General features: G+C 63.6%; 50 protein-coding genes (1 of these 50 cut by a window edge). 18 read left to right on the top strand and 32 right to left on the bottom strand.

Annotated features, from left to right (window positions below):
- Positions 1–56: 56 nt before the first annotated feature.
- Positions 57–800, top strand: a complete 744-nt coding sequence (locus tag ACXJKE_RS17175; protein ID WP_457281806.1) for an SDR family NAD(P)-dependent oxidoreductase — start codon at positions 57–59, stop codon at positions 798–800.
- 51 nt (positions 801–851) lie between these two features.
- Positions 852–1,661 (top strand): SDR family NAD(P)-dependent oxidoreductase, encoded by an 810-nt coding sequence (locus ACXJKE_RS17170; protein WP_457281805.1) that lies wholly within the window; start codon positions 852–854, stop codon positions 1,659–1,661.
- A gap of 3 nt (positions 1,662–1,664) precedes the next feature.
- On the opposite strand, the gene ACXJKE_RS17165 is transcribed toward ACXJKE_RS17170, so the two are convergent.
- Complete coding sequence (locus ACXJKE_RS17165; protein WP_457281804.1) at positions 1,665–2,855, bottom strand: pyridoxal-phosphate-dependent aminotransferase family protein; 1,191 nt, start codon at positions 2,853–2,855, stop codon at positions 1,665–1,667.
- Positions 2,856–2,864: 9 nt separating this feature from the next.
- The gene (locus ACXJKE_RS17160) at positions 2,865–3,767 is read right to left on the bottom strand and encodes a DMT family transporter (protein ID WP_457281803.1); all 903 of its coding nucleotides are present in this window, start codon (positions 3,765–3,767) and stop codon (positions 2,865–2,867) included.
- Positions 3,768–3,854: 87 nt separating this feature from the next.
- Here ACXJKE_RS17160 and ACXJKE_RS17155 point away from each other — a divergent pair, with 87 nt between their 5' ends.
- The 4 genes from ACXJKE_RS17155 to ACXJKE_RS17140 all read left to right on the top strand — a co-directional run bounded on the left by ACXJKE_RS17155 (position 3,855) and on the right by ACXJKE_RS17140 (position 8,143).
- Complete coding sequence (locus ACXJKE_RS17155) at positions 3,855–4,757, top strand: LysR substrate-binding domain-containing protein (protein WP_457281802.1); 903 nt, start codon at positions 3,855–3,857, stop codon at positions 4,755–4,757.
- An 85-nt stretch (positions 4,758–4,842) separates the two neighbouring features.
- Positions 4,843–5,850, top strand: a complete 1,008-nt coding sequence (locus ACXJKE_RS17150; RefSeq protein ID WP_457281801.1) for a Bug family tripartite tricarboxylate transporter substrate binding protein — start codon at positions 4,843–4,845, stop codon at positions 5,848–5,850.
- 214 nt (positions 5,851–6,064) lie between these two features.
- Entirely contained in the window at positions 6,065–7,147 is a 1,083-nt protein-coding gene (locus tag ACXJKE_RS17145) for an asparaginase (protein ID WP_457281800.1), read from the top strand.
- Between the two features lie 3 nt (positions 7,148–7,150).
- On the top strand, positions 7,151–8,143 hold the full coding sequence (locus ACXJKE_RS17140) for a succinylglutamate desuccinylase (protein ID WP_457281799.1): 993 nt from the start codon (positions 7,151–7,153) through the stop codon (positions 8,141–8,143).
- Between the two features lie 22 nt (positions 8,144–8,165).
- On the opposite strand, the gene ACXJKE_RS17135 is transcribed toward ACXJKE_RS17140, so the two are convergent.
- Positions 8,166–8,684: a flavin reductase family protein gene (locus tag ACXJKE_RS17135; RefSeq protein ID WP_457281798.1), complete on the bottom strand. Its 519-nt coding sequence runs from the start codon at positions 8,682–8,684 to the stop codon at positions 8,166–8,168.
- Between the two features lie 203 nt (positions 8,685–8,887).
- On the opposite strand from ACXJKE_RS17135, the gene ACXJKE_RS17130 reads away from it, so the two are divergent.
- Positions 8,888–9,634, top strand: a complete 747-nt coding sequence (locus ACXJKE_RS17130; protein WP_457281797.1) for a M14 family zinc carboxypeptidase — start codon at positions 8,888–8,890, stop codon at positions 9,632–9,634.
- 26 nt (positions 9,635–9,660) lie between these two features.
- On the opposite strand, the gene ACXJKE_RS17125 is transcribed toward ACXJKE_RS17130, so the two are convergent.
- The 10 genes from ACXJKE_RS17125 to ACXJKE_RS17080 form a co-directional block, all read right to left on the bottom strand.
- A complete protein-coding gene (locus ACXJKE_RS17125) occupies positions 9,661–10,479 on the bottom strand; it encodes a M55 family metallopeptidase (RefSeq protein WP_457281796.1) in 819 nt (272 codons plus the stop codon).
- Positions 10,476–11,558, bottom strand: coding sequence for a DmpA family aminopeptidase (locus tag ACXJKE_RS17120; RefSeq protein ID WP_457281795.1), 1,083 nt, complete (start codon positions 11,556–11,558; stop codon positions 10,476–10,478). The genes ACXJKE_RS17125 and ACXJKE_RS17120 overlap by 4 nt, the downstream gene beginning before the upstream one ends.
- 18 nt (positions 11,559–11,576) lie before the next feature.
- Positions 11,577–12,473, bottom strand: a complete 897-nt coding sequence (gene gsiD, locus ACXJKE_RS17115; protein WP_457282082.1) for a glutathione ABC transporter permease GsiD — start codon at positions 12,471–12,473, stop codon at positions 11,577–11,579.
- A gap of 68 nt (positions 12,474–12,541) precedes the next feature.
- Complete coding sequence (gene gsiC, locus ACXJKE_RS17110) at positions 12,542–13,462, bottom strand: glutathione ABC transporter permease GsiC (RefSeq protein WP_457281794.1); 921 nt, start codon at positions 13,460–13,462, stop codon at positions 12,542–12,544.
- 42 nt (positions 13,463–13,504) lie between these two features.
- The gene (gene gsiB / locus ACXJKE_RS17105) at positions 13,505–15,055 is read right to left on the bottom strand and encodes a glutathione ABC transporter substrate-binding protein GsiB (protein WP_457281793.1); all 1,551 of its coding nucleotides are present in this window, start codon (positions 15,053–15,055) and stop codon (positions 13,505–13,507) included.
- 82 nt (positions 15,056–15,137) lie between these two features.
- Positions 15,138–17,039, bottom strand: a complete 1,902-nt coding sequence (locus ACXJKE_RS17100) for a dipeptide ABC transporter ATP-binding protein (protein WP_457282081.1) — start codon at positions 17,037–17,039, stop codon at positions 15,138–15,140.
- 26 nt (positions 17,040–17,065) lie between these two features.
- Entirely contained in the window at positions 17,066–18,076 is a 1,011-nt protein-coding gene (locus tag ACXJKE_RS17095) for an isoaspartyl peptidase/L-asparaginase family protein (protein ID WP_457281792.1), read from the bottom strand.
- The gene (locus ACXJKE_RS17090) at positions 18,073–19,032 is read right to left on the bottom strand and encodes a MurR/RpiR family transcriptional regulator (RefSeq protein WP_457281791.1); all 960 of its coding nucleotides are present in this window, start codon (positions 19,030–19,032) and stop codon (positions 18,073–18,075) included. The genes ACXJKE_RS17095 and ACXJKE_RS17090 overlap by 4 nt, the downstream gene beginning before the upstream one ends.
- 325 nt (positions 19,033–19,357) lie before the next feature.
- A complete protein-coding gene (locus tag ACXJKE_RS17085) occupies positions 19,358–19,660 on the bottom strand; it encodes a hypothetical protein (protein ID WP_457281790.1) in 303 nt (100 codons plus the stop codon).
- A 98-nt stretch (positions 19,661–19,758) separates the two neighbouring features.
- Entirely contained in the window at positions 19,759–20,325 is a 567-nt protein-coding gene (locus ACXJKE_RS17080) for a flavodoxin family protein (protein ID WP_457281789.1), read from the bottom strand.
- A 96-nt stretch (positions 20,326–20,421) separates the two neighbouring features.
- Here ACXJKE_RS17080 and ACXJKE_RS17075 point away from each other — a divergent pair, with 96 nt between their 5' ends.
- Positions 20,422–20,871 (top strand): VOC family protein, encoded by a 450-nt coding sequence (locus ACXJKE_RS17075; RefSeq protein WP_457281788.1) that lies wholly within the window; start codon positions 20,422–20,424, stop codon positions 20,869–20,871.
- On the opposite strand, the gene ACXJKE_RS17070 is transcribed toward ACXJKE_RS17075, so the two are convergent.
- Positions 20,840–21,475, bottom strand: a complete 636-nt coding sequence (locus tag ACXJKE_RS17070; protein ID WP_457281787.1) for a LysE family translocator — start codon at positions 21,473–21,475, stop codon at positions 20,840–20,842. The genes ACXJKE_RS17075 and ACXJKE_RS17070 overlap by 32 nt on opposite strands.
- Positions 21,476–21,493: 18 nt before the next feature.
- Positions 21,494–22,015 (bottom strand): hypothetical protein, encoded by a 522-nt coding sequence (locus ACXJKE_RS17065; RefSeq protein WP_457281786.1) that lies wholly within the window; start codon positions 22,013–22,015, stop codon positions 21,494–21,496.
- A 98-nt stretch (positions 22,016–22,113) separates the two neighbouring features.
- Here ACXJKE_RS17065 and ACXJKE_RS17060 point away from each other — a divergent pair, with 98 nt between their 5' ends.
- Positions 22,114–23,064 (top strand): helix-turn-helix transcriptional regulator, encoded by a 951-nt coding sequence (locus tag ACXJKE_RS17060; RefSeq protein WP_457281785.1) that lies wholly within the window; start codon positions 22,114–22,116, stop codon positions 23,062–23,064.
- A gap of 15 nt (positions 23,065–23,079) precedes the next feature.
- On the opposite strand, the gene ACXJKE_RS17055 is transcribed toward ACXJKE_RS17060, so the two are convergent.
- Positions 23,080–24,432 (bottom strand): D-amino acid dehydrogenase, encoded by a 1,353-nt coding sequence (locus tag ACXJKE_RS17055; protein WP_457281784.1) that lies wholly within the window; start codon positions 24,430–24,432, stop codon positions 23,080–23,082.
- A 107-nt stretch (positions 24,433–24,539) separates the two neighbouring features.
- Between ACXJKE_RS17055 and ACXJKE_RS17050 the strand changes: the two genes are divergently transcribed.
- Positions 24,540–25,472 carry a LysR family transcriptional regulator ArgP gene (locus ACXJKE_RS17050; protein WP_457281783.1) on the top strand — a complete coding sequence of 311 codons (933 nt, stop codon included), beginning with the start codon at positions 24,540–24,542 and terminating at the stop codon, positions 25,470–25,472.
- Positions 25,473–25,671: 199 nt separating this feature from the next.
- Positions 25,672–29,742 carry a PAS domain S-box protein gene (locus tag ACXJKE_RS17045; protein ID WP_457281782.1) on the top strand — a complete coding sequence of 1,357 codons (4,071 nt, stop codon included), beginning with the start codon at positions 25,672–25,674 and terminating at the stop codon, positions 29,740–29,742.
- Positions 29,743–29,973: 231 nt separating this feature from the next.
- On the opposite strand, the gene ACXJKE_RS17040 is transcribed toward ACXJKE_RS17045, so the two are convergent.
- Both ACXJKE_RS17040 and ACXJKE_RS17035 read right to left on the bottom strand, forming a co-directional pair.
- Entirely contained in the window at positions 29,974–30,525 is a 552-nt protein-coding gene (locus ACXJKE_RS17040) for a hypothetical protein (protein ID WP_457281781.1), read from the bottom strand.
- A 277-nt stretch (positions 30,526–30,802) separates the two neighbouring features.
- Positions 30,803–31,654 (bottom strand): metallophosphoesterase, encoded by an 852-nt coding sequence (locus ACXJKE_RS17035; RefSeq protein WP_457281780.1) that lies wholly within the window; start codon positions 31,652–31,654, stop codon positions 30,803–30,805.
- A 116-nt stretch (positions 31,655–31,770) separates the two neighbouring features.
- Here ACXJKE_RS17035 and ACXJKE_RS17030 point away from each other — a divergent pair, with 116 nt between their 5' ends.
- Positions 31,771–32,184: a DUF1801 domain-containing protein gene (locus ACXJKE_RS17030; protein ID WP_457281779.1), complete on the top strand. Its 414-nt coding sequence runs from the start codon at positions 31,771–31,773 to the stop codon at positions 32,182–32,184.
- 33 nt (positions 32,185–32,217) lie between these two features.
- Here ACXJKE_RS17030 and ACXJKE_RS17025 read toward each other — a convergent pair whose 3' ends face one another.
- Entirely contained in the window at positions 32,218–33,762 is a 1,545-nt protein-coding gene (locus ACXJKE_RS17025; RefSeq protein WP_457281778.1) for a PAS domain-containing sensor histidine kinase, read from the bottom strand.
- Positions 33,763–33,952: 190 nt separating this feature from the next.
- Between ACXJKE_RS17025 and ACXJKE_RS17020 the strand changes: the two genes are divergently transcribed.
- On the top strand, positions 33,953–34,129 hold the full coding sequence (locus ACXJKE_RS17020) for a hypothetical protein (protein WP_431099058.1): 177 nt from the start codon (positions 33,953–33,955) through the stop codon (positions 34,127–34,129).
- Positions 34,130–34,265: 136 nt separating this feature from the next.
- On the opposite strand, the gene ACXJKE_RS17015 is transcribed toward ACXJKE_RS17020, so the two are convergent.
- The 4 genes from ACXJKE_RS17015 to ACXJKE_RS17000 all read right to left on the bottom strand — a co-directional run bounded on the left by ACXJKE_RS17015 (position 34,266) and on the right by ACXJKE_RS17000 (position 41,103).
- Complete coding sequence (locus ACXJKE_RS17015; protein ID WP_457281777.1) at positions 34,266–35,267, bottom strand: Bug family tripartite tricarboxylate transporter substrate binding protein; 1,002 nt, start codon at positions 35,265–35,267, stop codon at positions 34,266–34,268.
- A gap of 402 nt (positions 35,268–35,669) precedes the next feature.
- Positions 35,670–36,542 carry a hypothetical protein gene (locus ACXJKE_RS17010; protein WP_457281776.1) on the bottom strand — a complete coding sequence of 291 codons (873 nt, stop codon included), beginning with the start codon at positions 36,540–36,542 and terminating at the stop codon, positions 35,670–35,672.
- 96 nt (positions 36,543–36,638) lie between these two features.
- A complete protein-coding gene (locus ACXJKE_RS17005) occupies positions 36,639–39,419 on the bottom strand; it encodes an autotransporter domain-containing protein (protein ID WP_457281775.1) in 2,781 nt (926 codons plus the stop codon).
- Between the two features lie 727 nt (positions 39,420–40,146).
- Positions 40,147–41,103, bottom strand: coding sequence for a LysR family transcriptional regulator (locus tag ACXJKE_RS17000; protein ID WP_457281774.1), 957 nt, complete (start codon positions 41,101–41,103; stop codon positions 40,147–40,149).
- A gap of 182 nt (positions 41,104–41,285) precedes the next feature.
- Here ACXJKE_RS17000 and ACXJKE_RS16995 point away from each other — a divergent pair, with 182 nt between their 5' ends.
- Positions 41,286–41,942: a hypothetical protein gene (locus ACXJKE_RS16995; RefSeq protein ID WP_457281773.1), complete on the top strand. Its 657-nt coding sequence runs from the start codon at positions 41,286–41,288 to the stop codon at positions 41,940–41,942.
- 151 nt (positions 41,943–42,093) lie between these two features.
- On the opposite strand, the gene ACXJKE_RS16990 is transcribed toward ACXJKE_RS16995, so the two are convergent.
- Both ACXJKE_RS16990 and ACXJKE_RS16985 read right to left on the bottom strand, forming a co-directional pair.
- Positions 42,094–43,986: a phosphoenolpyruvate carboxykinase (GTP) gene (locus tag ACXJKE_RS16990; RefSeq protein WP_457281772.1), complete on the bottom strand. Its 1,893-nt coding sequence runs from the start codon at positions 43,984–43,986 to the stop codon at positions 42,094–42,096.
- A gap of 511 nt (positions 43,987–44,497) precedes the next feature.
- A complete protein-coding gene (locus ACXJKE_RS16985) occupies positions 44,498–44,665 on the bottom strand; it encodes a hypothetical protein (protein WP_164483721.1) in 168 nt (55 codons plus the stop codon).
- Between the two features lie 138 nt (positions 44,666–44,803).
- Here ACXJKE_RS16985 and ACXJKE_RS16980 point away from each other — a divergent pair, with 138 nt between their 5' ends.
- On the top strand, positions 44,804–45,292 hold the full coding sequence (locus ACXJKE_RS16980) for a glycine zipper family protein (RefSeq protein ID WP_457281771.1): 489 nt from the start codon (positions 44,804–44,806) through the stop codon (positions 45,290–45,292).
- A gap of 17 nt (positions 45,293–45,309) precedes the next feature.
- Here ACXJKE_RS16980 and ACXJKE_RS16975 read toward each other — a convergent pair whose 3' ends face one another.
- Entirely contained in the window at positions 45,310–46,512 is a 1,203-nt protein-coding gene (locus tag ACXJKE_RS16975) for a threonine ammonia-lyase (protein WP_457281770.1), read from the bottom strand.
- A gap of 253 nt (positions 46,513–46,765) precedes the next feature.
- On the opposite strand from ACXJKE_RS16975, the gene ACXJKE_RS16970 reads away from it, so the two are divergent.
- Complete coding sequence (locus tag ACXJKE_RS16970; protein WP_457281769.1) at positions 46,766–49,129, top strand: ATP-binding protein; 2,364 nt, start codon at positions 46,766–46,768, stop codon at positions 49,127–49,129.
- 93 nt (positions 49,130–49,222) lie between these two features.
- On the opposite strand, the gene ACXJKE_RS16965 is transcribed toward ACXJKE_RS16970, so the two are convergent.
- From ACXJKE_RS16965 to ACXJKE_RS16945, 5 genes are all read right to left on the bottom strand, one after another.
- Positions 49,223–50,056 carry a class II glutamine amidotransferase gene (locus ACXJKE_RS16965; protein WP_457281768.1) on the bottom strand — a complete coding sequence of 278 codons (834 nt, stop codon included), beginning with the start codon at positions 50,054–50,056 and terminating at the stop codon, positions 49,223–49,225.
- A 4-nt stretch (positions 50,057–50,060) separates the two neighbouring features.
- Positions 50,061–50,804, bottom strand: coding sequence for an amino acid ABC transporter ATP-binding protein (locus ACXJKE_RS16960; RefSeq protein ID WP_457281767.1), 744 nt, complete (start codon positions 50,802–50,804; stop codon positions 50,061–50,063).
- Positions 50,805–50,822: 18 nt separating this feature from the next.
- Positions 50,823–51,926, bottom strand: a complete 1,104-nt coding sequence (locus ACXJKE_RS16955; protein WP_457281766.1) for an amino acid ABC transporter permease — start codon at positions 51,924–51,926, stop codon at positions 50,823–50,825.
- 1 nt (position 51,927) lies between these two features.
- A complete protein-coding gene (locus ACXJKE_RS16950; RefSeq protein ID WP_457281765.1) occupies positions 51,928–53,130 on the bottom strand; it encodes an amino acid ABC transporter permease in 1,203 nt (400 codons plus the stop codon).
- An 85-nt stretch (positions 53,131–53,215) separates the two neighbouring features.
- Positions 53,216–54,190, bottom strand: a complete 975-nt coding sequence (locus ACXJKE_RS16945; RefSeq protein WP_457282080.1) for an amino acid ABC transporter substrate-binding protein — start codon at positions 54,188–54,190, stop codon at positions 53,216–53,218.
- A 490-nt stretch (positions 54,191–54,680) separates the two neighbouring features.
- On the opposite strand from ACXJKE_RS16945, the gene ACXJKE_RS16940 reads away from it, so the two are divergent.
- Both ACXJKE_RS16940 and ACXJKE_RS16935 read left to right on the top strand, forming a co-directional pair.
- The gene (locus ACXJKE_RS16940; RefSeq protein WP_457281764.1) at positions 54,681–55,193 is read left to right on the top strand and encodes a serine O-acetyltransferase; all 513 of its coding nucleotides are present in this window, start codon (positions 54,681–54,683) and stop codon (positions 55,191–55,193) included.
- A complete protein-coding gene (locus ACXJKE_RS16935; RefSeq protein ID WP_457281763.1) occupies positions 55,183–56,217 on the top strand; it encodes a glycosyltransferase family 2 protein in 1,035 nt (344 codons plus the stop codon). The genes ACXJKE_RS16940 and ACXJKE_RS16935 overlap by 11 nt, the downstream gene beginning before the upstream one ends.
- A 50-nt stretch (positions 56,218–56,267) precedes the next feature.
- Here the strand turns inward: ACXJKE_RS16935 and recQ are convergent, their stop codons facing one another.
- Positions 56,268–56,566, bottom strand: partial view of a DNA helicase RecQ gene (gene recQ, locus ACXJKE_RS16930; RefSeq protein WP_457281762.1) — the end only. Its footprint extends 1,594 nt past the window's final position; 299 of the gene's 1,893 nt are visible here — the last part of the coding sequence; its start codon lies beyond the right edge, outside the window; its stop codon occupies positions 56,268–56,270.

Below are 56,566 nucleotides of genomic sequence, written 5' to 3'. Positions count from 1 at the left end.
AGTTCCGCGCTGTTACTGGTTTAGTCATTCTTTGGTTCGCTATGGAAAGTTAAGTAATGAAACCGCTTCAAGACAAAGTCGCGCTGGTCACCGGCGCGGCAGGGACTATGGGCCTGGCCGTTGTCAAGGCCTTGCTCGAAGACGGCTGCAAGGTCGCGATGGTGGATGTCAGCCATGAACGCAACCGTGCGCTCGCACATGAGTTGGGCTCGCGTGTCCTGCCGTTCTCGTTTGACATCAGCGATGCGGCCGCCGTGAGCGACGGCCATGCGCTCATAGTCAAGGCCTTCGGGCCAGTCGACATCCTGGTCAACAACGCGGGCATCCTGTCCAACAACAAGATCGAGGCCACCGAAGCGGGTGAATGGCGGCGCGTGATGGGCGCCAACCTCGACGGCGCGTTTTACCTTGCGCAGCAGGTGGTGCCGGCAATGAAGGCGCGGCGCTTCGGCCGCATCATCAACACCAGCTCCCTGGCGGCCAAGACAGGTGGATTGACAGCAGGCACGGCCTATTCGGTGTCCAAGGGCGCGATGAGTTCGCTGACCTTTTCACTGGCGCGCGAACTCGCGCCCTTTGGCGTCACGGCCAATGCCGTCGCGCCCGCTTACGTTAAAACGCCCATGATCACCGAACAGCTCAATGAAGAGCAACGCCAGAAGCTGCTCAAGGACATCCCGGTCGGCCGCTTCTGCGAGCCCGAGGAGTTCGCCCACGTGGTGCGCTTCCTGGCCTCGCCGCTGTCGGGCTTTATCACGGGCGAGATCATCGACCTGAACGGCGGGCTATTGATGGACTGAGGGAAAGCCCTTTCGCCGCTAGCCGGCTTTGCGCCCACAATTTCGCCATCCATGAGCATCACACCCCGGATTGATTTCAACACTGCGCTTTCAGGCCTTTTTGACCTGCGCGGCAAAACCGCTTACGTGCCCGGCGGCTATGGTGGTATTGGCGAGGCCGTTGCCTGGGGCCTGGCGATGGCCGGCGCACGGGTGGCAGTTTCGGGGCGCGACGAAGCCAAGGCCGAGGCCGTTGCCTCCGCGTTGCGTGCGGCAGGGCACGAGGCCATGGGTCTGGCCATGGACGCGCATTCGGTGCCGCAGATGCAGGCTTCCGTTGATGCGGTGGCGGCGCAATGGGGCGCCCTCGACATCTTGATGAACTGTGTCGGCATGCAGCGTGAGCAGGTCTTGCTGGAGGTGACGGAAGAAGCCTTTGACGAGGTGCTGCAGGTCAACCTCAAGGCCGCCATGTTTCTTGCGCAGGCTGCGGCAAAAAAACAGATTGAAGGCTGCAGGGGCGGCGCTCAGGTGCATCTGCTGTCGGTGCGCGCGCAGCTCGGTTTGCGCGGCCGTGGTTATTCGGCCTACAGCAGCAGCAAGGGCGGCCTGGTCATGCTGATTCGCCAGCATGCGAGTGAACTGGCGCCCTACGGCATCACTGTCAACGGCATCGCACCTACGGTGGTGCAGACGGAGATGGCGCGCCACTGGCTCGAAAATCCTGAGACGCGCAAGCAGGTGCTGGAACGCATTCCGCTGGGTCGCGTGGCCGACCCGCAGGACGTGGCGGGTGCGGCCGTTTTTTTTGCGGCGCCCGCATCCCGCTTTGTGACCGGGCAGGTGCTTTACCTCGACGGCGGCATCACTGCCTCGCAGTAGGTACTAGCGTTTACCTGCCAAGGCTGCAACGGCATGCTGCACGCCGCCGCCGATGGGAATGCCCTGCACCTGCATGGCCGCTTCCAGGCCGGCCAGGCAACCCAGGATCATGGCCGGGTTCATGTCACCCAGGTGGCCGATGCGAAAGGTTCTTCCTGCCAGCGGGCCCAAACCGCCTGCAATCGCCACCTGAAACCGTTCGCGCGCAACAGTGCGCAAGGCTTCGGGATCAATGCCCGCAGTGACAGACACCGTCGTGACGGAGACCGAGCGCGCCGCAGGCTCGCGCACAAAAAGGCCCAGAGCACCGCCTTCACTCCAGGCATCGACAGCGGCGTGCACCGCATTGGCGATCAGCTGGTGGCGGGCGATGACCTCTTCGACGCCCTCATGAAAGATCAGCCCCAGTGCAGCCTCCAGGCCGAACAGCAGGCTTTGCGGCGGCGTGCCGCAGAACTTGCGGTAGCTGAGCGGGTTTTGCCGCCGCGCCCAGTCCCAGTAAAAGCGCGGCGAGGGATTGGCAGCGGCTACCTTCATCGCTGCGGCATCCGCAGCCACAAAGGCCAGACCGGGCGGCACCATCAAGCCTTTTTGCGAGGCGCCCAGCACGACGTTGGCGCCCAGCGCATCCATGGCAAAGGGCGACGCGCCCAGCGACGCGACCACATCTACCACCAGTAGCGCGGGGTGGGCCGTGGCTTCCAGCACCCGCCGGACTTTGCCCGGGTCACTGGTCATGCCGCTCGCAGTGTCGGTATGAACCACAAACACCGCCACGATGGCATGCGCAGTGTCGGCGCGCAGCGCGGCTTCTATGGCCGGCACGTCAATCGGGTAACCCTCGCGCCAGGGCGTGCGGATGACTGCTGCGCCCATGGCCTCGGCCTGTATGGCCCAGGATTCGGAGAAGTGCCCCGTTCCGGCGATCAGCACCTGCTGCCCGGGCGCCAGCAGGTTGGCGATCACGGCCTCCCAGGCGCCGTGGCCGTTGCAGGCATACAGGAAGACGTCGGCCGCGGTGGTTTGCAGCAGCGCCTTGAGCCCGGTCTCGCAGGCCTGGATCACACGATCAAGCCGCGGGTCGGCCAGGTCCATGGGCTGGCGCCGCATCGCATCCATGACCTCGTCAGGCACCCGCGTGGGGCCAGGTGAATGGAGGAAGCGATGGCCGGGGATTCGTTTATGAGGCGTCATGCTGAAAAATTATGCGCCTGCCGGCTTGCGATTGACCAGCACAATGCCCGCCGCGACCGTGGCCAGCGCCACCAGCAGGCCGGTGGTGATATTTTCTTTCAGCCACAGCGCGCCGAACAGCAGCGCGAACAGCGGCGTGAAAAACACGAACACCGAAATCTTGGTTGCCGGGTAGCGCCCCAGCATCCACATCCAGGCCAGGTAGCTGGCGAATGCGCCTATGACGGTCTGCAGCAGCAGGGAAGTAATGGCAAACGGGCTGAAATGCCACGACCATTGCTCGCCCAGGTAGAGCGACAGGGCCGGGAACACTGCGGCGCTAACGGCCAGTTGGTAGAACAGGAGTTTTTCAGCGGAGATGCTGACCAGTTTGGTGGCACGTATCACCACCGTGGTCAGGCCCCACAGCATGCCGGCGGCCAGTGCCAGCAGATCGCCCCGCGCCGTCGACGCATGATCACCGGTGAAACCTTCACGCAGCGCGAACACCACGGCGGCGAAGGCGCACAACAGGCCCAGCCATTGCACGCCGCGCAGGCGTTCGGACTGCACCCACAGCGGTACCAGCAGAGCGACCCAGAAAGGCGAGGTGTACAGAAACACCGTGAGGCGGGAAGCGCTGGTGTATTGCAAGCCTACATAAATGCAGGCGAACTCTGCGCCGAACAGCGCGCCCGCCAGCAGGCCGGCCTTCAGCGAATCGTCGCGGCTGAAGAGCGGGATCTTGCGCCACAGGCACCAGAGCCAGAGCAACGCCGTGGCGCCAACCAGCCGCAGCGAGGCCTGGAACATCGGCGGTATTTCGCTGATCGTGGCCTTGATCAAGACCTGCTGCAGGCCCCAGAACAGGCAGCAGCCCAGCAGGAGGGACATGGCGAGGAGATCGAGATTGGCTTTGCGGGCTTTCGTCATGCCTTGATGGTAGCCCGACCCCTGGCAGCTCGCTGGCCGGGGTAACAAGGAATACCATTGCATTAAATCCCTGGACAAGGTGCTGCTGTGGACCATAAATGGCTGGAAGATTTCATTGCACTGGCGCGAGAACGCAGTTTTTCTAGAGCGGCAGAGCTTCGCCATGTGACGCAGCCGCAGTTTTCGCGCCGTATCCGCGCGCTGGAGTTGTGGGTGGGCGCCGACCTGATCAATCGCGCGGTGATGCCTCTGGCCCTGACGGCCGCCGGGGAAGAGCTGCTGCCGGTGGCGCGCCGCGCAGCGGCGGGCCTTAACGATGCGCGCTCCCGCATCCGCCATGCACGGGGCGGGCTGGACTGGGTCACGTTGGCAACAGGCCGCACGCTCTCACGCAGCGCCGTACCTGACTGGCTCGCACGCGCCAAGCGCGGGGCCGGGGAGTTTCGCTTGCGCATTCTCACAGGCTCCATCCATGAAGGCGCCACGGCCCTGGAGCAGGGGGCTGCTGATTTCCTGCTGTCGTTCACGCATCCGCGGCTGCCGCTGTTGCTGGACGAACAGACGTTCGAAGGACTCGCGCTGGGCACCGACGAACTGGTGGCCGTCAGCGCACCGCGCGCCGATGGCCAGCCGCAGCATGCCCTGCCCGGTACGGCCCGCAGGCCGGTGCCGGTACTGGGTTATGCGCCTACGCTCGCGCTTGGCCAGATCCTTCAGGACGGGCTCAGCCGCAGCGCGCGCGAGCTGCATCTGCACACCGTGATCGAGTCTGACTTCGCCGAGTCGCTGCATGAGCAGGCCTTGCAGGGCGTGGGACTGGCCTGGCTGCCGCGCGGACTGGTCGAAGGCGACCTGCGCAGCGGAAGGCTGGTCGAGGCGGACGGCAAGGGCGTGACGGTCCGGTTTGAGATCCGCCTGTACCGGCCGCGCAGCCCGCGCAATGAATTGGTGCAGCGCATCTGGTCCGCCAGCACGCCGGCTGCTTCCTGAATCCAGGTCGCATGCGCCCATGCGTGATACGCATGGGCCGCGCAGGGGCGGCTCCTAGACTGGCGCCATCAACAAGGAGCGCGCCATGCCAGGAATGTTTACCCTCAATCGCCGCGGCGTGAGCCGCACACTTTGCCTTGCCGCCGCAGGGCTGTTGGGTTTGCCGGCTGCCTGGGGCCAGGCCTGGCCTGCCGGCAAGCCCATTTCGCTGGTGGTGGGCTACCCTGCCGGCGGAAGCGTGGACCTGGTGGCGCGCATCATCGCCGAACCGCTGGCCAAGCGCCTGGGCACACCCGTGGTGATCGAGAATATCGGCGGCGCCGGTGGAACCATAGGCGCCCAAAAAGTGGTCAGTGCCGCGCCCGACGGCTATACGCTGCTGCTGGGTTCGGGCAGCGAAATCTCGATTGCCAAACTGTTCAACGCTGCGGTCAAGTACAACGGTGAAACCGACTTGAGCCCGGTCGGGCTGATAGGCGTCACGCCCATGGTCTTTGTGACCAACACCAAGACCGGCGTCAAAACCATGGAGGAAGCGATTGCCAAATCCAAACGCGAACGCAACCAGCTGAGCTTTGCCTCTTCGGGCATAGGCACGCCGCTGCATGTGTCGGGAGAGCTGATCAACCTGATGGCTGGCACCACCTTCCGCCATGTGCCGTATCGCGGCGCAGGACAGCAGCTGCAGGACTTGCTGGGCGGCAATATCGAGTTCAGTGTCTCTGTGCTTTCCTCCGCGCTGCCACACATCGAGTCCGGCAAGATGATCCCCTTGGGCGTCACCACGCCGACGCGTTCGCGGGCTGCACCACAAATCCCTGCACTCGGCGAGAACCCCAAGCTCAAGGGTTACGACATGAACGTCTGGTTCGGCCTCTTCGGGCCCGCCAAGCTGCCGGCGCCCATGGTGGCGCGCCTGAACAAGGAGCTCAACGAAATCCTGCGCGAAGAAGCCGTTTGGCAAAAGCTCCAAAAAGCCGGCATCTCCAATGACGGCGGCACGCCACAGGCGCTCACGGCCTTTATCCGGGCTGAAACCCAGCGCGTGCGCAACGTGGTCAACAAGGCAGTGGCGACCGGCGCTACCTCGTAAGTCGTAAGCGGGAATTCACCCAAACCCATGCGGTGCCGTTGAAGCTGAAGCCGCGGGGGCCGGGCCGGGACAACGGCGGCAGGCCCACAGAAGACCCTGGCTCGCCATGATCTGTATTTGTTAATCGCGAAGCGTGCTGGCCAGGCCCCTCCGGAGCACTGGCGGGGCTCTGCACGCCGAGCAATATTTTTAGCCCGACACGGAGGGAATTGTCATGCACTTATCTGTCATATCAATGTTGCGCGGGCTCGCCTGCGGTCTGCTATTGCCGCTTGCTGTTTCGGCTTCGGCGCTGGCCCAGGAAGTGAAGAAACCTAACGTGGTGCTCATCGCCACCGGCGGCACGATTGCCGGCGTCGGAGCATCGAGCACCAACATCGGCGCCTATCAGGCCGCTGTGGTTGCTGTCGACAAGATCATGGCCGCCGTGCCGGAAATCCAGACTATTGCCAACGTCAAGGGCGAGCAGATCTTTCAGGTCGGCTCACACAACCTCACCAACGACCGCCTGCTCCAACTGGCCCGGCGGGTGTCTGAACTCCTTCGGTCGGACGAGGTTGATGGCATCGTGATCACCCATGGCACCGATACCCTGGAAGAGACCTCGTACTTTCTCAACCTCACCGTCAAAAGCAGCAAGCCGGTCGTGATGCTCGGGTCCATGCGGCCCGGCACGGCGCTCAGCGCAGATGGGCCGCTTAACCTCTACAACGCGGTGGCGGTCGCCGGGAGTAAAGAAGCGGTGGGAAAAGGGACTTTGGTGGTCATGAATGACGAGATTCACAGCGCTCGCGATGTCACTAAAACCAATGCCACCCGGGTTGACACCTTTAAATCTCCCTACGGTCCGCTCGGTCTCGTGATCGAAGGTCAGGCCAGGTTCTACCGTGCGCTGATTCGCCCTCATACGGTGCAGAGTGAATTCGACATTGACAAGATACAGACTCTGCCGCAGGTCGACATTGCTTATGGCTATCAGAACATGAACCGTGCGGCATACGACGCGTTGGTCGCATCCGGGGCCAAGGGCATCATTCATGCGGGTGTCGGCGCGGGAAGCGTTCCTGAGTACATAGCTGGCCCGCTTAACGAGATTCGCGCCAAGGGGGTGTTTGTCGTTCGGGCAACCCGCACCGGCAGCGGTGTAGTGATTCGGAACAATTCGGTGAAGGATGACGTCAATGACTGGCTCGTTGTTGACGACCAGAATCCCCAGAAGGCCCGAATTCTTCTGGCCTTGGCCTTGACGAAGACAAGGGACACCAAAGAGTTGCAGAAAATCTTCTGGCGGTACTGACACATGAAACGATCAGGAAGCGATCAAGCGAAGTCTGGCGAAGTGATCAGGAAAGCCCATGCGGTGCAGCTTCAGCCGCCCGGGTTGTCATTCTGGGCGGCCTCTTCCACAGGGGTGGCGCATGTGCAGGAGCGCACTTCAACCGAAGCCGGCCCGGAAGTGCTGGTGACGGCGCTGGTGCATGGCAACGAATATTCGGGCGCCTGGGCGCTGGACGCGTTCCTTCTCAGCGGGCTGCAACCGCGGCGGGGGCGCATCACCGCCGTGTTCTGCAACACCGAGGCCTTCATGCGGTTTGACACCCGTAAGCCCGACGCCTCCCGTTTTGTTGACGAGGATTTCAACCGCGTGTGGTCCGCTGATCTTCTGGATGGCCCCCGGCGCAGTACCGAGCTGCTGCGCGCGCGCGAAATCCGGCCGTTTGTGGACCGGGCCACCCATCTGCTGGATCTGCATTCCATGCATGAGCCCGGTGGCGCTTTGCTGGTGACGGGCATGCTGCCGCGCAATATTGCTTTTGCGCAAAGCCTGGGTACCTCGGGCCAGGTGGTCGTTGATGCCGGTCACGCCGATGGTGTCCGTATGCGGGACTACGGCCCGCTTGGCGACGAAAACGGCGACCGCATTGCCCTGCTGCTGGAGGCCGGCCAGCACTGGGAACTGGCGTCGCTGCAGGCGGCGCGCAACGTGCTCATGCGGTTTCTGGTGTGTGCGGGTGTGATTGACCGCGGCGATGTGCCGCCTGGCTGGTTGCTGCCCGATGCGCCGCCGCCGCCGCCCGTGACGGTGACGCATCGCGTGGTTGCGCGATCAATGGACTTTGCCTTTGTGCAGGACTTTTGCGGCGGCGAAACCATACGCCATGCCGGCACGCCGATTGCGCATGATGCGGGCGAACCGGTGGTGACACCCTACGACGACTGTGTGCTGGTCATGCCGTCGGTGCGGCAGTTGCGGCCCGGTGTGACGACCGTGCGGCTGGGCCGGCTGGGCTGAACACGGCCTGCGCAGGTGCGGTTTACAGCGGATGCTCGGTATAAAACTTGCCGCCGTGAAACAGCAACGGCGCGGCTCCCGCGCGGTGGGTGCAGCGCTCCACTTCGCCCACGAAGATCACGTGGTCCCCTTCTTCGTACCGGCTGCGGTTGAAGCACTCGAAAGTGGCGGCTGCGCCTGTCAGCAACGGCGCGCCGCCGACACCCTCCGTAAACAGCACGCCTTTCCAGCGGTCTTCGCGCCGGCTGGCAAAGCGCTCGGCCAGCTCTTTCTGGTCAGCCGCGAGGATGCTGATGGCGTAGTGTGATCCGGTGCTGAGCGCGGCCATCGATCCGGCCGCCTGCGCCAGGCTCCAGAGCACCAGGGGCGGCTGCAGCGATACCGAGTTGAAGGAGTTGGCGGTCAGCCCGACCAAGGCGCCTTGCGGCGTCCGTGCGGTGACGATGGTGACCCCGGTGGCAAACATGGCCAGCGAAGCCCGGAACTCCCGCTGGGAGAAGCTGGGGCTGCTCGCTTTGCGGGGGATGGCAGGGGTCAGCATAGAAGGGTAATTTAACCGAAGCGGTACAGGCGTACCCGCGTCAGGGTTTAGGCCGCATCTTGCGAGGGACTGGCGGCCCGGCAGTTAAACTGGGTGCCATGCCATTTTTTCGTTCTGCAGCCTGTTTTTTTGCTATCTATTTAATAGCTGCTGGCGCTCGTGCAGATTCACCTTGCGCCGATTACTCTTCCAAACTCCCGAATGTGAAGCGTGAGCTGTGTGAGGCGGCAGAACTGCAAGCTTCGGGGACGCGTTCGGTTGACGGCCGGGTGCTCTGGGTGCGTGACGTCAAGCCCGAGCAGCCCGGCTTGCGTGTGCTGGTCGTCGGTGCGATTCACGGCGACGAGTTGTCCTCAGGGGCCGTGGCGCTGCACTGGATCAGGCTGGCTTCCCAGCCGCCGCTGGACTCGCCCCAGGCGATCCACTGGCGATTCGTTCCTGTCCTCAATCCGGACGGCGTGCTTTCCAGGCCGCCTCGCCGTACCAACGCACATGGTGTGGATTTGAACCGCAACTTTCCCACCCCCAATTGGGAGCGCGACGCGAAGGTTTACTGGGAAAAGCGCACCGGCAAGGACCCGCGCCGCTGGCCTGGGCCCAAGCCGCTGTCCGAGCCCGAGTCGCGGTTTTTGCATGAGCAGATGCAAAGCTTCAAACCCAACCTGATCGTCAGCATTCATGCGCCTTACGGCGTGCTCGACTTTGACGGCCCCTCAGTACCGCCCTCCAGGCTGGGGCGCCTGTACCTTGACCAGGTGGGCATCTTTCCCGGCTCACTGGGCAACTATGGCGGTGTGCACAAGGGCGTGCCGGTGGTCACCATCGAACTGCCCAATTCCACCCGCACGCCGCTGGATGCCGAGATGCGCCAGATGTGGCTGGACCTGCTGCGCTGGATGAGTGAGCGGGCCGTGGGGCAGGGCGCGGAACACGCGCCGCGCGTGCCTTAGAACCCGTTTGGGCCGCGAACAGCTTCCTAGCGCAGCATGCTCGACATGGCCGACAGGCTGTTGACCATGCGCACCGCGGTCTCCACCGTGGGCGCGTCAAAGCCGACTTCATCCCCGTCCAGCCGCTGCAGCGCCGGCCACTGGCAAAACAGGTCCGCCAGCGCCGGCGACTGGGTCTGGATGCGTACAGCGACAGGGCCTTTCAGCACATAAGGGCGGGCTGAGCCGTATTGCGCCAAGGCCGTGGCAACGCCAACGCGGATGGCGCTGCAGGCCTGGGCCGGGGAAAGGCTGATGCCGCTGGTCTGGCCGGTTGCCCGCTTGGTTTGCACGAAGGTGGCGTGCGGAAACAGTGGGCGGTGTTCTTCGATGAACACATCGTCGCCGCTGGCCATCACCACCGGCACGCCGTACTCGCCGGCCAGCGCGCCGTAAATTCCGGCTTCGCCCAGTTCAAGGCCGTTGAAGTACACGCGTGCAAAGGCAAAGCTGTTGATGGTGTGCGCCAGAATGCCGCGGCCTTGCGCGCGCGAGTGGTAGCCGATCATGCAGACGGCGTTCACGCCGTCCTCGACGCCGGCCATCATGCTCAGGTAGCGCGGCTTGCCCATGACGGCCTGGGCGCGTGCGTCCAGCAGGTCGGGCGGCATGTTGCGAAAACTTCCGTGTGAATCGTTGACCAGCACCTCGGTGGCGCCTGCATCGAAGGCGCCGGCGATGGCGGCGTTGGCCTCGTGCGTCATCAGCAGGCGGGCGCGTTCGTACTCGGGGTTGCCGGCGCGCACCTGTTCGTGGTGAAAAACGCCGGCAACGCCTTCGATGTCGGTGGAGATCAGGACTTTCATGGGGGATCCGCTGAAGGTGGAAATGAAAATGAGGATGAAGCGGGCCAGCCGGGCAGCAGGTCGGCCAGCGCGCTCCGGTGGTGGCCGTTGCGGCCGGTCACGGCGCGGGCCTGCCACAGGGCATGGATGATGGCCTGCTCGGTGCTGTCGGCAACGGCCTGAAACAGCGGGTCAATCAGGCCGTCATGCAGCATCGCCACGCCCGGCATGGGCCTGGCGGTTTGCTGCGGCACGGTGTAGGCAGTGGAAAAAGCCAGGGCGATGTCGCCGCTGCCGTGGCCGAACACCGAGCCGGTGCGGGCCAGCCCGGCGCCGGCGCGCAACGCCAGCCGGCGCAGCTGGCGCGCGTCAAGCGGTGCGTCGGTAGCAATCAGCAGGATGATGGAGCCTTTTTCGGGCTCTGCCGCTTGCGCCCGATGTGCCACCAGCCGGGCGCCAAGGGTCTGGCCCGCCAGAATCAGTTGCGGCAGCTGGCCGTAGTTGGCCAGCACCAGCGCGCCGACGGTGTGCTCGCCGCCCCCAAGGGCCGCTACGCGGCGCGAAGCCGTGCCTATGCCGCCCTTGAGACCGAAGCTCGACATGCCGCGACCGGCGCCGACCGAACCTTCCTCCACCTCCACACCTGCCTGTTCGCAGGCCTGCAGGTAGTGCTGTCCGGTGACAGCCATGCGCTGGATGTCGTTGAGAAAGCCGTCGTTGCATTCAAACACCAGCGGGTTGACCGTTGGCAGGCTGCGCCCCGTTTCGGGGTTGGCAGCAACGCACTGGTGGATCTGCGCCGTGGCCACGGCGGCGGCCGAAAAGGTATTGGTGAGCGCAATCGGCGTTTCCAGCACGCCGAGCTCCTCGACCTGCATCAGGCCCACGCTCTTGCCGAAACCGTTGAGCACGACAGCCGCTGCCGGGACCCGGTCACGGAACAGGTCGCCTGCATGGGGGCGTACCACCGTCACACCCGTTTGCACCTCGTTCGCGTCCAGCGTGCAATGGCCCACGGTGACGCCGGCTACATCGGTGATGGCGTTGCGCTGCCCGTGCGGCAGGCTGCCGATGTGGGGCAGCAGATGGCGGGGTGTCACGACGCGGCCTTGCCCCGGTTACTGGCGGTCAAGTTTGGGGTCCAGCGCATCGCGCAGGCCGTCGCCCAGCAGGTTGAAGGCCAGCACGGTCAGGAAAATGGCCAGGCTGGGAAACAGCGCGATATGCGGCGCATTGAGCATGTCGGCGCGCGCCTCATTGAGCATGGCGCCCCATTCCGGCGTGGGCGGCTGCGCGCCCAGGCCCAGGAAAGACAGGCTGGCCGCCGTGATGATGGAGGTGCCGATGCGCATGGTGAGGTACACCACTACCGAAGACACCGTGCCCGGCAGCAGATGGCGCAGCATGATGACCGAGTCGGGCGCGCCTATGGAGCGCACCGCCTCGATGTAGGTCTGGTGCTTGAGCGAGAGCACATTGCCGCGCACCAGGCGCGCAAACGCCGGCACGCTGAACACAGCCACAGCCATGATCACGTTGATCATGCCGTTGCCCAGGATCGCGACGATCCCGATGGCCAGCAAGATGCCGGGAAAGGCAAACAGCACGTCGGACATGCGCATGACGATGCGGTCCCACCAGCCTTCGTAGTAACCGGCCAGCAAGCCCAGCAGCGTGCCGATCACGGCGCCTACGGCCACCGAGACCAGGCCCGCGGCCAGGGAGATGCGCGCGCCCATCAGGATGCGGCTGAAGATGTCGCGCCCCAGCGCATCCACGCCGAACCAGTGCTTGGCTGATGGCGGCGTGTTCAGCGCGTCGTAGTCGAAGAAGTTCTCCGCATCAAAAGGCGTCAGCCAGGGTGCGAACACGGCTACCAGCACCAGCAGCAGCACGAAACCGCCGGCCACCAGGGCAACGCGCTGGTTCTTGAATTTCCGCCAGAACTCGGAGGCAGGCGTGCGCACGGCAAGGGCGGCCATGGGTACGCCGGTTTCTGCGCCGGGTTGCTCCATGGCGAGAGGTGCGCTTTCCGGAGGCAGAGGTTCACTTGCGATGGCAGCGTGTGGGTGTTCGGTGGTAGTCACTTGAAGCGGATGGTCGGGTTGATGATGGCGTAGAGCAGGTCCACCACCAGGTTGATCAGGATGAATTCGAGCGAGAACAACAGCACCAGCGCCTGGATCACGGGGTAGTCCCGCATCTCTACCGCGTCCACCAACAGCCGGCCCATGCCGGGCCAGTTGAACACGACCTCGACGACGATGGAACCGCCCAGCAGGAAACCGAACTGCAGGCCCATCATGGTGACCACCGGGATCAGCGCATTGCGCAGCGCGTGCTTGACCACCACCACGGTTTCGGACAGGCCCTTGGCGCGTGCCGTGCGCACATAGTCTTCCTTGAGGATGTCGATGAAGGAACTGCGCGTGAAGCGCGCCATCACGGCCGCCACACCCGCGCCCAGCGTGAGGGACGGCAGGATGTAGTGCCGCCACGAGTCGGCCCCGACGGTGGGCAGCCAGCCCAGCTGCACCGAAAAGAGTTGCATGAGCAACATGCCCAGCGCGAACGACGGAAACGAGATGCCCGAGACCGCCAGCGACATGCCCAGCCGGTCGGGCCAGCGGTTGCGCCACACGGCCGATACCATGCCCAGCACCAACCCCAGCAGCACCGACCAGCTCATGGCCGCAATGGTGAGCCAGAAGGTGGGTGCGAAACGCTCGGAGATCTCGGTGGCCACGGGCCGCTTGGTGCGGATGGACAGACCGAAGTCACCCTGCAGCGCGTGGCTGAAAAAGCGCACAAACTGCTGCGGCATCGGCAGGTCCAGCCCCAGGTCGCGCCTTACCAGCTCCACGGTTTCGGGGCCGGCATCGGGTCCGGCGGCCAGGCGTGCCGGGTCGCCGGGCAGCAGGTGCACGAACAGGAACACCAGCACGGCCACGATCAGCAGCGTCGGCAGCAGGCCCAGCAGGCGCTTGAGGAGATAGAGGGTCATGCAGGAGCGGGTTTCTTCAGATTGCTGTTGCTGCGGCCGGGGTTACTTCAGTTCCACGTCGTCGAAGTTGAAGCTGCCGTCCGGAATCACATAAAAGCCGGCCAGGTTGCGCGCACGCACTGACAGCAGTTTCTCCGTCACCAGGAAGGCCCAGGGTGCGTCTTTCCAGATGCGCTGCTGGGCGTCGGTGTACAGCTTCGCCTTTTCAGCGCCGCTGGTGGTGACCAGCGCCCTGGCGATGTCGGCGTCTACTTCAGGGTTCTTGTAGTAGGCGGTGTTGAACATCTTGGGCGGCAGGGACTCGGAGGCCAGCAGTGGGCGCAGTGCCCAATCGGCTTCGCCGGTGGATGACGACCAGCCCACGTAGTACATGCGCACCGGAGCCGTTGCGGGGTCCTGCGCGCTCTCCACGCGCTCCACGCGCTGACCGGCTTCCAGCGCCTGCACCTGTACCTTGACGCCGACCTGGGCCAGCTGCTGCTGCACGAACTGGATCACCTTCTGCGCGGTGGTGTAGTTGTAGGCTGACCACAGGGTGCTTTCGAAACCGTTGGGGTAGCCGGCTTCCTTCAGCAGCTCGCGCGCCTTGGCCGGGTTGTAAGGCCAGGGGCCCAGCTTGGCGGCGTATTCCACACCGTGGGGTACCACGCCTTCGGCGGGAATCGCATAGCCCGAGAACACCACCTTGACCAGCGCCTCCTTGTTGATGGCGTAGTTGATGGCTTCACGCACCTTCGGGTTGTCGAAAGGCTTTTGCTGCGTGTTCATCGAGAGGTAGCGATGGATGATGGACGGCGCGCTCGTCACCTCCAGGCTCGGCTTCTTCGACAGGCTTTCCACCGTTTCGGGCGGCATCGGGAAGGCGAAGTGCGCTTCGTTGGTCTGCATCATGGCCGCACGCGTGTTGTTGTCGACCACAGGGCGCCAGGTGATGCTGTCCACCTTGGGGTAGCCCTTTTTCCAGTAGCCTTCCCACTTGGCAACTTTCAGGTAGTCGGTGGCCTTCCATTCGACGAACTTGAAGGGGCCTGTGCCCACGGGGTTCTGCGCAATGCCCTTGCTGCCGTACTTGGCCAATGCCGCGGGCGAAATGATCACGCCTGAGGGGTGGGCCAGCGTATTGATGAAGGGCGAGAACGGCTCCCTGAGGGTAAAGCGCGCGGTGGTGGAGTCCACGGCCTCGACCTTGGCAATGTTCTTGTAGAGGTTGTAGCGTTTGAGCTTGTTGTCGGGATTGGTCACGCGTTCGAAAGTGACTTTCACGGCCTCTGCATTGAAAGGCGTGCCGTCATGAAACTTGATGCCGGACTTGAGCTTGAAGGTGTAGACCAGCCCGTCCTTGCTCACCGTGTGGCTGTCGGCCAGCACCGGCACCATCTTCATGTCCTTGTCGAAGCCGTAGAGGCCCTGATAGAAAGATTTGGCCACGGCCTGCGACAGCGTGTCGTTGGAGTCATACGGATCGGTGCTCGTGAAATTGGACTGGACGGCCACGACCACGTCTTTGGCGGCATGGGCCGGCGCGGCGGCAAGACCTGCCAGGCCGATCAGACCGGCCAGCGCGGCAGTGAGGGTGGAAAGACGCTTGTTCATGAAAAACTCCTTGAAAGGAAACGAGGGGTAAGCAAGAGGGACGAGAAGACAAAACGGAGAGGCGGCGGTGCAACGGGTGGGGTCAATAGGGGCCTCCCACCGAATGCCGAGCCACGAAATGCCCCGGCGCCACCTGGTGCAGCGGCGCCACTTGCGGCGCGTCGCCCACGGCGCGTATGGGGCTGGGAATCTCGTCGGCCATGAGTTCGCGCACGGCGCTGCGGCGGGCCGGGTCGGCAACCGGCACGGCGGCCAGCAGGCGCCGGGTGTAGGCGTGTTGCGGGTTCTCGAAAACGGCGCGGCGCGGGCCGATTTCCACGATCTGGCCCAGGTACATCACGGCCACGCGGTGGCTGATACGCTCGACCACCGCCATGTCGTGCGAGATGAACAGGAAGGCGACGCCGAATTCCTGCTGCAGGTCCAGCATCAGGTTGATGATCTGCGCGCGGATCGACACGTCCAGCGCCGACACCGCTTCGTCGGCGATCACCACCTTGGGGTTGAGCGCCAGTGCCCGCGCAATCGCCACGCGCTGGCGTTGCCCGCCGGAGAATTCGTGCGGATAGCGATGGGCCGCTTCGGCCGGCAAGCCCACCTTGCCCAGCAGCCAGCGCACGCGTTCCTGCGCCTCCTGGGGTGATGCGAGCTTGTGTATCAGCATGGGTTCCATGACCGAATAGCCGACCGTCAGCCGGGGGTCAAGCGATGCAAAGGGGTCCTGGAACACGAACTGGATATCACGGCGCAGCGCCTGCAGGGCCCGGCCCTTGAGCGCCGAGATGTCGCGCCCCGCGACCTCAACCTGCCCGCTGTTGAATTCCAGCAACCGCGCCAGCGAGCGGCCCGTGGTGGACTTTCCGCAACCTGATTCGCCCACCAGCGACAGCGTTTCACCGGCCTTGAGTTCGAAGCTGAGCTGCTCCACTGCATATACCTGCCGGCGCACGCGCCCGAGCAGGCCGCCCGCCAGCGGAAAACGCGTGACCAGGTCCTGCACCTTGAGGACAGGCGGCAAGTCATGGCGCACGGTGCTTGCGGCGCTGAAGGGTTGGCCGCCTTCGTCATCTTTGCGCTGCGGCGCACCCGGCACCGCAAAGCGCGCCGGCAGGTCCTGCCCGTGCATAGCGCCCAGCCGGGGCACCGCTGCCAGCAGGGCCTGGGTGTAGGGTTGTTGCGGCCTGGCAAAGAGGCCGGCGCAGTCGCCTTCTTCGACCTTGTCGCCGCGGTACATCACGAGCAGGCGGTCGGCAATTTCGGCCACCACGCCCATGTCGTGGGTGATGAAGATCACCGCCATCGCCAGCTCACGCTGCAGCTGCTGGATCAGCGCGAGGATCTGCGCCTGGATGGTCACGTCCAGCGCCGTGGTGGGTTCGTCGGCGATCAGCAGCGTGGGCTTGCAGGCCAGCGCCATCGCAATCACCACGCGCTGGCGCATGCCGCCCGACAGCTGGTGCGGATGGCGTCCCAGCACGTTTTTGGCTTCCGGAATGCGAACCAGGTCAAGCATGCGCAGCGCTTCGGCCAGCGCTGCCTTGCGTGAAAGCCCCTGGTGCAGGCGTATCGATTCGGCGATCTGCTCGCCCACCGTGAACACCGGGTTGAGCGAGGTCATGGGCTCCTGGAACACCATGGCGAGGTCGGCGCCGCGCAGGCTGCGCATCTGCGATTGCGAGGCCTGCGCCAGGTCAAGGCGCTCGCCGTTGCGGCGCGTCAGCCACATGCTGCCGTTGCCCAGGCGGCCACCGCCTTGCTCCACCAGGCGCATGAGGGCTAGCGATGACACCGATTTGCCGGAGCCTGATTCACCCACGATGGCGAGCGTTTCCCCGGCGTCGACGTGAAAGCTGAGGCGCCGCACCGCATGCACGGTGCGCTGTTCGCTGGCAAAGCTCACGCTGAGGTCATTGACCTCGATCACGCGCTGGCGGCCGGCAGTGGGCGTGCCCTGTGCGCAGGGCACCGTACCGGCGCGCGTCATGTCATCCAGGAGTCCGGGCAAAGCAGTCATGCGGCGCTTTCGTCGGCTTCGCCTGCGTAAATGGCGCTCACCGGCGCTTCGCCCACGCGGGCCCAGCCGCGGTACATGCCTTCGGTGTTGAAGGGAAGGCTCAGGTTGCCCTGTGCATCGACGGCAATCAGGCCACCCCGCCCGCCTAGGGCCGGCAGCACGTTCATGACCACCTCCCGGGCTGCCGCATCCAGCGGCATGCCGGCATAAGCCATGCGCGCGCAGATGTCATAGGCCGCTGCGGCGCGTATGAACATTTCGCCCGAGCCGGTGCAGGAAATGGCGGCCGTGCGGTTGTCGGCATAGGTGCCGGCACCTATCAGGGGCGTGTCGCCCACCCGGCCGGCGCGTTTGTTGGTCATGCCGCCGGTGGAGGTGGCGGCGGCCAGGTTGCCAAGCGCATCCAGGGCCACGGCGCCCACAGTGCCGAATTTGCGGCCTTCGTCCAGGGGCGCAGCGCCGGCTGCGGGCGAGCGGAACACCAGCGCCGCACCGTCGTGATCCAGCACCGCTTTATCGGTGGCGAGCGCGCGCCGCAGCTGCTCGCGGCGTGCATCGGTAGAAAAATAATCGGGTGAAACCATCTCCAGCCCCTGCTCTTCGGCAAAGGCTTCGGCGCCGGCCGCAACCAGCAGCACATGCTCGCTGCACTCCATCACGGCACGCGCTGCGCGCACCGGTCGGCGTACACGGCCAACGCAGGCCACCGCACCGGCGCGCAAGGTAGCGCCGTCCATCACCGCAGCGTCCAGTTCATGGGTCTCGTCGTGGGTGAAGACAGCGCCATGCCCGGCATTGAAGAGCGGGCAGTCTTCGAGGAGCTCCACCGCGAGGCTGACCGCATCCAGTGCGCCGCCGCCGCCGGCCAGCAATTGCTGCGCGGGCCGCAGGATGCCCTGCAGGGCGGCGTGATAAGCCGCGTTTTGCTCTGCACTGATGTGGCTGCGGCTCATCGTGCCGGCGCCGCCGTGGATGGCAATAAGGGGAAGAGGCCTGGACAGTGTCACTTGGAAGCCTTTGGCAATTTCGGTGGGGTGCGGGCCTTGCGGAGGGCGGGCGCTGCAGCATCGGCATCAGGGCGCAGCCGTTCGGCATGGTTGCCGTGCAGCCAGGGCAGCACCGACTCGGCCAGTTGCGTTGCCGCCTTGAGCGAGCCTTTGGCGCTGTGGGCGACCGCGCTGCACAAAGCTTCGATCAAGGCCAGGACGGTGGCTTCGGAGTTCGCAAAATACTGGCTCTCGGTATGGGCGTACAGCGCGACGGTGGCCAGCGGCGCCAGCGGCGACGTTACGCGGTCCGTCAGCGCCAGCACCGGCACACCGGCATCGCGTGCGCGGCGCGCCAGCAAGATGGTGTCGCCGAAATAGCGCGGGTAGGCAATGGCGATCAGCAGGTCCTCGGGCTTGAGGCGCGCCAGCACGCGCGCGCCGTAGGACGAGCTCTCGATGCTGGCCAGGAGCTGGACGTTGTCGCAGTAAGGGTCCAGCGAGCGCTGCAGCAGCCCGCCCAGCCAGCTGCTGCTGCCAAAGCCGGCAATGTAAATGCGCCGTGCCTTCAGGATCGCCGCCACCGCCTGCTCGCAGCTCTGGGCATCCAGCGACTGCCGTGTCAGGTCGATGTTGTGCAGGCTTTGCGCCAGGGCGGATGAAAACACGTCGGCCACCGTGGCGGAATGCTCCAGCTTGTTGCGCAGCTTCTCCACCGGGGCCAGCGTGGCTTCGAAGCCCAGCACCAGCGCGGCGCGGAACTGCGGATAGCCGTCAAATTCCAGCGCCCGGGCGAACCGGTTGGCGGTGGCCACCGAAACCCCCAGCGTGGCGGCCAGCTCGTCGATGGGCATGGTGGCCGCTTGCAAAGGGTGGGCCAGCACATAGTCGGCCATTTGCCGGTGCGAGCGGGTCAGCGTTGGCAACAAACGCCCAATACGCTGTGCCATTGAAGGGTTGCCAGGGAATGTCGCCATCAGGATTGGAAGTAAAACTGGATGTATATAAATTTACAAAACAATTCATGATAACGAAATTTTTGATCATTTCAAATCAAATTCAGGCACTGTGATGCGTTGTAGGGGGGCGATGAGGGCCGTGTCGTGGCGCGGGGTTTCAGGCTTCGGCGCCGGAAGGCTGATGCGGTTCAGTACGTCATTGTTTAAGTCAATAGGGCTTGCGGCGCCCATGGGTCATGCGCAAGCAGCTATTAAAACAATAGCACTAAAGGGTGACTGTGAGTTGGGAAGCAGCGATGCGCCCGGGTGAGGGCCGCCACCGGGAGGGCCATCTGGGCTTGCGCTAGGACTTGAGCTTCTTGTAGGCGCGGCCCATTTCAGGGCCCTTGCTGGTGTCTTTCAACCCCCGCCGCAGATCGCGCCCTGCTTGTTCGACTTCGGCACTGGATTGCCCGCCCGTCATGTCAACGGACTGGTCGCGCTCGTGAGGCAGTCCCAGGCTGGCCTCGACGGAGGTGTCTTTGGGCGAACCCGCCTGCTCAGGACGTGAGCTCTGGACGCGCGGAGTTTTCGCCGGCATGCCCTTGCCCGAGACGGGTTGCTCCAGGGTGTTTTGCCGTGCGGCAGCGGATTTGGAAGATGTCATGGCACCTACTGTCGGCCCCGCCCCCCGGCAGGGCTGTCAGCCCGAAAAGGCAGCGTTTGTAGGAAACGGCCACCTTGCCTGCGCGAAGCCCGCGCGGCTCAAGCGGCCAGGAACGTCGCGGCTTGTGCCGTGGCGGCGGCATCGGCTTTGACGGCGTCGGGTGGCCCGCCTTTGCCCCACAGTTCGCCGCCGTAGTTCATGGCCATGAACTGCGCGCAGAGCCTGATTGAGTCCACCATGGGCTGCGCTTTGGCGCGGTCGCCGCTGGTGGTAATCAGCCACAAGGTTTTTTTCGCCATCTCGTCCTTGAAGGGCAGGCCGGGCACGCGCATCCAGGCGCTCCAGTGGTCGAGGTAAATCTTCAGCGGCGCCGGAATGCTGTACCAGTACACCGGGGCCACAAACACAATGTCGGTGGCGTCCATCGTGGCGTCCAGCAGCATCTTCATGTCGCCTTCCGGCATGGCGTACTGACCCGTGGTGTGGCGCTGATCGACAAACAGCGGCATCCGCATGCGGGACAGGTGATGCCAGGCCTGGGGCGTGCCGGCCGGCAGTGCGGCGGCGGCTTGCTGCGCCAGCCACTCGGTGTTGCCCAACGCACCGGGCTCGCGTGTGGAGGTGGCAAGAAAAAGAAATCGGGGGTTCGGATTCATGGCGGCCATGGTACTGGCTGATGCAGGCCTTTGCTTGTACAGGGTCTGGGTACCGCGTGCCAGAATAAAGCGATAAAACGCAGCCTCACTGGAGCCTTCCTCGCCATGATCCATATTCGCGACATCGACCACATCGTCCTTCGGGTCACAGATCTGCAGGGCATGCTGCGCTTTTACCAGCAGGTGCTGGGCTGCAGCCTGGAACGCCGGCAGGACGAAATCGGCCTGGTGCAACTGCGTGCCGGGCGTTCGCTGGTGGATCTGGTGCCGGTGGATGGCACGCTGGGCCGGGCCGGCGGCGCGGCTCCAGGCAAGGAGGGCCGCAACGTCGACCATGTGTGCTTTCGTGTCGAGCCCTTCGACGCGGAGGCCATTCGCCGCCACCTGGCGGCCCACGGCGTTGAGGCAGGCAAGGTGGAGTCGCGCTATGGCGCCGAGGGCGAAGGGCCTTCGATTTATCTCAACGACCCCGAAGGCAACACTGTGGAACTCAAGGGGCCGGCATGGCCCGAGGGCGCCAACCCTAAAACTGCCGCCAGCCCTGCCACGCCGTGAAGCATGCGCCGGCGATCAGCACGGCACCCACGGCGCGCGCCATGGCAACACTGGCGCCCGGCCGCTGCGCCAGCCATCGCCGGGTACCCGCGGCAGCCAGCGCCAGCGAACCGTATACGCCGCTTTGGGTAATGGCGATGATCAATCCAAGCGCCACAGCCTGAACCCAGAGCGAGCCGTATTCCAGCCGCAAAAACTGCGGAAAGATGGCCAGCATGAAAAGGTAGGCTTTCGGGTTGAGCAGGCAGGTGAGTGCGGCTTGCCGGAAGGTGCGCCACGGGGACGGCGGCTCGATGTCGGGCAAAGCGCCGAAAACAGACGTGCTGCGCATCAGTGACCACCCGATCCAGGCGATATACAGGCTGCCCGCCACCAGCATGACATTGACCATGCCCGGAACCAGTTGCAGCAGAATGCCCAGCCCCAGCGCGCCTGCCACGACGTGGCAAATACCGCCCGCCACAATGCCCGCGACGGCGAAGAGGCCGGCCCTGCGCCCGCCGGTCAATGAGCTGGCCATGACGAACGCCATGTCCATGCCGGGCAGGATGATGATGCCCAGCACCATGAGGAAAAACAGCCAGAGGTGTGCGAAGTGGTCCATCAATGAGCCTGTTTGTTTCTAGCGGTGTACCGCGTGGTAAGCGGGGCGTGACAGGCTCATCACCCAATTGGTTTCCCAGTGGCGGCCGCCGTCTTCCGAAAAGGCCTGTTCCCAGCGGGCGTGGGTAGGTGTGATGCCGGACCAGGTGAAGCGAACCCGCACGGGCCGGCCTTCATGGCTGTCGTTTCCCTCAAACCGGCCTACGCCGTCGGCAAACGAACCGGTCACCGGCGGCTGCAGCAGGCCGTTGTTGTGGCTGACCCAGTAAATGCTCCACAACCGCGTTTGCGGATTGAAAAACCGCAAGGCCATGCCGATGGTTTCCTTGTTTTCGGTGACAAGGTCGTTCATGTTGCCGAGCCCGCCCAGCAGCAGCGCGCCGTCCTGCACGGCTTCGAAACTTTCCCAGTCGGTACAGCCCTCCAGTCGCCGGCGCAGACGCTTGTTGCTGACCAGCCAGCGCCCGGTGATGAAATTGAAATCGTGGCGCCCGTCGGCGAGCTCGGCAAGGTCCGGTGTATGAGTCAGGGTGGTGGTCATGGCTTGAAGTGCTTGTGGCACCGCAGTGGATATGTGAAAACCAGTCTAAAAAGGTAATAGGGCTGTTTCGGCCCTAATTAAGCGGTAGACTTTTCACCATGTATTCCCCCACCACGCGCGTGCTCACCGTCCTGGAACTGCTGCAGTCCCACGGCCGGCTGAGCGGTGCCGAGCTGGCGCGGCGGCTGCAGGTGGATGGCCGTACCCTGCGCCGCTACATCGCCAAGCTGGAAGACCTGGGCATCCCGGTGGTGGCTGAGCGTGGCCGCTACGGGTGCTACGGCCTGATCGCCGGCTTCAAGCTGCCGCCGATGATGTTCACCGACGACGAAGCGCTGGCCCTGTCGCTGGGCCTGCTCGCCGCGCGCGGCCTGGGGCTGGCTGAGGCAGCGCCTGCCGCGGAAAGCGCGCAGGCCAAGCTGGAACGCGTGATGCCGTACCAGCTGAAAAACCGCGTCCGTGCGCTTGGTGAAACCGTGACGCTGGACATGCGCCATGCGGTGGCCCCCGGCGACAACACGGCGTTGCTGGCCTTGAGCACCGCAGCGCATGGCTGGCAGCGTGTGCACATGGCGTACCGTTCAGCCGACGACGATGTCACCGAGCGAGACTTTGACGCCTACGGCCTGGCATTTCGCCGCGGCCGCTGGTACGTGGTGGGCTGGTGCCATCTGCGCGGGGCGCTGCGCTCATTCCGCCTGGACCGTGTGCAGGAAGTCCGGCCGCTCAATGTGGTGTTTACGCCGCCGGCAGATTTCAACGCCGCGCAGCATCTCGTCCTGGGGCTGGCCACCATGCCGCGCACAAACACCGTGCGCCTGTTGCTGCACACCGATTTGCAGACGGCGCAAATGGAACTCCCCGACAGCATTGGCGTGTTCCAGCCCAGTGACGAAGGCGTGCTGCTGCACAGCCAGACCGACCACATCCCGTGGTTCGCCAGACAGCTTTCGCGGTTGCCATTTGCTTTCGAAATCCAGGAGCCACCTGCGCTGCGCACCGCGCTGCGCGACCACGCACAACGCACGCTGGACCAGCATGCGGCCTGAACAGGCAGGTGCGGATCAGGCGGTTTCAGGTTCCAGGCTGCCGCGCGCTCGGGCCAGCCCATAAAAACCGAAATCCATGGCCGGAACCTCCCCGCAGATCAGCTCGGCCATGGCCTTGCCCGACCCGGCGCCGTGCGTCCAGCCCAGTGTGCCATGTCCGGCATTCACCCACAGGCGGCCGACTTTGGTCTTGCCGATGTAGGGAATGTTGGTGGGCGTGGCGGGACGCAGGCCGGTCCAGAAATTCGGCGTACCGCCCTGTTCTTCAAGGCGGGTGTCGCACACGCCCGGCAGCACTTCTTCGATGCGGTCGGCCAGCATTTTGCAGCGCGCCCTGGCCAGCGGTGTGTCCAGCGAAAGGTCGTAGCCGCCGACTTCGATGGTGCCGGCCACGCGCAAGTGATCGCCGAGGCGGCTCATGGCGCATTTGACCTCGTCGTCAATGGTGCTGACGAAGGGCGCAAGTTCCGGCTTGAGCAGCTTGAAGGTGGCGCTGTAGCCTTTGCCCGGATAGATCGGCAGGTCAACGCCCACCGAGCGCAACAGCGGCGCCGTGTACGAACCGCAAGCCACCACGATCTCGTCGGCCTTGAGTTTCATGACGGGACTCTCACTGCTGCCCGGCACGGTGCGTGCCCGGACGGCGACCGACTGGACCGCTCCACCGGACTTTTCCAGTCCTTCGATGTTGTGTTCGTAGAGAAAGCGTACGCCCTTGTCGGCGCAGCGCTGTGCCAGCGCCTGGGTGAAGACGCGCGCGTCGCCGCTTTCGTCGCTGGCGGTATAAGTGCCTCCCACGATGCGGTGCGCAAATGCCTTGAAGGCCGGCTCTATGCCCAGCAACTCGGCCGTGCTCACCACGCGGCGCGCCACGCCGTACTTCTGCATCAGCGCCGCCGCTTCACCGGCGGTATCGAACGACTTCTGGTCGGTGTAGTAGTGCGCGATGCCGCGCTCCAGCCGGTTGTATTCAATGCCGGTGGCCCTGACCACCTCCTTGAGCGCGATATGGCTGTAAGCGCCGAGGGCCACCAGCTGCTGCACGTTGCGCTCAAACGCGGCGTCGTTGCATTGCGACAGAAACTGCAGGCCCCAGCGCCATTGCTGCCAGCCATCGCCGAAGGGCAATTGCGGCCGGAACAGCAGGGGCGCATCGTTGCGAAACATCCATTTCAGGGCCTTCAGGGGGGCGTCCTTGTTGGCCCAGGGTTCGCAATAGCTGACCGAAATCTGTGCGGCATTGCCAAAACTGGTTTCCAGGGCGGCTCCGGGCTGCCGGTCCACCACAGTTACCTCATGGCCGCGCTCCAGCAGGTGCCAGGCAGTGCTGACGCCGATGATTCCCGCTCCCAAAACCACTACTTTCATACAAGCCCCTTTACAGCTTTCAAGTGTGAAGGATGTTGCTTTCAATTAATAGAAAAATTAAACTATCAGTGAAAACATCAGAACAACTAATACAAAGGAGGCTCTGCATGAGCACTTTTGATCCGGATGCGCTCGAATGCCTGGCAGCCATCGTGGAAGAGGGCGGCTTTGAGCGGGCGGCCCAGCGCCTGTCGATCACGCAGTCGGCGGTGTCGCAGCGCCTGCGTGCACTGGAGGCCCAGGTCGGCACCGTGCTGATCGTGCGCAGCAGGCCGCTCAAACCTACTTCAGCCGGTCAGCTGCTGCTGAAACACACCAAGATGCTGCGCCTGTTGCGTGCCGACCTTGAGCGCGACCTGAAAGAGCTGGCGCCCAGCTCGCTTGGTGGTGCGCGTGAGGAAGAGCGCATTTCCATCGCCATCAATGCCGACAGCATTGCCACTTGGGCCCTGCCGGCGCTGACCGACCTGGCGCAGCAGGGCCTGCCCATGGAGATCATCCATGACGACCAGAACTTCACCCACGAGTGGCTGCGTGAAGGCCAGGTGCTGGGCTGCGTCACCACGCTCAAGCAGGCGCTGCGCGGCTGCAAGGTGGAACCGCTGGGCGCGATGCAGTACATCGCGGTGGCCACGCCGGAGTTTGCGCAAAGGCGGCTTGGCCTGGGCGGGAAGCAGGATGCAGCCGCCCTGACGCAGTACAACTTTCGCGATGTGCCTTTTATCGCGTTCAACCGCAAAGACGAACTGCCGGTCGATTTCGTCGGCAAAGCTTTCGGGCTCAAGCGCGTCACCCTCAACCAGCTCTTTGTGCCGTCATCGGAAGGCATGGTCAGGGCGGTGCTGGCGGGCTGGGGCGTCAGCGTGGTGCCGCGCCTGCTGGCGCAAGGACTGATTGATACAGGCCAGCTCGTCAACGTGGCGTCCAGCTACACCTTGCCCATCCAGCTCTACTGGCATTGCTGGAACCTCGAGTCTGAAGTGCTGGACGCGCTCACCGCCGCACTCAAGCAGTCTGCAGCGCAGTCGTTGGTGACCTGATCACACGAGGCGAGCATTGCGTGATGGCCGCGCATGACTGGCCGACGGGGACATCAGGGCGGCCGTACGGTGTCGCTGTTTCACTCGCTGACAAAGACAGGCAGGGGAGTAATCCCATTTACAAAAGGCAGCGGCTTCCGCACACTGTGACCTGATGCGCGCTTGGCGCTGCATTGCAGTGAAAGGCACGAGGTAACGAATGCTGGGATGGCTGGGGCTGCGTACCCGTCTGGTTTTGCTGGTGCTGCTCGCGCTGCTCCCGCTGTTCGGCTTGCTCGCGTATTACGCCGAACAAGGTCACCGGACTGCGCTGGAACATGCGCAGGTTGACCTGCAGGCCCAGGTCGCGCTGCTCGCCACACACCAGCAGCGCACGGTGGACAAGGTCCATGAGCTTCTCAACGGCCTGGCCAGTGCGCCTCATATCAAAAGCCGCGAGCCCGGACTGTGCGGGCAACAGCTTAAAAATATCCATCGGGAGCACCCCGAGTTCACCCATGTGGGCGTTGCTGCGCCGGACGGCCGGCTGGTCTGCAGCTCACTGGGCCTTCTTCCCGGCAGTATCCAGGAAGACGACCGGCCATTTTTCCTGCAAATCATGGCCGGGCAGCGTTTTGCCATCGGGACTTACGGCATTGGCCGCAGCAGTGGCCTGCCGGGCCTGATCTTCGCCATACCGGTCCACACCGATTCCGGCGCCATGGGCGGCGTGGCCTTTGCCTCCCTGGGCCTGAAGGCGCTCGCAGAACCCTTGACCACCGCGTCCATGATGCCGGGTGCAAGGCTGACGGTGCTTGACCGGGATGGCGTGGTTCTGGCTGTTTCCCCGCAGGCGCCTTCCTGGCTGGGCCGGCAGCACCCGGATTCCGCCGTACGCCAGGGAGTGCAAACTCGCCACTTGGGCGTACTGCATGCGCCTGATGCGCAGGGAAGCCAGCGGGTCTACGCTTTTGCGCCGGTTCCCGTCGAAGGCCGCGATGGGCTATTTGTGGCGGTCAGTGTCCCGCAGGAAATCATCGGCGCGGAAAGCCGCGACAACCTGCTTTCGGAGCTGGCGGCCTTGCTCGCCGTGGCCGTGGCAAGCGCAGCCTGTGCGTGGTGGATGGGCAACCGCCTGATCGTCAACCCGGCCAAGGCGATTCTGAAAGAAGCTAATGAGGTTGCAGAGGGCAATCTCGGGGCGCGTGTCAGGCTGGGTCCGTTGTACCAAGGGGAGCTTGGCGATATCGGGCAGACTTTCAATCGCATGGCCGGCTCGCTTCAGGCGCGGCAGGAAGAGCTTGATGCCGCGCTCAGCCGTGTGGACAAGGAGCGCTCCCTGCTCGACCTCATTCTCAACAGCATGAGTGAGGGTGTAATCGCAGCGGACACCGAAGGCCGCTTCCTGGTGTTCAACGCGACGGCCCGCAAGCTCTTCAATGCGGCTACACCGGGCCCTGGCATGCGGGTCGAGGAATGGCGGCGCAGCCATGAGCTACTGATGCTTGACGGCAAAACCCACTTGCCGGAAGCTGAACGGCCGCTGACACGCGCTGCCCGCGGCGTCAGTACCGACAACTGGGACCTGCTATTTCGCAGGCCCGGCGCCGAAGACCGGGTGCTCCGCATGAGCACCCGGCCCTTACGCGGTGACGACGGCACGCTGGTGGGTGGCGTCGCGGTGTTCAACGACATCACCAAAGCCAAGGCCGCCGAAGAATTCGCGAAGGCACAGGAACAGGTGCTGGCACTGATTGCCGGGAGCGCGCCCCTGCAGCGCTCGCTCGAAGCCGTGGTGCAATTAATTGAGACGAGTTCCCCGGACAGCCTGTGCTCGATCCTGCTGCTGGATGGCCAGCACCTGCGCCTGGGTGCAGCGCCCAGCCTGCCGGACAGCTACAACCAGGCCATTGAAGGCTTGCCGGTTGGTGAAGGGGTGGGCGCCTGCGGTACCGCGGCGTTTCGCAACGAGATGGTCGTGGTGGAAGACACCCAGCTGGATCCGTTGATGAAAGACTATCGCGAACTCCTGGCCACGCACAACCTGCGCGCCTGTTGGTCGCATCCCGTGGTGTCTACCACTGGCGAGCCGCTGGCGACGTTTGCCATCTACCACCGCTATCCGTGTGCCCCCCAGGCGCACGACCTGGAGCTGATCGCCACCGCGGCGCGGCTGGCCGGCATTGCGCTGGTACGTGCCCGCGCCGAGGCGGCGCTGGTCAGCAGCGAAGCGCGCTTTCGTGAGCTTGCAGAAAACATCAACGACGTTTTTTACAACGTGGATCCCCGCTCGGGCCAGCTTCTCTATATCAGCCCCGGCTATGAGAAGGTGTGGGGGCGCAGCCGCGAGAGCCTGTATGCCAACCCCCTGTCATATGCCGACGCGGCGCTGCCGGAGGATCAGCCTTTGCTGAAGCTCGCCAGGAAGCGCAACCGAACCGGCGAATCCTCCGACATCGAATACCGCATCCTGTCCACGGACGGCAAGCTCCGGTGGATACACGACCACTCCTATCCGGTGCTCGATGCGTCGGGCGTGCTCGAACGTGTGGTGGGCACCGCGCGCGACATTACCGACCGCAAGCTTGCCGACCTGGCGCTCGCAAACACCAACCGGGCCCTGCAGATGCTGAGCCAGTCCAGCATCGCCATCAACCGGATCGAAGACGAGGAGGCCCTGTTGGCCGAAGTCTGCCGTGTCGCCGTCGACGTGGGCAGCTACCGCATGGCATGGGTCGGGTATGCGCAGAACGACGAAGCGCGCACCATACAGCCCATGGTGCACGCCGGTAACGAGGGTGGCTACCTGACGGTGATCCGCTTGACCTGGCGCGATGACCAGGTCACGGGCCAGGGCCCCGCGGGCCAGGCCATTCGCACGGGGCTGCCCCAGCAAAGTGGCGACATCGGTCAGGCTGAAAATCACTTCTACTGGCATGCCGACGCGATGAAGCGAGGCTACCGGAGCGCGGTCTGCCTGCCCTTGCGCGAAGGGGGCCGCAGTTTTGGTGTGCTGTGCCTTTATTCGGCCGAAGCGCAGCACTTCACCCCTGAAGAAATCAAGCTCCTGCAGGAGCTTGCCGACAACCTGGCATTCGGCATCGTCAGCTTGAGAGAACGGCTGGAGCGCCAGCGCAGCCAGGAGGCGGCGCGCCAGGCCGCAGTCAAACTGCGCGAACAGGCCTCGCTGCTGGACAGGGCCCAGGATGCCATCATGGTCCGCAACCTGGACCGGACCATACGTTTCTGGAACAAGAGTGCCGAACGCCTTTACGGCTGGACGGCCGAAGAAGTGCTGGGAAAATCGATGGAAGAGTTCATGTACGAGGATCCCCAGGTGCTTGTGGACGCCATGGCCCGCACGCTGGCCAATGAAGGGGACTGGACCGGTGAACTGGAGCAGCACGCCAGAGATGGTTCAACGGTGGCCATCGAAGCACGCTGGACGGTGGTGCGCGACGAAGAAGGCAAGGTCAACGGGGTGCTCGGCATCAACACCGATATCCGAGAACGCCGGCGTGCGCGTGAAGAAATTTTGCGGCTCAACGCCAGCCTGGAAGAGCGCGTGCAGCAGCGCACCGCGCAGCTCGAATTTGCCAACAAACAACTGGAAGCGTTTTCCTATTCCGTGTCCCATGACCTGCGCAGCCCGCTGAGTGCCATCGACGGATTCAGCGACCTGTTGCAGCGTGCCATGAACAAGTCCGACAGCACACCGCTGTCGGAGCGCAGCCGGCATTACCTGGCGCGCATACGGGCCGGGGTGGGGCAAATGGGGGAGTTGATCGATGCGATGTTGACGCTGGCACAGGTGTCGCGCTCAAGCCTGCGCTGGGAGCCGGTCGACCTCAGCGCGCTGGTCCAGGGCATCCTTGATGGCTACCGTGAACGCGAGCCCGAAAGGCCGGTGGATCTCCATGTTGAAGCGGGTTTGACGGGGCAGGGTGACCCGCGCCTGCTCATGCAGTTGCTGGACAACCTGCTGGGCAACGCCTGGAAATTCAGCGCCAACCAGGAGCGCACCGAAATCACCTTCGGCCATGAGATCGGGGAAGACGGAGAGACGGTTTATTTTGTCCAGGACAAGGGCGCCGGCTTTGACATGGCCTATGCGGAGAAGCTGTTTGGCGCGTTCCAGCGCCTGCATTCGCTGTCGGAGTTCGCCGGCACCGGCATTGGGCTGGCCACGGTGCACCGCATCGTGGCACGGCATGGCGGGAAGGTCTGGGCCCAGTCAGCACTGGGGCAGGGCGCCACGTTCTATTTCACGTTGGGTGAGAGGACTTTGTAGTACCCCCGTCCAGGCTCACTGCGTGTAGCCTGTTCCCCCCTCAAGGGGGCGGCGCCTGGGGCCGGCGAAGCCGGGCCCTCGGCCCCCATTGGTGAAATACCTCCATCACTGGCCGTATTCACCGAATCTTCAAGCCAGCATGAGCCGCGGAACCGGCTTTGCCGGGCCGCAGGCGGGCGGCCCCCTCGGGGGGCAGGGAGCTACACGAAGTGAGCGACCGTGGGGGCTAGTCTAGAAACTCTGCGAGCGCAGAGTTTCGCGCAGCGTCTGCGCTTTATCTGCGTCGAACTGACCTTCAACCCGCGCCAGCACTTCACCCTGGCGGTTGACCACCACGGCGTAGACCTGGTCCGTGCCGTTGAGGCCGGCCGCGCGCACAAAACTGGCCCGGTCGGTGAACACCGGCACCAGCCTGGCGCGCTCGGTGTCGGCCGTGTAGTGCTTGAGCAACCTGTTTTCGACGGCGCTGCGCCCCGTCGGTGTGCCGGGGTCATTGACGATCGGCATGCGCATCCACGCGATGGACGAGTCGTTACGCAGGTTCAGCCCCTGGATCCAGCTCTCGGCCTGGACGTGCTGGCCGCGCTGGAAGGTGATCAGTGCAAGGGTGCGGTCAGAGGGCAAGCCATCCGGTACGTTGACCGGCTGGCGCAGCAGTGTTTGCGCCATGAAGGCCGGCATGTGCCCCATCACGCTGGCCTCATTGGGCGACGCGAACGCAAACGCAAACGCAAGGCCGACGGCAACCAGCCAGGCGCCAAGATAGGACACGTTGCTTTTCATGGTGCTCTCCCCAATGCGGGTGCGGTACAGGAAGTCCTGCATGAACCCTTCATGCAAGATACATGCAAGCCGAACAGTGCGCAAACCAACAATTGGAACAAAGTGTTATCACCTTCGTGCTGACCCTTGGGTTCCGCGTTGCCGGTCGTGGTTGGGTTACGCGATGCGCAGGAAGTTCAAAAAAATGCCGCCGCCGTGTGCGCTGCGGCGCTACGACTTTAGTCACCAGCGGCACGTCGGCACCACGCACATAAGAGGACGACTGAGTGCTTGAGTGCTATTGGCCGACGCGGATCAGCAAGTCGGGTAAAAACCCGTCCTGTTCATGCTTGCGTGCATAACCCAGCGGGTTCGCCACTACGCGGCAGCCGCGGCTGATGTAATTAATTACGCAATGCAGATGCCCATGCAGCCACAGGTCGGCCAGCGGCAGCAGGTCATCCAGCGCATTACAAAAGCCCGCTGTACCCGGCACCAGGCCATAGCGCGGGTCGGCGCTCAGCAAGCTGGGGGCGAAATGCGTCACGGCCACGGTAGGCCCTTCAAAGGGTACGGCCAGTGCCTGCCGCAACCAGGCCTGGCTTTTGAGGCCCTCTTCGCGCACATCGGCCGCCAGCAGTGGCTGGCCATCGCGAAAGGAATGGTTTTTTTGGAGGTAAAAGTTGGCGGCGCGGAATGCTTTTTCGCGAGCTTTCAATTGCTCGCCCGGCGTAATGTCCGATGCCTGGGCCTGGCCTGCGCTCAGGGCGTCAAAGTCGGTCCACAGCGTGCTGCCCACAAAACGCACACCCTGCAGCACCACGGTTTCACGCTCAAGCCAGACCATGCCCAGGCGCTCGCAGGTTTCGCGCAGCCGCACATGGGTTTCATCAAAGTCCAGGCCGTCGTATTCGTGGTTGCCCGGGACAAACAGCACCGGCGTCGGCCAGCCGGCGCCGCCGCGCTCTGCCGGCAACGGTGAAAACCGCGCCAGGCCAAAGTCGCCGATATTCAATTCGTCCAGCAACGAGCCCTTCTGGTAGGAGCCGATGTCGCCCGCCAGCACCAGCAGGTCGGCACCGGGCACGGGCTGCGCTGTGAAGTGGGGATTGGATTCAAGGTGCAGATCGGAAAGGAGCTGGATGTTCACCCGCCCATTGTGCGGGAAGATGTTTCGATCTCTTCCTTGCTGGAGTTTTAGCTTGCGCGACCTTGCGCCCATGCGCTAGATTGCGCATGGCATCAGCAGATGAACCGGAGCCGCTTGTGAAGCAGATCGAAAACGCAGCCGTCGCGCAGACCTTCGCGGCCTACCCACCGGCGCTGCGGCGCAAGCTGCTGGCCCTGCGCACGCTGATCCTGGACACGGCATCGGCCACACCCGGCGTGGGCGAGCTGGAGGAAACCCTCAAGTGGGGCGAGCCGGCCTACCTCACGTCAGTCAGCAAAAGCGGCAGCACCGTCCGCCTGGGGCCGGTCAAGTCCAGCCCGTCGCAGTACGCCCTGTACTTCAATTGCAACACCACGCTGGTGGACACCTTCCGCACCTTGTTTCCGGGCGAGCTGCGTTATGAGGGCAACCGGGCCATCGTGCTCGATGCGGCCGATCCACTGCCGCGGGATGCCTTGTCGTTCTGCATTCAGGCGGCGCTGACCTACCACCGGAAAAAAGGCCCCTGAAACGGCAAAACCGCCGGCGCCGGGCGGGGTGCGTCAGGCCAGCGGCGCCAGCAGGCGCACGGTGAATGTCGTGCCCTGTCCGGGCCGGCTGGTGACTTCAATCTGCCCCTGGTGCAGGTCAACGCATTCCTTCACGATGTGCAGGCCGATGCCGGTGCCGGAAATATTGCCGACATTGGTGCCGCGGTGAAAGCTGCCGAAAAGCCGCGGCAGGTCGGCTTCCGGGATGCCGATGCCGTGGTCGGTGATGCGCAGGTGAATCTGGTCGCCCACGCCGCGAACGGCAAACTGCACCGGCGTGTCCGGGTCCGAATATTTCAGTGCATTGCCCAGCAGGTTGACCACGATGTGCCGCAGCAACTGCTGGTCCGCCGTGCGCGGCGCGTCCAGGCCGTCGCAGGTCAGCGACACGCGCGCGGCCTGCGGGTTGCCGCGCTCAAGCTCACCCATCACCTGAACCAGCCAGTCGGGCACTGCCAGCGGTGCGGCTTCGAACTGGAACTTGCCCAGCTCCAGGCGGCTGGTCAGCAGCACCTGCTCGACCATGCTGTTCATGCGGGCCACCGCCGTCTTGATCTGCCCCAGCAGCTCCCGGCGTTCGCTGGCCGGAAAGCTGGCGCCGTAGGCGTCCAGCAGCTCCACGGACGACAGGATGGCGGCCAGCGGTGTGCGGAACTCGTGCGATGTCACGGCGACAAACCGTGACTTCAGCTCCGACAGCTCGCGCTCGTGCGCCAGCGCCTTGCGCATGTCTTCCTCTGCCTGGCGCTTGCGCGTGACATCGGTCAGGAAGTTGAGCGTGGCGGGCGCGCCCTGCCATTCAAACATCACCGCGCTGATCTCCAGCCAGCGTATGGCGCTGCGGCTGTGTTGCACGCGAAACTGGTAGTAGTTCTCCACCGGCTCGCCGCGCAGGCGCTTCATGTGGTTGCTCAGCACCTTCTCGCGGTCGTCGGGGTGGATGAATTCGATGAAGGGCCGGGACTTGGCGGTTTCCTCGTCCAGCGAGGTCAGCTCCAGCGCCTTGGGGTTGGCATACAGGATGCGCCCGGCCGCCGTGACAAGAATGCCCTCGCTGACGTTTTCCACCACCGCGCGGTACTTGGCCTCGGAGTCGTTGCGCCGGCCGATCTCCACACGCAGCTGCTTGGAGGTGTCGAGCTGCCAGGTGATGTTGTTGGCCAGGTGGATGACGCGCAGCAACTGCCCCGAAGGGCTGTGCATGGGCAGTGCGCGCTGGCTCAGCCGGGCGTTGCCGCCCTGCGGCCGTATGACCCTGTACTCTTCGCTGCGCTTCAGGGGGCTGGTCTGCAGGCTCAGCACCCGCTCGCGGTCTATCGGGTCCACATGCTCCAGCCATTGCCAGGGCCGGTCTGCCAGGGTGTCGGCCGACAGGCCCCAGAACGCCTCGAACGCCGGGTTGGTATAGGTGATGCGGCCGGTTTGCGGGTCCCAGGACCAGAGCATGGCGTCAATATTCGAGGCGATCTGCCGCAGCAGCGCCAGCGCCCCGTCCGGCGATGAAGCAGGGGTCTCAGCCGTGGGCAGGGAAGAGGAGGGATTTTGGGGATGGGCCACAGCCCAAGCATAGCCGCCGGCTCCGTGAAATTTTTCCCGGAAATCACGTAGAAATCACCCGCATGTGTCGCCGCGGGGCATCACATGCATTTTTTGCATGGGTTTGGGCCTCGGTTAGGCTTGAAACCCTAGGGAAAACCCTTATTCTTCATTCACCGCAACTTTTTCACCCCATGAAGGTGACCCTGACATGTACAGCCTGATTTCCCAGATCGCCCGTTTCCTGCCCGCCGCAACCCGCGTGGCCCCTGTAAACGGTGTGGCCCACAACCTGATGGAACGCGCCGAAGCACGCGCCGGCCGCAATCCGCTGCAGGCCCAGGAACTGCGCAGCGCCGCCTACGCTTACCTCAGCGTGGTTCGCTGAGCCCCCACGCTTCCCCACTTCGAGCCTGCGGCGCGCTGCCCCTTTTCTCTCGTACGGGGCTGCCCGCCTTGCGGCTGGCAAAGCCAGACCGCGGCTTCAGCTGGTAAAGACGGGGTCTTGCTCGGGGCGGATGCGGTCAGAGCTTAACCCCTGCTCCTTTGACGGCGGGCGACAGTACGGCTACCTGCTCCTTGACGAAGCCGGTGAACGCCGCCGGGCTCATGGGCTGGGTGGTGATGCCCAGCTCCAGCATCTTCTTTTTGATCTCTGCCGTTGCCAGTATTTCGTTGCAGGCGCTGCTCAGCCGTGCCACGACGTCGGCCGGCATGTGCGCCGGGCCGCTCAGGCCAAAGAAGTTGTCCAGAACCAGCTTGCGGTAGCCAAACTCCACCACGCTGGGCACATCCGGCACCAGCGGTGAGCGGCTGGCCGACGTCACGGCCAGCGGCACCAGCTGCCCGCTTTTGAAGTAAGGCACAAACGCCGTCAGCACGTCGATGCCCACGGGGATCACGCCCCCGATCAGGTCTGTCGTCATGGGCGCACCGCCGCGGTACGGGATGTGCACCAGGTTCACGCCCATGGACTTTTTCATCAGCTCGCCGTAGATGTGGCCGATCGAAGCCGGGCCGCCCGAGCCGAAGTCGAGCCGGCCCGCCTTGCGGGCCTGCGCTTCCACATCGGTAATCGTCTTGATGGGCGCGTGCGGGTTGGCCATCACCACGCAGGGCGCATTGCCGATCAGCGCGATGTGGGTGAAGCCTTCCACCGGGTCATAGGGCTGCTTTTCCAGCGCGAACGGGCCGATGGAAACCGGTGTCGAGTTGCTCAGCATCAGCGTGTAGCCGTCCGCCGGCGCCTGCGCCACCACCAGGCCTCCCACGCTGCCGCCCGCGCCCGGCCGGTTGTCGACCACCACCGCCTGCCCCAGCTTTTTGCCCAGCTGCTCGGCCATCACCCGCGCGACGATGTCGCTGGCGCCGCCGGCCGGAAAGGTCACCACGATCTTGATCGGCTTGTCCGGCCAGGCAGCCAGGGCCGGCAGCGCCATGGACGCGGCGCCGCTGGCGAGGATCTTCAGCGCGGTGCGGCGCGCAAGTGGGTGGGAGGGCGTTGGGGTGTGTGGGTGGTCTGGCATGCGCGGCTCCTGCGTACAGTTTGTGTGCAAAAGTGTGTGCAAAAACCATGCCCCTCGCCGCGAGCCGCTTGAATGGGGTTGCCCGTGGGCGTTCGGCGTCGGCGAGATGCTACTGAATTAATAGCGGCTAGCGCCTGTTCTCATTGGGTTGCAGCCCGATTGAGTGGGTAAAAAGCGATTCAGGGGGCTTTTTATCCTCCAGCCTGCCCCTGGGGTGCCGCAAAAGCCTTGGCGACGCCGGAAACCCCGAGAAAACCACTGATTTCAAGTGCCAAAGATGGCTAAAGCCCAATACAAACGGGCGCAAGCAGCTATCTATTTGATAGCGAATGGCATGGCAATCTGCCGCCGGCTTCAGTCGCCTCGATAGGGTGCGTGCGTGATCCTGCTGCCGGCCCGCGGCTACCGCCACAGCTCCCCGTTAAAGGAGACGCTTTTGACCATGTGTTCCTCCAGGTAGGCTTCCTTGTAGGCGGAACGCACGGTTTTCCAGGTTTCGCTGGTTGCCGGGAGTTCCGTGCGTGCCGAGATGACGGCGCGAAACGGAATGTGGCCGACGCCGGTGAAGGTGGCTTCTGAACGCAGCACCACATTGCAGTTAATGGTCTCTCCCGGCCCGATCAAGCCGCCAGGGCAGATGTCAGCCTGCACATCGCTGGCTTTCAGTGCCAGCTTTGTGTTGGGAAGAGGGTTGAGGGTCAGGGCGATGCGCGGCGGGGTCACGCGGACGGCGCGGCGGCTTGCGTTGGTCAGGCTAAAACCGAAGGAGACGCTGCGGTCCAGCCAGGTGACCTTTTGCTGGAACTTGACCTGCAGGTTAGGCGTCAGGGAGTCCACCAGTTCATCGACCACCTTGATGCGCTCCAGCCGCTTGCGTTCCGCGGCCTGGGCGTCGGGCACCGGTTTCTGCACCGGCTCCGCAACCGGTTCCGCTGCGGCCTTGGGCTGCTGGATCTCGGCCTTCATCTGCTCCATGTTGGCGCGCAATGCCTCGGTCTGGGCCTTGGCTTCGGCGAGCTTTTGTTCAAGCTGCTGCTGGTTCTTCTGGTTCGCGGCCATCAGCTGCTGCATCAGCAGCTGGGCTTCCTTCTGTGCCTTGGCCGCAGGCCGGTCTACCAGGGTGTAACGCGCTGCGCTGCCGGCCACCACAATCGCCAGGCCGATGATCAGCAAAAAAACGATGGTGTCGTATCGGTGGGCGCCGGCGTCCTTGCCGGGTTTCGGTTTGGGTTGGCGCGGCGGGAGAGGCGGCAGGGATGGCGGGATGGGGGGCATGCTTTTGTAAGCCATGAGATATGACGCGGGTGTGGCTGGATTAAATGTGTTGTGAATCAGGTCGGTCAGGGGGCAACATGCCTTGAGATGCCCGGCTCACCATTTGCCGCGCACCCCCATCAGCAGGGCCAGGTTGCGCTGGCGTGCGTTCTGTTCGGTCTGGAGGTCGGCGAAGAGGTTGAAGTTGTCGTGGATGCGGCCCGAAACGCCCACGCCCAGGACCACCGTGTTGGCATTGAGGGCCACGCCCGCGATCTGGAACTGGTAGGGCGTGCCGGCGCCCTGCAGCTGCGCCGTCATCGGGGTGTTGTATTTGCCAAACTCATGTGCCCACACCACCCGCGGTTCGATCCGCAGCCGGCCCACGTCAAAGCCGGCTTTCAGCCCCAACATCGATTTGGTCGAGTACACGGTTTGCGCGGCAACCTGCAGGTTGAGCGCACCGGCGCCCTGCTCGGCGAAACCGTTGGTCTGGTTGCGGCTGAAGGCCAGCGCGGCCATCGGTTGCAGCGTCCAGCCGGTCATGTCCAGGTCGTAGGTCAACTCGCCGTAGGCCGTGGCGGTGCTGCTGTCGAAATTCGACGAGGCCAGGCGGGCGATCGGCCCGACCACGATGCCGCGGTCCATGTGGTTGCCGTGAAACGCCACGCTGGTCACGCCATTCAGGCGCCAGGCCCCGTCGGTGTAGCCGGCGTACATCGCCAGCGCCGCGCTGCGAGCCCTGCCCTGGTCACCTGAATCAAAACTGACCCTTGATGTGCCCATCGTCACGGCGCCGCCCAGCATCAAGCCTGGCGACACTTCGGCGTCGTAACCCGCGCTCAGGCCGGTGCTGTTCAGGCGGCTGGCCATGGCATTGCCGTCGCTGTCGGTGATTTGGTGGCTGCCGTAACCGCGCAGCCAGAAACCGCAGCCGTCTTCGATGGCCGGGAAAAGCGCCCTCAGGGCTTCGCGGCCCGCAACGTCGTCGCTGCCGCAGACTGAGCCCAGGCTGCTTCGGCCCACGCGTGCCTGCAGCTGTTCGCCGAATGCGGCGGCAAAGCTGGGGCCGGCACGGCGCAAGGCGACCAGGTTGGCACCGCCTATGGCATCGAAGGCGGCGAGGGCCTGCGGCACTGAAAGGCTGTTGAGGGCGCTGAGCACCGTGCTCATGTCGCCGCTCGCGCTGCCGGAGGCATTTTGCAGCGCATTCGAGGCTGACTGCTGGTTGGGCGTCATGCCGGGCAGGGTGTTGTAGCCGGTGCTGTTGCGCGCCAGGGTCAGGTACACATTGTTGGGGTCGTAGGTGAGCGACGGCGTCAGAAACGCCAGGTTGGTCGTGAGCCCGCTAAAGACGCCGGTGCGCCCGCCTGTGGCATTGAGGATGGTGTACTGCGTGGTCGGCGAGTAGGTGCCGGCGCTGGCCAGCACGTTGACCGTGCCGCCGTTGATGGTCAGCGTGCCGGTGGCGTTGGTGCGGTCGTTGCTGCCGGCTGCATCGACCTCCACGCTGTAATTGGAGCCCGCATTGAAAGTCAGATTGCCGACGACGGTGAGCGTGCCGATGGAATTGCCGGGCGCCAGCGTGCCGCCCGACTGGATGGTGGTGTTGCGCACGGAACCGGTGCCGCCCAGCGTGCCGCCGTTCTGCACCTGCACGGCAGAGTTGGTCAGGCTGCCGTTGACCGACAGCGTGCCGCCGCTGACGACGGTAGTCCCGCTGTAAGTGTGGGTGCCGGAAAAGGTGACATTGCCGGTGCCGCTTTTGACCACGTTGCCGGTGCCGCTGATGACGCCGCCAAACGTTCCGTTGCCTGCTTGCAAGAACTCCAGGTTGGCGTTGGTGGTAATCAAGCCCTGCAGGTTGGCGGTAGTACCGCGCAAGGTGCCGCCATTGATGGTGGTGCCGCCGGTGTAGGTGTTGGTGCCAGAAAGAATCACCGTGCCGCTGCCTTCCTTGACCAGTGCGCCGCCGCCGCTGACGGACCCTGCATAGGTGCCATTGGTGGTCTGGTCGAAGGTCAGCACGCCGTCGTTGCTGATGGCTCCCTGCAGGCTGGTGGTGCTGCCGGTCAGGCGGGCATTGGTTCTGATGAAAGTGCCGCCGGTGTAGCTGTTGGCGCCCGTCAGTATGGTGGAGGAGCCCCCGGGGTGGCGGAACACTTCTACCCATCCGGCGCCGCTGATCGCCGCGGAGAAGGTGTAGGGCGTGGCGTCGTTTTGGTTGAACTTGATGCTGGAGCTGGCATTGCCGAAAACCACGGCGTCAGCATTCAGGGTGCCGCTGGGCCCGATGTTGCCGATGACCAGCGTCCCGGTGCCCACATTGCCCAGGTGCAGGGTGCGGGTGCCGCCCACCGTCACGGTGGCGCCGGTGCGGATGCCCAGGAGCCCGTCTCCATTGTTGCCAACAATGAACTGGTCGCCCGGAGCCAGGCTGAGGGGGGACACGTTCAGGCTGGCGCCGGCGCCGTCCATGAGGATCTGCCCTCCGGTCACCGTGTCGCCCACGCTCAGCCGCGTGGCCGTGACGCTCCCATTAATCAGCATTGATCCCGCGTTACCCGGCGTCGGCGTGGTGCCCAGCAGGAGCGTGCCAGCGGCCAGGGTGCGGCCCGCATGGACGACCACCTGGCCGTTTTCCTCCACTTGCAGCGTGCCCACCTGGGCGGCTGGTCCACTAATAATGTCCACCTGCTGGTTCGTCGGGACCCTTGCCAAGCTGGCGGCTGTAGGCGTGCCGCCACTCCAGTTGGCCGCGTCGTTCCAGTCCTGAGTGCCTGCGGCCGAGAAATCGTTGGTGACCTGGGCATGGCCGGCATGCGGTGCCATGGCCAGGCCGGCGAATGCCAGCGCCAGGCCAAGCGGCTTGAGGGGAAAGTGCGGGCGGGAATTCATGCGGGCCGGTTTTGGGGTGAGGCTTCAAGCCGTGCCGGTCAGCAGAACCCAAAGACGATTGCCTTGCCAGAGGACATCGCGATTTCGGCTGCAGGCGCAGTTAATAATTTAGCTAACATTTCTTAACGTATGCCTCGCAGTAACTATGGCCTCCGGAAAGAGCTCCGTACGGGTGTGATGTCCATGTTTTGACTTTGCTTCACGTTACATTTTTTTGCAAGTAGGTCGTTTGACAACTTATAACGCCCAGAGCGTCAAATGGGAGAACTAAAGAATTAATTTGATCTTGTGGCGTTGACTAAGAGTGGCCGGAGGCTGGCCTGTAGCCAGAAAAAGCGGCGCCACACGCTGAAAATCGCACCGCAGGGCACCGGATCCGGGTCATTCAGTGCGCTGTTTTGGTGTCTGCGTTGCGTGCTGGCCACACCGCAGCCGGGAACTGCAGTGGTTTGATCCGCTTGCCACGGCTGCTATCAAATAGCTAGCGACTTGCGCTCGTCTTTGTTGGCTAAAACACCAATATGATGGGAAAAAAGTGTGCTGGAGAAGCGCGCCGCAGTAGCGATGGCTCCCGGCGACGATTTCCGCGCCCAAAACTGCCTGGTTTGGCATCAAAAATGACCCTCGCCCAATACTGACTTGCGCGAGCAGCTATGATTTTTATAGCGCTGTGTAGACGTCTCTCCGGATAGCCAGGCTGGCCAGTCCTTTGGGTGGGTCAGGGGCTTCAGGCCAAAAATGCCCTGTCGGCCGCACGCACCAGCACCTGCCGCAACCACGCATGCGCGCTGCGTTGTTGCGAACGCCGGTGCCACAGGGTATCCACGTGCACCGGTGACACGTCAAACGGCAGGGGGCGCAGCACCAGCTGGTCGGCAATGCCCGTCACCCCGACGAAATGCCGCGGCAGCACGGTGAGCAGGTTCGAGTTCGCCACGACGCGCCCGGCAGTGAAGAACTGGTTGACCGTCAGCACCACATGCCGCTCCCGGCCCAGCGAGGCGAGGGCTTCGTCGACGAAACCATAGGGACGGCCCGAAAAACTCACCAGCATGTGGCGCGCCGCGCAGAACTTGCTCAGTGTGAAGGGGCCGGTAGCCAGCGGGTGGTCTTTGCGCATGACGCAGACGTATTCGCCGTCATACAGCCGCTGGTGCAAAAAGGGCAGGGGCTCGCCACTTTGCGCGCCGGCCGTCAGATCGGCCAGCACCGAGGGAAAGTAGCCGACCGCCAGGTCGCACAGCTCCTCGTCCAGCAGGCGCCGCGGGTCGCGTGTGGTCAGTGGAATCACGCGGATCGACACGCCTGGGGCTTCCTGGTCCAGTGTCTCCACCAGGCCGGGAATCAATTCGGCCGCGGTGGCGTCGGCCATGGCCAGCACGAAGATGGTGGTGGCTTCGCCGGGCACGAATTCGTTGGGCACCAGCGACTCCTGCAATTGCTGCAGGGCCTCGCGCACGGCCGGCCAGATCGCCACGGCGCGCGGGGTGGGCGCCATGCCCTGGCCGCTGCGCTGTACGAGCTCGTCGCCCAGGGTCTCACGCAGCCGGCGCAAGGCATTGCTGACAGCCGGCTGCGTCAGCGACAGGTTGCGCGCCGCCCGGGTCAGGCTGCGCTCGGCCATCACTTCGTCAAACACGCGAAGCAGGTTGAGGTCCAGGGTCCGGAAATTGAGCGGGGTCACGGCTTGGGGCGGGTGTTGAAGAGCGAAAAAGAGGGTGAAAAGAGGGTGGAAAAGCTCAAATTATCACCAATGTGAATGAATCACATCATAAAGATAAAGTTGAATAACATCAGTGATAACCCTAATATCCTCCTACCCGCTGCAATTTTGGTTCAGCGGAGTTAACCCAAAGGGAGTTCACCATGACCAGCTTCGTCAATATCAAATATTCCACACAGCACCCCGGCGTTGTCCGCGCTGAGTCGGCCTTTGGTGCCGTACGCCAGCTGGGCGGTGCTTTCTCCGGCACCCGCGGCCTGGCTACGCTGCTCTTGTCCGCTGTTGCGGCCGCCGTGATGGTGGTGGCTTACCAGGTGATGGACAGCGTCGCCGAAGGTCACCTGCTGGTTATGTGGATCGGCATCTGGGCTGTCGCTTTTGCTGTCCTGGCGATTTTCGCCGGCGCTGCGCGCAATGCAGCCGTCAGCCTCAAGGTCGGCCTGGACGCCTGGTCGCGTAGCCTGGCCGAAGCCCGCGCCGACCAGCGCCTGTGGCAAGCCGCCAAGAACGATCCCCGCGTGATGGCCGACCTGCAAGTTGCAATGGCCCGTCAGCAAGCCGCCGTTGAAGAGGCTGTTGCTGCCCCCGCAGCCGTGGTGTCCGCTCCGGCCGGCCTGACACAGCGCGCCCTCCGTCTGGGCGGTGCAGAACTGAAGGCTTTCCTGCGCAGCCAGGCCGACACGAAAGTTGCCGCTGCCGAAGCTGTGGTTGATGAGGCATCTGCTCCAGCCGGACTGTCACAGCGCGCCCGCCGCCTCGGTGGTGCGGAACTGCGGGCTTACCACCGCAGCTACATCTAAGCGCCAGGCGCCTCTACGCCGCGCCGCTCTTTGCAGCGGCCCACAAAAAAAGCCACCGGATCGGTGGCTTTTTTTTGCCTTGGCGCAGTCATTGCACCAGGAATGAGGCGTACCGCAGGTTGTGCGAAACGCCCCGCGCGTGGTGTGCCGGTCAGGCGACCAGGCGGCGCTCGATCGCGGCTTTGGTCTCCTCCAGCTCTTTCGGCAGGTGATGTTCGAGTTGCTTGAACAGTTCGGCGTGCAGTTCCAGCTCCTTGAGCCAGGCGGCCTTGTCGATGCTGGTCACGGTCTTGAACTGCTCGGCGCTGAAGTCCAGGCCGGTCCAGTTCATGTCTTCATAGCGGGGGCTGACGCCGGTGATGTGCTCGACGCCCTGGCCCTTGCCTTCGATGCGGTCGATCATCCACTTCAGCACGCGCATGTTTTCGCCGTAGCCGGGCCAGACAAACTTGCCGTCTTCGCCTTTGCGGAACCAGTTGGCGGTGAAGATTTTCGGCAGCTTCGCGCCCGAGGCTTCGAGTTTCTGGCCCAAGTTGAGCCAATGCTGGAAGTAGTCGGCCATGTTGTAGCCGGCAAAAGCGATCATCGCGAACGGGTCGCGGCGCACCACGCCGACCTGGCCGGTGATGGCGGCCGTGGTTTCGGAGCCCATGGTGGCGGCCATGTACACGCCTTCCACCCAGTTGCGGCCTTCGGTGATCAGCGGCACGGTGTTCGAACGGCGGCCGCCAAAGATGAAGGCGTCAATCGGCACGCCGGCAGGGTCGTTCCAGGCCGGGTCCAGCGCCGGGTTGTTGGTGGCGGCCACGGTAAAGCGTGAATTGGGGTGGGCGGCCTTGGCGCCGGTTTCCTTGGCGATTTGTGGCGTCCAGTCCTTGCCTTGCCAGTCGATCAGGTGCGCCGGCAATGCCTTGCCGGGGGCGTCCTGCTCCATGCCTTCCCACCAGACGTCGCCGTCGTCGGTCAGGCCGACGTTGGTGAAGATCACGTTTTTGTCCAGGCTGCGCAGGCAGTTGGGGTTGGTCAGCATGTTGGTGCCCGGTGCGACGCCGAAGTAGCCGGCTTCCGGGTTGATGGCGTAAAGGCGACCGTCCGCACCCGGCTTGATCCAGGCGATGTCGTCGCCGATGGTGGTGACCTTCCAGCCTTCAAAGCCTGCCGGCGGCACCAGCATCGAGAAATTGGTCTTGCCGCAGGCCGAAGGGAAGGCCGCCGCGACGTGGTACTTCTTGCCTTCGGGCGAGGTCACGCCCAGGATCAGCATATGTTCGGCCAGCCAGCCAGGGTTGCCGGAGCCGTCTTGCGAAGCCGCGCGGCCCATGTTGGAGGCGATGCGCAGCGCAAAACACTTCTTGCCCAGCAAGGCGTTGCCGCCATAGCCGGAGCCGTAAGACCAGATCTCGCGCGTTTCGGGGTAATGCACGATGTACTTGGTTTTGTTGCAAGGCCATTTCACATCTTGCTGGCCTTCGGCCAGCGGCGCACCCACTGTGTGCACGCAGGGGACGAATTCGCCGTCGAGGCCGAGCACGTCAAACACGGCTTTGCCCATGCGCGTCATGATCTTCATGTTGACGGCCACGTAAGGGCTGTCGGACAGTTCAATGCCGATGTGCGCGATGGGCGAGCCAAGCGGGCCCATGCTGAAAGGCACCACGTACATGGTGCGGCCCTTCATGCAGCCATCAAACAGGGGCTGCAGTGTGGTGCGCATTTCAGCGGGGGCCATCCAGTTGTTGGTCGGGCCGGCGTCTTCCTTTTTGGCCGAGCAAATGAAGGTACGGTCTTCCACGCGCGCCACGTCGGTCGGGTCGGAGCAGGCCAGGAAGCTGTTCGGGCGCTTGGCTTCGTTAAGCTTTTTGAAGGTGCCGGCGTCGACCAGTTGCTGGCACAGGCGCTGGTATTCGGCGTCGCTGCCGTCGCACCAATAAATGTTGTCGGGCTTGCACAAGGCCACCATGTCGGCAACCCAGGCAATCAGTTTGGCATTCTTGACGTAGGGGGGCGTGTTGAGGTTAAGCCCTTGCATCGCGGGGTGGTTCATCGAAAAAACTCCAAAGTTAAAAAGCGTTATTTCGGGAAACGTCGCGCGGCAACCTGGATGGTTGCGACACGGAGACGTTTATCGAAATAAGGCTTGGAAGCTTCCCTTTGCACAACAAACAGGTCCCGGTCGGCGGGCGGTGCGCAAGCTTCAAAAGTGCTGCGGCGCAATGACAAAAAGCGGCAGCGTGAGGCTGCTTTTCATCTTCCACGGATCGGCCAGTCCAATTCATTTTAAGAAGATCAGCGCGAGTTACCTGTAAGTTACAGGCAAAAGTTATGCATAACCGGCATGAGGTTATGCATAGACTGCGCCGGGGTTCCGGCAGTCATGACATCGGGGTGAAGAATGCCTGGACGGCCGTTTCGGCCCGCAGTTTCAGGCCGGTTCCTCGGTGAACAGGCTGAAGGGGCCGGGAAGTGGGCCGGGAAGAGAGTGGAGAAGAGGGCGCGGAGCCCCGGAAACAAAAAAGTCCGCAAGATGCGGACTTTCGGGGTGAGAGCGGGGGCTTTCAGGCCATGTAGATGGCGATAAACGCCAGCAGGAACATCAGCACGCCGCCCACCACGGGCAGAACAATGGGGATCAGCGGAACGATCGCGTCGACGGCATCCTGCTCCTGGGCGGGAGTGGCGCTGTCGTGGGCTGCATTGGTGGTGTGGCTGGCTGGACTGGACATGGGGTTGATTCCTGAAATGCTTGAGAGTCTTGGCAGATTTTACCTGCATGAAGATGGTTACATGAAGATGCGGGCGACAAAGATGCCCGGCGCCTGGCTTGCGGTACCCTTTGCCATGCTTATTTGTGGAAGGAATACATGAAATCCCCAGCCCATTTCGCGCCTCAGCGGCGGTTCCGTTTTTTTTCAGCCGGTGCTGTTTTGTCCGCCGTGGCCCTGTTGTCGGCATGTGCTTCCGGCGGTCCCAACAGCGCCTCGGCAAAGCCCGTGCTCTATCCCAACGCCACCCTTAACCGGGTAGGTGACGCGCAAGGCCAGGCGGAGGCCAGCGCCTGCATGTCACGGGCCTCGGCCGCCGGGCTCAGCCCGTCGCAAAGCACCAACGAAGTCGGCCGGCGTGCCGGTGAAGGCGCAGCCGTCGGGGGTGTGGCTTCGGCGGTGGGTGCGCTGATCACCGGGCGCGGCGGCGAAGGCGTACTGCGTTCCGGCGCCGCGGGCGCCGCCGTGGGCGGCTCTGCGGGTGCGGTGTCAGGCGCGTTTCACAACGACAAACCCAACAGCACCTACCGCAGCTTTGTGCAGCGTTGCTTGAGTGAAAAGGGTTTTGAGGTGATTGGCTGGAATTGACGGGTCCCTCGCAGCGCTCAGTGCTGCTCTGACGCCTCGAAGCCGGCCGCATTCAGCGCCGCCAGCACTTGCTGGATATGGTCGCGCCCGCGTGTCTGGATCACCAGCTCGATCTCCACGTTCTGGACCGAGAGCATGGTGAAGGCGCGCTGGTGATGCACCTCGTCGATATTGGCCCCGGCGTCGGCCACAGTGGCGGTGATCTTTGCCAATGATCCGGGAATGTCACGCACACTGACCTTGATGCGGGCCAGGCGCCCGGCGCGCACCATGCCGCGCTCAATGATGGCTGCCAGCAGCAGCGGATCGATGTTGCCGCCGCACAGCACCAGGCCGATCTTTTTACCTGCAAAACGCTCCGGGTACTTCAGCAGCGCTGCCAGCCCGGCCGCGCCGGCGCCTTCAACCAGGGTTTTCTCGATCTCGAGCAGCATGACCATGGCCTGCTCGATATCGCCCTCGTCTACCAGCACCAGGTCGTCAACCAGCTTCGCGATGATGGCCTGCGGGATGACGCCCGGCGTCCCCACCGCAATGCCCTCGGCGATGGTGCTGGTGCCCTGGGGGTGCCGGGTGCCCTTGATCGCATTGACCATGCCCGGGAAGCGCGAGGTCTGCACACCGATGATTTCAATGCCGGGCTTGATCGCCTTGGCCGCCGTGGCCATGCCGGCAATCAGGCCGCCACCGCCGACGGCGATAACCAGCGTTTCGAGGTCGGGTTGCGCGTGCAGCATCTCCAGCACCACCGTACCCTGGCCCGCGACGATGGCTTCGTCGTCGTAAGGGTGCACGAAGACCAGGCCCTCCCGCTCAGCCAGCGTCAGCGCGTGGGTGCGTGATTCGTCCAGCGTATCGCCGTGCAGCACCACTTCGGCGCCAAAACCCCGGGTGCGTTCGATTTTGACGCCCGGCGTGAAGCGCGGCATCACGATCACGGCCCGTATGCCCAGCCGCTGTGCGTGGTACGCGACGCCCTGGGCGTGGTTACCCGCACTCATCGCGATCACGCCGCGGCGCCGTTCATCGGCTGAGAGCTGGGCCAACTTGTTACAGGCGCCGCGCTCCTTGAAGGACGCCGTGTACTGCAGGTTCTCGAACTTCAGGTAAATCTGCGCGCCCGTCAACTGGGAAAGCGTCCTGGACTCCACGCAGGGCGTATCGAGCAGGTGGCCCTGCAGGCGCTGGGCGGCTGTTTCTATATCTTTGAGACTGAGCATGGGAATTCCTCTGCGGGGCTATGGTGGGATTGTGCGGGATCATCTTTGCGCATCTTCGCAGGAGTTTCTGTGGTGCATTTCACACGTGGGGGTACAAGTAGCGTCTTCCATGATGCTTCAAGCTGCGTTATGGTGGAGTCTCATTGAACCAGGTCGCATCTGCGGTGCTCATAGCCAGTGAGGCGACGGTCTCGAAGCAGGGTATCTCACAGGCATGTCTACCAACCGTGTAGTTGCAAAGGGAGGTTTGTCCATGAGCAAGCGTTCCGTTAGCGAGCAGCAGTGGCTGCTGTCCCCCGGGCTGAAAGAAGCGCCGGTGCTGGACCTGATGTGCTCGCATTTCGTGCTGACGCTGGCGGCAAGGCAAGGCGCGAAGTTCAATGTGCGCCGCGACCTCAACAGCCTGCTCTCGCTTTCGGGCCGGCATCTCGTGTGGCCCCTGCCAGCGGTGCAGCGGTTGCGCGAGTTTCTTGGCCGCCGCTGCAAGGACAACGAGTTCTGGCGCGGCCATGAAAGCCTGACCGACACCGAGTTCATGGCGCGCCACGGCGCCTGGCGCGGCCCTTATGAAGAAGGCACGCTGTTCTTCTACCTAGACGAGCATGCGAAGGACCAGCCCAAGGACCTGCTCTCCGTGCTGGCCGCCACCGGCGAATGGCTGACCCAGGCGCTCAAGAAACAATCCACGCTGGTCGAGAAAAACATCGATGCGCTGGCCAACCTGTTGCAGCTCAACCGGGCCGAGCGTGCGCTGTTGCTCTACGGCACCCTGGCGCGCTACCAGCGCGACCTGCGCTCCCTGCTGGTGGAGTTCAAGGTCAACAATGCCCCCGAAGCGTATGCCGCCATCGCCGACGTGGCCGGCGTGAAGGCGCCCGAGGTTGCCGAAGCGCTGCGCGCCGGCTCGCGCCTGGAGCGCATCGGCATGGTTGAAAACCTGATTTCCGAGCACAACATCACCGACCTTGCCGACCTGATGAAGGTGAGTGAAAAACTGCCGCCCGTGCTGATGCGCGAATACCGCGACCAGAATGAGCTGATGGCGGTCTTCACACGGCCGGCCGCGCACAGCAGCCTGGGCCTGGCGGACTTCGCTTTTGTGCACGACGATGCCCAGGTGCTGGTGTCGCTGTTGCGCAATGCGGTGGCCGGCAAGGAGCAAGGCGTGAATGTGCTGCTTTACGGCCCGCCCGGCACCGGCAAGACCGAACTGGCCAAGGTGGTGGCGCAGGCCGCCGGCCTGGACCTGTTCGAAGTCGAATATGCCGACCGTGACGGCAACTCGCTCAGTGGCCGCGACCGCTACCGTTCGCTGCAAATCGCCCAGGTCTTCCTGAAGGGCAGCACGCACTCCGCCTTGCTGTTTGACGAAGTCGAAGATGTGTTTCCCCCGATTTCCAGCGAAGCCGCGCAGCTGATGGCACGCTCCGAACAATTGCCCGTACCTGCCAGCGGGTCGGTCAGCGGCAAGGCCTGGGTCAATCAGATCCTTGAATCCAACACCGTGCCCACCCTGTGGGTCACCAACCGCATCGAGCAGATCGACCCTGCTTTTCGCCGGCGCTTTGCCTACCACCTGGAACTCAGGTCGCCGCCGCCGGGTGCTCGTGAAGGCCTGGTGCGCAAAACACTGGAAGGTGTTCATGTCAGCGATGCCTTTGTGGCCAAGCTGACGGCCCGCAAGGGCCTGACGCCCGCGCAAATACGCACGGCTGTCCGGTTTGCCCGGCTGGCCAGCGCGCCTGAAGACGCGGTAGACGCACAGGTGGACGCAGAAGGCATGCACGCCATCCTGTCGGGCGGCAGGCCGCTGTTGATGGAGTCGCTGATCGAGCGCCAGCTCAAGAATGCCGATGTGGCGCTGGGCAACAGGGCGGAAACTTCCGGCCGGCGCAACGCGACCACCTATGACCTTTCCATGCTCAATGTCGAATCCCGGTTCGAGGTACCGCGTATCGTCGAGGCACTGAAAAGCCGAAGCCACGGCAGCCTGTGCTTTTACGGCCCGCCGGGCACGGGAAAGACGGCATTGGCCGAACACATCGCCAAAGCACTGGATTTGCCGCTCATCATCAAGCAGGCCAGCGACCTGATGAGCAAGTATGTCGGTGAAACCGAGCAGAATATGGCAGCGATGTTCCGCGAAGCCGAAGCGGAAAAAGCCGTATTGCTGCTGGATGAAGCGGACAGCTTCCTGCAGGACAGGCGCGGCGCCCAGCGGACCTACGAGGTGACTGAGGTCAACGAGATGCTGCAGGGCATGGAGCGCCATGCGGGCATCTTCATCTGCACCACCAACCTGCTTGAAAGCCTGGACCAGGCGGCGCTACGGCGTTTTACCTTCAAAATCAAATTCATGCCGCTGACTCATGCCCAGCGTGAGCAGATGTTTGTCACCGAAGCACTCGCAGGCGACGCCGACCGGCTTGCGGCCCCGCTGCGGGAGAGGCTCGGCAAACTGGTGCAGCTGTGCCCGGGTGATTTCGCGGCCGTGAAGCGGCAGGTGGATATTCTCGCGGCAGAGTTTTCCAGCGAGGAATTTTTGGCCCAGCTGGAGGCAGAGCACCGCATCAAGCCCGAGGTACGCGAAGGGCGGGCCATGGGGTTCATGCAATAGGAACAGGCGCTATTACAGACGCTCCGTCAGGGCCGGATTGCTATCAAAAGAATAGCTGCTTGCGCCCGTCACTATTGGTCTGAGGCCTGATTTTTATACGCAAGCCAGGTTGGCTTCGTTTTTACGCCGCACATCCTCGCTGACCTTCAGCTGCGCCTGCCGCACGATACGGCCGCCTTCAATCCACAGCAATTGCCCGGGCTGCAGCTGCTGCCAGTTTTCATTGAGCGTCAGCGGTTGGGTAGCGACGACACACAACCGGTCTTCCTGGACATTGGTTTGGGCAAAGTCGATGCTCAGGTCGGCGTCAACGAGCTTGGCGTGTGAAAACGGCCATTCCCGCACCAGGTAATACAGCCGTGTGGAGCAGTGCGCGAACAGGGCTTGCCCGTTGGAGAGCAGGTAGTTGAATACGCCATACTCGCCCGTGCCTTCGCTCATGCTGCAGAGGGTTTCAAACACCGTGTCCAGCGAGCAGGGTTCGCGCGGGCTGATGGCCTTGAGTTTTTCCATCAGGGCGCAAAAAGCGCGTTCGCTGTCGGTGGTGCCGACGGACTGGTAGTTGCCGCCCAGGGCGGGAAAGTAATTGATCAGGTCGCCGTTGTGGGCAAACAGCCAGTGGCGGCCCCAGAGCTCACGTGTGAACGGATGGCAGTTCTCCAGGCGCTGCGGATCGCCCTGCGTCGCCTTGCGGATATGGGACACGACATTGCAGGACTTGATGGCATAGCTCTTGAGCAGCTCGGCCACGGGTGAGGTGGCGGCTGGCTGGCTGTCCATAAAAATGCGGCAGGCCTTGTCTTCAAAAAAGCCGATGCCGAAGCCGTCGCCATGATGGTCCGTCAGACCGCCGCGTGCGGCAAAACCCGTGAATGAAAAGCGAAGGTCTGCGGGTTTGGCGGCATTCATTCCGAGGAGTTGGCACATTCCTCTAGTGTCCCAGAATCTTGGAGAGGAAATCCTTCGCCCGGTCGGTCTGCGGGTGGTTGAAGAAGTCCGTGGGCGTGTTCTGTTCAACAATCTGGCCCTGGTCCATGAAGATCACGCGGTCGGCTGCCGCCTTGGCAAAGCCCATTTCATGCGTCACGCAAAGCATGGTCATTCCCTGCTCGGCCAGTGAGATCATCACGTCCAGCACTTCCTTGATCATTTCAGGATCGAGCGCGGATGTCGGCTCGTCAAACAGCATGATTTTCGGCGTGAGGCACAGCGCACGCGCAATGGCTACCCGCTGCTGCTGGCCGCCTGACAGCTGCAGGGGATACTTTTGTGCCTGCTCCGCGATGCGCACGCGTTCGAGCTGATGCATGGCCCGCTCGGTCGCTTCCTTTTTGGACAGGCCCGCGACCCAGGTGGGCGACAGGGTCAGGTTTTCAAGCACGGTCAGGTGCGGAAACAGGTTGAACTGCTGGAACACCATGCCGACCTGCCGGCGCACGGCATCAATGGCCTTGATGTCGTCGCCGAGGACGGAGCCGGCCACGGTGAGCTTGCCTTCCTGGTAGTCCTCCAGGGCATTGATGCAGCGGATCATCGTGGATTTGCCCGAACCGGACGGCCCGCAGATCACCAGGCGCTCGCCCTGCTGCACGTCCAGCTGCAAGTCGCGCAGCACATGGAAATTGTTGCCATACCATTTGTTGACTTTGTCAAAGCGGATGATGGGGTCGCTCATGGGGATCCTTGGTTTTTGTCAGCGGGCCTTGCCCACAGCCAGCCGCCGCTCTATCCAGAGGCTGTAGCGGGACATGGCGAAGCAGCAGGTAAAGTAAATCGCGGCGATAAAGAGGTAAGCCTCAATCTTGAACGGCCGCCAGTTCGGATCGGACCCGACAGCCAGCGACAGGGCCCCGGTGAGTTCATACAGCGACACGATGGTCACGAGGGAGGTGTCCTTGAACAGCGAAATGAAGTTGTTCATGATGCTGGGCACCACAGCGCCGAGGGCTTGCGGCAAAACGATCTTGATCTGCGTCTGCCAGTAGCCCAGGCCCAGGCTGGCGGCTGCTTCGGTCTGGCCTTTCGAGAGGGACTGCAAACCACCCCGGACAATCTCCGCCATATAGGCCGCGGCAAACAGCGTGATGCCGACGATCACCCGGATCAGCACGTCGGGCGATTTGCCGATGGGCATGAACAGCGGAAACATGAAGCTGGCCATGAACAGCACGGAGATCAGCGGCACGCCACGAATCAGCTCAACGTAAATGACGCACAGGGTCTTGATGGCGGGCATGTTGGAGCGCCGCCCCAGCGCCACCGCCACCGCAATCGGGAAGGCAATCGTCATGGAGATCACCGTCAGCATGACGGTCAGCGGCAGGCCGCCCCACTGGTCAGTGGACACTTTGGATAGCCCGAACATGCCGCCGCTCATGAGCGTGAAGAACGCCGTCAGGACCACGACCCAGATCAATCCCAGCCAGGGTTTCCAGAACCAGCGGCTGCAGCTTGCGACCACCAGGCCCAGCAGCAAAAAGGTTGCCAGCTCCGGCCGCCAGTGCTCCGTCAGGGGGTAGCGGCCCAACAGGATGATGCGGGCTTTTTCGTTGATCACGCCCCAGCATGCGCCTATGCCGCGTGCGGCCTGGCAGGCATCCGCGTCGGCCGCGGTCACGGCATTGAACACCGCCCAGCGAAGGGCCGACGAGGCGGCCCACAGCAACAGGGCGATGACCCCGACTGACACCAGCGCATTGCCGACGCTGGAAAACAGGTTGTTGCGCAGCCAGGGGCCCGGGCCCTCCATCTTGATGGGGGCCGGGCGCGGCGCGACGGGAACAAAGGTCTGGTTCATGTCAGCGTTCCTTGATGGCGGCGCGGCTGTTGAACCAGTTCATCAGCGCAGAGGTGGCCAGCGATGTGGTGAGGTAGATCAGCATGATGATGGCAATGCATTCGACGGCGCGGCCGGTCTGGTTGAGCGAGGTGTTGGCAATCGACACCAGGTCGGGGTAGCCCACGGCAACGGCCAGTGACGAATTTTTGGTGAGGTTCAGGTACTGGTTGGTCAGCGGCGGGATGATGACCCTCAGCGCCTGGGGCAGCACCACCAGGCGCATGGAGTGGCCGCGCGAGAGTCCCAGCGATGCGCTGGCCTCGTGCTGGCCCAGCGAGACCGAGGCAATTCCGGCGCGGACCACCTCCGCCACAAAGGCCGAGGTGTAGAGCACCAGCCCGAGCAGCACCGCCAGGTATTCAGGCGACAGCGCGCCACCGCCCTCCACCTGGGTTTCCGTCAGTTTCGGCAGGTTCCATTCGGAAGGTGCACCACCGGCCAGCCAGCCCAGCAGCGCACCGGCCGCGACCAGTCCCAGCACCACCCACAACACGGGGCGCGCATGGCCGGTCTGGTCAAAGCGGTGGCGTGCCCGGCGCGCATAAACAAACCCCGCCACACCACCGGCCGCCATGCCGACGAGGGCCAGCGTCTGCCCGAGATGCCACACCGGAAAGGGGTAAGACAGGCCGTTCTTGCTGATATACACCAGGCTGCCGATATGCAGGGCCTGGTCAATGGCCGGCAGGTATTCCGTGAACAGCAGGTACCACATCAACAGCTGCAGCAGCACCGGAATGTTGCGGAACATCTCGATATAGCCATAGCACAGGCCGCGGATCAGGGCGTTTCGCGAAAAGCGTCCCACGCCCAGCAGGGTTCCCAGCACGGACGTGAGCACAATGCCCACCACGGCCACGCGCAGCGTGTTCACCAGCCCCACGAGGAAGGCTTTCCAGTAGGGATCAATCGAGTCGTAATTCAGCCAGCCTTCCCCGATGTCGAAACCGGCGGGCTGAAACAGAAAATCAAAGCCGCTCTGGATGCCGCGCGTCTTCATGTTGCTCATGGTGTTGCTCACGAGCAGCCACACGAGGAAGACGATCAGGCTGACGGCCAGGATCTGGTAGACAACGGCGCGCGCCTGCTTGCTGCGCCAGGAAAAAACTCTGCGCCGCAGCGCCGGCGCCGGCCGCGCGGGAATCAGGGAGTGCTCGGACATAAGGCGGTTACCCAAGTAAAACGGGCCGCTCGTCAACGGATGGTTGCGAGCGGCCCGTTGCGTTCAGCGCATCGGAAGGAGTCGTTCAGCGCACCGGCATGGCGTACATCTGGCCGCCTTTATTCCATTGATTGTTTTGGCCGCGCGGCAGTGCCAGGGGCGTTTTGGGGCCGACGTTACGGTCGAAGATTTCACCGTAGTTGCCGACGGCCTTGACGGCGCGAACCAGCCATTCCTTGTCCAGGCCCAGCAGCTTGCCGGTGTCTTCGCCACTACCGGTCAGGCGCATGACCACCGGGTCTTTGCTTTCCTTGGTCATGGCATCGACATTGGCCTGGGTCACGCCATATTCTTCCGCTTCGATCATGCCGTAGATCACCCATTTGACAATGGCGAACCATTCATCGTCACCGCGGCGCACCATGGGGCCCAGCGGCTCCTTGGAGATCAGCTCCGGCAGGATCAGGTGGTCGGCCGGGACTTTGGCTTCCTTGTTGCGCACCGAGGCCAGGCCGGATGCATCCGTGGTGTAGGCCTGGCAACGGCCGGAGAAGTAGGCGGCGTTGACGGCTTCCTGCTTTTCAAACACGACGGGTTTCATGTTGAGGTTGTTGGCCTTGGAGAAGTCCGTCAGGTTTTTTTCCGTGGTGGTTCCGGACTGTACGCAGACGGTGGCGTTTTTCAGCTGCTTGGCGCTTTTGATCTTGCTTTTTACCGGGACCATGAAGCCCTGGCCGTCGTAGTAGGTGACGGCGGTCATGTGCAGGCCCAGAGAGGCGTCGCGCGTCAGCGAGAACGTGGTGTTGCGCGACAGGACATCAACCTCGCCGGACTGCAGGGCGGTAAAGCGCTGCTGGGCGTTCAGGGGAACCCACTTGATCTTGCTGGCGTCGCCCAGCACGCTGGCGGCGACTGCTTTGCAGACATCCACGTCGAGCCCGGTCCAGGCGCCGTTGCTGTCGGCAGAGGAAAACCCCGCCAGCCCGACGTTCACGCCGCAGATGACCTGGCCCCGTGCCTTGATGGCGTCCAGTGTCTTGCCGGCATGGGCAGGTGCCATGGCCGCAACAGTGAGGCCGGCCGCTGCAAGGGCAACAAGTCCATGTTTCTTTACGAGTTTGATCACGAGGATTCTCCAGTCAATAAGTAGGTCGACATCAGCACGAACCATGCCAATGGCGGATGCTAGCCCAACTATGGCGGGTACCTCTCAGGGCAAGCCCTTACTAGGCAAAGGCTAACCGCGGCGAAAGATGCATAACCTTATGCGGGAATCCGGCTGACAGGGAACCCCAATCATCCCCGGCACAATGGCCTTCCGACAGCTTGCTTGCGCCGGTGGTACCGCAGCCAGGCAAGTTCCGGGTGAGTCCATTGGTACGAATCTTGCGCCGCATTTCCGCAAGGGCTGAATTTTCTGCTCCGGCTTTTGTCGGGTTCTGATGGACTTGCCGCGGACTTCATCCCCCAAACCCGAGCGGTCCCCGTTGGAGCCTGCGGCCGGGGGAGGGGTTTCACGTCTTGATGCATGTTACGAAAGCTCAATAACAATGGCTTTTCTTGAAGACTTGCGGGTGGCGCAGGAAGGCGTCTTGTCCTTGGGCTTCTGGGCATTGCAGGTGTACCGGTTGGGGCACCTGCGCTACCGGTTTCAGTCCAGGTTGGTGCGTTATCCGCTGGGTGCCGTGCACTTGGTGCTGGCCAAACTGGCTGAAATGTTTTGCGGCGTCACGATTGGCGTCTCGGCCCAAATTGGGCGGCGCCTGGTGATTGAGCATTCCGGTGCGATTGTGGTGCATGGCCGGGCCGTGATCGGGGACGACTGCATCATCCGCCAGGGCGTCACCATCGGCAACCAGCGTATCGACAGGCCGCTCGAGGCGCCGCACATCGGCAACCGCGTCAATATCGGCGCCGGCGCGAAGATCCTGGGGGCTGTACGGATCGGGGACGACGTCGACATTGGCGCCAATGCCGTGGTGATCACCGACGTCCCCGCCGGAGCCCTTGCCGTGGGTGTGCCGGCCCGCATTATTTTGAGGAGCCGTGACGATGCTTCCTGAAGCCAGCGAAACGCCTTGCACGGTCAGCATCGTCATCAAGGCCCTGAATGAAGAAAAGCGCATCGTGGCCGCGGTGGAAAGTGCACTGGCGGCCGTCCGGATGGTTGGTGGCGAGGTCGTGCTGGCCGATTCCTGTTCCAGCGACCGCACCGTGGCGCTGGCGTCTGCCTATCCCATCCGTATCGTGCAGCTGGCACGTGCCAATGAGCGCTGCTGCGGCATCGGCCCGCAGCTGGGTTACCAGCATTCGGCAGGCGAATTTGTGTACATCCTGGATGGCGACATGGAAATGCTGCCCGGGTTTTTGCCGCAGGCGCTGGCCTTCATGCAGGCTCACCCCGACGTGGCCGGCGTGGGAGGGCAGGTCGTTGAAATGAACACCAGCAGCCTGGAATACGTGGCGCGCGTGGAGCGCGGTTTGGGTCATATGCAGGCGGGCATGGTGGACCGGCTGGACATGGGCGGCCTGTATCGCAGAGCTGCGGTGGAGCAGGCCGGGTATTTTTCAGACCGCAACCTGCACAGCTATGAAGAGTTTGATCTGGCCATGCGCCTGCATGCCCGGGGCTGGAAGCTGTGGCGCCTGGGCACCGATTCCGTGCGGCACCATGGCCACGATGCGCCTCCCTATCAATTGCTGGTGCGCCGCTGGCGCAGCCGCTACATCTGCGGCCTGGGCGAAGTGCTGCGCGCGGCCTGGGGTGAGTCGCACCTGGGGCTGGTGCTAACGCGGGTGCGCGAGTTGCGGCTGTATGTCGCCGTGCTTGCGTGGTGGGCAGTGTTGCTTGCCGTTCTGGTGGTTCCCATGCCGTGGACAGCGCGCATCGGAGCCTTCTCCGGCATTGCAGCAGCACCCGTCCTGTTGATGGCATGGCGAAAACGCAGCGCCACCAAAGCCGTGTTCTCGGTCGTGTCGTGGTGCTTTAACGCCGCTGGCCTGGTACGCGGGTTGTTGACACCGCAGCGCCCTGCGCGGGCTGCCATAGACAGCGTCGAAATCCGCAATACGTCTGGCGCAACTTAAGCGGCCGGGCTGCCGGCACCGCACGGGAATCGGCCATCGGAAGCGAGGGCCTAATCCGCCCCGGCGCAGACGCGCAGCACTTCGGCCCCGTAGGCCTCGAGTTTTTTGACGCCGATACCACTGATGCCTTCGAGATCGGCAATGCCTTGCGGCGCGCGTTCCGCAATGGCACGCAAGGTTGCATCATGAAAGATCACGAAGGCCGGCAGGTTGTGTTCGCGGGCGACTTCGGCGCGCCAGGCTTTCAGGCGGGCCAGGCGCTCCAGTGCACCGGCATTGAGCGAGGCTTCGGCCATGCCTTTGGCGGAGGTTTTGGTGCCTTTTTTGGAACTGCCTTTGCGCCGTTCAC

It is taken from the genome of Polaromonas sp. P5_D5, assembly GCF_054049435.1.
This window is presented reverse-complemented; position numbering and strand designations above follow the sequence as displayed.

Excerpts from the sequence above, each read along its gene's own strand:
- ACXJKE_RS16995 (WP_457281773.1), top strand. The coding sequence starts at position 41,286 with ATGACCAGCTTCGTCAATATCAAATATTCCACACAGCACCCCGGCGTT.
- ACXJKE_RS16975 (WP_457281770.1), bottom strand. The coding sequence starts at position 46,512 with ATGCTCAGTCTCAAAGATATAGAAACAGCCGCCCAGCGCCTGCAGGGC.
- ACXJKE_RS16940 (WP_457281764.1), top strand. The coding sequence starts at position 54,681 with ATGGCTTTTCTTGAAGACTTGCGGGTGGCGCAGGAAGGCGTCTTGTCC.
- ACXJKE_RS16950 (WP_457281765.1), bottom strand. The coding sequence starts at position 53,130 with ATGTCCGAGCACTCCCTGATTCCCGCGCGGCCGGCGCCGGCGCTGCGG.
- ACXJKE_RS17080 (WP_457281789.1), bottom strand. The coding sequence starts at position 20,325 with ATGGCCGCCATGAATCCGAACCCCCGATTTCTTTTTCTTGCCACCTCC.
- gsiD (WP_457282082.1), bottom strand. The coding sequence starts at position 12,473 with ATGGAGCAACCCGGCGCAGAAACCGGCGTACCCATGGCCGCCCTTGCC.
- gsiC (WP_457281794.1), bottom strand. The coding sequence starts at position 13,462 with ATGACCCTCTATCTCCTCAAGCGCCTGCTGGGCCTGCTGCCGACGCTG.
- ACXJKE_RS17090 (WP_457281791.1), bottom strand. The coding sequence starts at position 19,032 with ATGGCGACATTCCCTGGCAACCCTTCAATGGCACAGCGTATTGGGCGT.
- ACXJKE_RS17010 (WP_457281776.1), bottom strand. The coding sequence starts at position 36,542 with ATGCCCCCCATCCCGCCATCCCTGCCGCCTCTCCCGCCGCGCCAACCC.
- ACXJKE_RS17015 (WP_457281777.1), bottom strand. The coding sequence starts at position 35,267 with ATGCCAGACCACCCACACACCCCAACGCCCTCCCACCCACTTGCGCGC.
- ACXJKE_RS17050 (WP_457281783.1), top strand. The coding sequence starts at position 24,540 with ATGAGCACTTTTGATCCGGATGCGCTCGAATGCCTGGCAGCCATCGTG.
- gsiB (WP_457281793.1), bottom strand. The coding sequence starts at position 15,055 with ATGAACAAGCGTCTTTCCACCCTCACTGCCGCGCTGGCCGGTCTGATC.
- ACXJKE_RS17075 (WP_457281788.1), top strand. The coding sequence starts at position 20,422 with ATGATCCATATTCGCGACATCGACCACATCGTCCTTCGGGTCACAGAT.
- ACXJKE_RS17065 (WP_457281786.1), bottom strand. The coding sequence starts at position 22,015 with ATGACCACCACCCTGACTCATACACCGGACCTTGCCGAGCTCGCCGAC.
- ACXJKE_RS17165 (WP_457281804.1), bottom strand. The coding sequence starts at position 2,855 with ATGACGCCTCATAAACGAATCCCCGGCCATCGCTTCCTCCATTCACCT.
- ACXJKE_RS17140 (WP_457281799.1), top strand. The coding sequence starts at position 7,151 with ATGAAACGATCAGGAAGCGATCAAGCGAAGTCTGGCGAAGTGATCAGG.
- ACXJKE_RS16990 (WP_457281772.1), bottom strand. The coding sequence starts at position 43,986 with ATGAACCACCCCGCGATGCAAGGGCTTAACCTCAACACGCCCCCCTAC.
- ACXJKE_RS17135 (WP_457281798.1), bottom strand. The coding sequence starts at position 8,684 with ATGCTGACCCCTGCCATCCCCCGCAAAGCGAGCAGCCCCAGCTTCTCC.
- ACXJKE_RS17070 (WP_457281787.1), bottom strand. The coding sequence starts at position 21,475 with ATGGACCACTTCGCACACCTCTGGCTGTTTTTCCTCATGGTGCTGGGC.
- ACXJKE_RS17150 (WP_457281801.1), top strand. The coding sequence starts at position 4,843 with ATGCCAGGAATGTTTACCCTCAATCGCCGCGGCGTGAGCCGCACACTT.
- ACXJKE_RS16965 (WP_457281768.1), bottom strand. The coding sequence starts at position 50,056 with ATGTGCCAACTCCTCGGAATGAATGCCGCCAAACCCGCAGACCTTCGC.
- ACXJKE_RS16970 (WP_457281769.1), top strand. The coding sequence starts at position 46,766 with ATGAGCAAGCGTTCCGTTAGCGAGCAGCAGTGGCTGCTGTCCCCCGGG.
- ACXJKE_RS17170 (WP_457281805.1), top strand. The coding sequence starts at position 852 with ATGAGCATCACACCCCGGATTGATTTCAACACTGCGCTTTCAGGCCTT.
- ACXJKE_RS17045 (WP_457281782.1), top strand. The coding sequence starts at position 25,672 with ATGCTGGGATGGCTGGGGCTGCGTACCCGTCTGGTTTTGCTGGTGCTG.
- ACXJKE_RS16935 (WP_457281763.1), top strand. The coding sequence starts at position 55,183 with ATGCTTCCTGAAGCCAGCGAAACGCCTTGCACGGTCAGCATCGTCATC.
- ACXJKE_RS17175 (WP_457281806.1), top strand. The coding sequence starts at position 57 with ATGAAACCGCTTCAAGACAAAGTCGCGCTGGTCACCGGCGCGGCAGGG.
- ACXJKE_RS16960 (WP_457281767.1), bottom strand. The coding sequence starts at position 50,804 with ATGAGCGACCCCATCATCCGCTTTGACAAAGTCAACAAATGGTATGGC.
- ACXJKE_RS17085 (WP_457281790.1), bottom strand. The coding sequence starts at position 19,660 with ATGACATCTTCCAAATCCGCTGCCGCACGGCAAAACACCCTGGAGCAA.
- ACXJKE_RS17005 (WP_457281775.1), bottom strand. The coding sequence starts at position 39,419 with ATGAATTCCCGCCCGCACTTTCCCCTCAAGCCGCTTGGCCTGGCGCTG.
- ACXJKE_RS16945 (WP_457282080.1), bottom strand. The coding sequence starts at position 54,190 with ATGGCACCTGCCCATGCCGGCAAGACACTGGACGCCATCAAGGCACGG.
- ACXJKE_RS17125 (WP_457281796.1), bottom strand. The coding sequence starts at position 10,479 with ATGAAAGTCCTGATCTCCACCGACATCGAAGGCGTTGCCGGCGTTTTT.
- ACXJKE_RS17100 (WP_457282081.1), bottom strand. The coding sequence starts at position 17,039 with ATGACGCGCGCCGGTACGGTGCCCTGCGCACAGGGCACGCCCACTGCC.
- ACXJKE_RS16985 (WP_164483721.1), bottom strand. The coding sequence starts at position 44,665 with ATGTCCAGTCCAGCCAGCCACACCACCAATGCAGCCCACGACAGCGCC.
- ACXJKE_RS17040 (WP_457281781.1), bottom strand. The coding sequence starts at position 30,525 with ATGAAAAGCAACGTGTCCTATCTTGGCGCCTGGCTGGTTGCCGTCGGC.
- ACXJKE_RS17055 (WP_457281784.1), bottom strand. The coding sequence starts at position 24,432 with ATGAAAGTAGTGGTTTTGGGAGCGGGAATCATCGGCGTCAGCACTGCC.
- ACXJKE_RS16955 (WP_457281766.1), bottom strand. The coding sequence starts at position 51,926 with ATGAACCAGACCTTTGTTCCCGTCGCGCCGCGCCCGGCCCCCATCAAG.
- ACXJKE_RS17160 (WP_457281803.1), bottom strand. The coding sequence starts at position 3,767 with ATGACGAAAGCCCGCAAAGCCAATCTCGATCTCCTCGCCATGTCCCTC.
- ACXJKE_RS16980 (WP_457281771.1), top strand. The coding sequence starts at position 44,804 with ATGAAATCCCCAGCCCATTTCGCGCCTCAGCGGCGGTTCCGTTTTTTT.
- ACXJKE_RS17145 (WP_457281800.1), top strand. The coding sequence starts at position 6,065 with ATGCACTTATCTGTCATATCAATGTTGCGCGGGCTCGCCTGCGGTCTG.
- ACXJKE_RS17060 (WP_457281785.1), top strand. The coding sequence starts at position 22,114 with ATGTATTCCCCCACCACGCGCGTGCTCACCGTCCTGGAACTGCTGCAG.
- ACXJKE_RS17020 (WP_431099058.1), top strand. The coding sequence starts at position 33,953 with ATGTACAGCCTGATTTCCCAGATCGCCCGTTTCCTGCCCGCCGCAACC.